Source organism: Amycolatopsis sp. NPDC114504 (assembly GCF_055633595.1).
This window is the reverse complement of the sequence record NZ_JBVKDU010000007.1, coordinates 1-55,710: the sequence shown is the minus strand read 5'-3', so window position 1 is coordinate 55,710 and position 55,710 is coordinate 1. Positions and strand designations below refer to the sequence as shown.

The 55,710-nt window shown below is 72.3% G+C and carries 51 protein-coding genes and 1 rRNA gene (1 of these 52 only partly in view); 16 read left to right on the top strand and 36 right to left on the bottom strand.

Annotated elements, in window-relative coordinates; all coding sequences use genetic code 11:
- Window positions 1-502, top strand: the 3' portion of a protein-coding gene (locus tag ACZ7PG_RS47095; protein ID WP_470245757.1) for a response regulator transcription factor. Its footprint begins 104 nt before the window's first position; the window shows 502 of its 606 coding nt (coding positions 105-606); the start codon falls outside the window, past its left edge; its stop codon occupies window positions 500-502.
- Window positions 503-508: 6 nt separating this feature from the next.
- Here the strand turns inward: ACZ7PG_RS47095 and ACZ7PG_RS47090 are convergent, their stop codons facing one another.
- From ACZ7PG_RS47090 to ACZ7PG_RS47065, 6 genes are all read right to left on the bottom strand, one after another.
- Entirely contained in the window at window positions 509-1,051 is a 543-nt protein-coding gene (locus tag ACZ7PG_RS47090) for a carboxymuconolactone decarboxylase family protein (RefSeq protein WP_470245756.1), read from the bottom strand.
- Window positions 1,023-1,490, bottom strand: coding sequence for a DUF6187 family protein (locus ACZ7PG_RS47085; protein WP_470245755.1), 468 nt, complete (start codon window positions 1,488-1,490; stop codon window positions 1,023-1,025). Before ACZ7PG_RS47085 ends, ACZ7PG_RS47090 begins: the two co-directional genes overlap by 29 nt.
- On the bottom strand, window positions 1,483-2,811 hold the full coding sequence (locus tag ACZ7PG_RS47080; protein ID WP_470245754.1) for an FAD-dependent oxidoreductase: 1,329 nt from the start codon (window positions 2,809-2,811) through the stop codon (window positions 1,483-1,485). Before ACZ7PG_RS47080 ends, ACZ7PG_RS47085 begins: the two co-directional genes overlap by 8 nt.
- A gap of 19 nt (window positions 2,812-2,830) precedes the next feature.
- The gene (locus ACZ7PG_RS47075) at window positions 2,831-3,307 is read right to left on the bottom strand and encodes a DUF6423 family protein (RefSeq protein WP_470245753.1); all 477 of its coding nucleotides are present in this window, start codon (window positions 3,305-3,307) and stop codon (window positions 2,831-2,833) included.
- A gap of 266 nt (window positions 3,308-3,573) precedes the next feature.
- A complete protein-coding gene (locus ACZ7PG_RS47070; protein WP_470245752.1) occupies window positions 3,574-3,885 on the bottom strand; it encodes a DUF6235 family protein in 312 nt (103 codons plus the stop codon).
- A gap of 167 nt (window positions 3,886-4,052) precedes the next feature.
- Window positions 4,053-4,196 (bottom strand): hypothetical protein, encoded by a 144-nt coding sequence (locus tag ACZ7PG_RS47065; protein ID WP_470245751.1) that lies wholly within the window; start codon window positions 4,194-4,196, stop codon window positions 4,053-4,055.
- A gap of 152 nt (window positions 4,197-4,348) precedes the next feature.
- Here ACZ7PG_RS47065 and ACZ7PG_RS47060 point away from each other — a divergent pair, with 152 nt between their 5' ends.
- Complete coding sequence (locus ACZ7PG_RS47060) at window positions 4,349-4,570, top strand: hypothetical protein (protein WP_470245750.1); 222 nt, start codon at window positions 4,349-4,351, stop codon at window positions 4,568-4,570.
- 991 nt (window positions 4,571-5,561) lie between these two features.
- Here the strand turns inward: ACZ7PG_RS47060 and ACZ7PG_RS47055 are convergent.
- The 17 genes from ACZ7PG_RS47055 to ACZ7PG_RS46975 all read right to left on the bottom strand — a co-directional run bounded on the left by ACZ7PG_RS47055 (window position 5,562) and on the right by ACZ7PG_RS46975 (window position 27,595).
- Entirely contained in the window at window positions 5,562-5,753 is a 192-nt protein-coding gene (locus ACZ7PG_RS47055; protein ID WP_470245749.1) for an acyl-CoA carboxylase subunit epsilon, read from the bottom strand.
- 23 nt (window positions 5,754-5,776) lie between these two features.
- Window positions 5,777-7,486, bottom strand: a complete 1,710-nt coding sequence (locus tag ACZ7PG_RS47050) for an acyl-CoA carboxylase subunit beta (RefSeq protein WP_470245748.1) — start codon at window positions 7,484-7,486, stop codon at window positions 5,777-5,779.
- Window positions 7,483-7,668 carry a DUF6222 family protein gene (locus ACZ7PG_RS47045; protein WP_470245747.1) on the bottom strand — a complete coding sequence of 62 codons (186 nt, stop codon included), beginning with the start codon at window positions 7,666-7,668 and terminating at the stop codon, window positions 7,483-7,485. Before ACZ7PG_RS47045 ends, ACZ7PG_RS47050 begins: the two co-directional genes overlap by 4 nt.
- The gene (locus ACZ7PG_RS47040; protein WP_470245746.1) at window positions 7,665-8,765 is read right to left on the bottom strand and encodes an SDR family NAD(P)-dependent oxidoreductase; all 1,101 of its coding nucleotides are present in this window, start codon (window positions 8,763-8,765) and stop codon (window positions 7,665-7,667) included. The genes ACZ7PG_RS47045 and ACZ7PG_RS47040 overlap by 4 nt, the downstream gene beginning before the upstream one ends.
- A gap of 11 nt (window positions 8,766-8,776) precedes the next feature.
- The gene (locus ACZ7PG_RS47035) at window positions 8,777-9,340 is read right to left on the bottom strand and encodes a flavin reductase family protein (RefSeq protein ID WP_470245745.1); all 564 of its coding nucleotides are present in this window, start codon (window positions 9,338-9,340) and stop codon (window positions 8,777-8,779) included.
- A gap of 3 nt (window positions 9,341-9,343) precedes the next feature.
- Window positions 9,344-9,796, bottom strand: a complete 453-nt coding sequence (locus ACZ7PG_RS47030; protein WP_470245744.1) for an acyl-CoA thioesterase — start codon at window positions 9,794-9,796, stop codon at window positions 9,344-9,346.
- A gap of 2 nt (window positions 9,797-9,798) precedes the next feature.
- Window positions 9,799-15,627, bottom strand: a complete 5,829-nt coding sequence (locus tag ACZ7PG_RS47025; protein WP_470245743.1) for a type I polyketide synthase — start codon at window positions 15,625-15,627, stop codon at window positions 9,799-9,801.
- Between the two features lie 250 nt (window positions 15,628-15,877).
- Window positions 15,878-16,675 carry a TIGR03084 family metal-binding protein gene (locus ACZ7PG_RS47020; protein WP_470245742.1) on the bottom strand — a complete coding sequence of 266 codons (798 nt, stop codon included), beginning with the start codon at window positions 16,673-16,675 and terminating at the stop codon, window positions 15,878-15,880.
- A gap of 225 nt (window positions 16,676-16,900) precedes the next feature.
- Window positions 16,901-17,932, bottom strand: coding sequence for a carboxymuconolactone decarboxylase family protein (locus ACZ7PG_RS47015; RefSeq protein WP_470245741.1), 1,032 nt, complete (start codon window positions 17,930-17,932; stop codon window positions 16,901-16,903).
- A gap of 71 nt (window positions 17,933-18,003) precedes the next feature.
- Entirely contained in the window at window positions 18,004-19,656 is a 1,653-nt protein-coding gene (locus ACZ7PG_RS47010) for a GMC family oxidoreductase N-terminal domain-containing protein (RefSeq protein WP_470245740.1), read from the bottom strand.
- On the bottom strand, window positions 19,653-20,183 hold the full coding sequence (locus ACZ7PG_RS47005) for a DUF5987 family protein (RefSeq protein ID WP_470245739.1): 531 nt from the start codon (window positions 20,181-20,183) through the stop codon (window positions 19,653-19,655). The genes ACZ7PG_RS47010 and ACZ7PG_RS47005 overlap by 4 nt, the downstream gene beginning before the upstream one ends.
- A gap of 86 nt (window positions 20,184-20,269) precedes the next feature.
- Window positions 20,270-21,655 carry a cytochrome P450 gene (locus tag ACZ7PG_RS47000; protein ID WP_470245738.1) on the bottom strand — a complete coding sequence of 462 codons (1,386 nt, stop codon included), beginning with the start codon at window positions 21,653-21,655 and terminating at the stop codon, window positions 20,270-20,272.
- On the bottom strand, window positions 21,652-22,662 hold the full coding sequence (locus tag ACZ7PG_RS46995) for an enediyne biosynthesis protein (protein WP_470245737.1): 1,011 nt from the start codon (window positions 22,660-22,662) through the stop codon (window positions 21,652-21,654). The genes ACZ7PG_RS47000 and ACZ7PG_RS46995 overlap by 4 nt, the downstream gene beginning before the upstream one ends.
- Before the next feature lie 4 nt (window positions 22,663-22,666).
- Window positions 22,667-24,640 carry an FG-GAP repeat domain-containing protein gene (locus tag ACZ7PG_RS46990; RefSeq protein ID WP_470245736.1) on the bottom strand — a complete coding sequence of 658 codons (1,974 nt, stop codon included), beginning with the start codon at window positions 24,638-24,640 and terminating at the stop codon, window positions 22,667-22,669.
- Window positions 24,637-25,620: a DUF1702 family protein gene (locus tag ACZ7PG_RS46985; RefSeq protein ID WP_470245735.1), complete on the bottom strand. Its 984-nt coding sequence runs from the start codon at window positions 25,618-25,620 to the stop codon at window positions 24,637-24,639. Before ACZ7PG_RS46985 ends, ACZ7PG_RS46990 begins: the two co-directional genes overlap by 4 nt.
- A 104-nt stretch (window positions 25,621-25,724) precedes the next feature.
- Window positions 25,725-26,720 carry a DUF1702 family protein gene (locus ACZ7PG_RS46980; protein ID WP_470245734.1) on the bottom strand — a complete coding sequence of 332 codons (996 nt, stop codon included), beginning with the start codon at window positions 26,718-26,720 and terminating at the stop codon, window positions 25,725-25,727.
- A gap of 29 nt (window positions 26,721-26,749) precedes the next feature.
- Window positions 26,750-27,595: a helix-turn-helix transcriptional regulator gene (locus ACZ7PG_RS46975; protein ID WP_470245733.1), complete on the bottom strand. Its 846-nt coding sequence runs from the start codon at window positions 27,593-27,595 to the stop codon at window positions 26,750-26,752.
- Window positions 27,596-28,131: 536 nt separating this feature from the next.
- Between ACZ7PG_RS46975 and ACZ7PG_RS46970 the strand changes: the two genes are divergently transcribed.
- Window positions 28,132-28,941, top strand: coding sequence for an AfsR/SARP family transcriptional regulator (locus tag ACZ7PG_RS46970; protein WP_470245732.1), 810 nt, complete (start codon window positions 28,132-28,134; stop codon window positions 28,939-28,941).
- A 66-nt stretch (window positions 28,942-29,007) separates the two neighbouring features.
- Window positions 29,008-29,706, top strand: a complete 699-nt coding sequence (locus ACZ7PG_RS46965) for a winged helix-turn-helix transcriptional regulator (protein WP_470245731.1) — start codon at window positions 29,008-29,010, stop codon at window positions 29,704-29,706.
- 86 nt (window positions 29,707-29,792) lie between these two features.
- Here the strand turns inward: ACZ7PG_RS46965 and ACZ7PG_RS46960 are convergent, their stop codons facing one another.
- Window positions 29,793-31,034, bottom strand: coding sequence for an RNA polymerase sigma factor (locus tag ACZ7PG_RS46960; RefSeq protein WP_470245730.1), 1,242 nt, complete (start codon window positions 31,032-31,034; stop codon window positions 29,793-29,795).
- 1 nt (window position 31,035) lies between these two features.
- The gene (locus ACZ7PG_RS46955; protein ID WP_470245729.1) at window positions 31,036-31,419 is read right to left on the bottom strand and encodes a YciI family protein; all 384 of its coding nucleotides are present in this window, start codon (window positions 31,417-31,419) and stop codon (window positions 31,036-31,038) included.
- A gap of 154 nt (window positions 31,420-31,573) precedes the next feature.
- Here ACZ7PG_RS46955 and ACZ7PG_RS46950 point away from each other — a divergent pair, with 154 nt between their 5' ends.
- A complete protein-coding gene (locus ACZ7PG_RS46950) occupies window positions 31,574-32,236 on the top strand; it encodes a maleylpyruvate isomerase family mycothiol-dependent enzyme (protein ID WP_470245728.1) in 663 nt (220 codons plus the stop codon).
- A gap of 6 nt (window positions 32,237-32,242) precedes the next feature.
- On the opposite strand, the gene ACZ7PG_RS46945 is transcribed toward ACZ7PG_RS46950, so the two are convergent.
- A complete protein-coding gene (locus ACZ7PG_RS46945) occupies window positions 32,243-32,863 on the bottom strand; it encodes an L-threonylcarbamoyladenylate synthase (protein WP_470245727.1) in 621 nt (206 codons plus the stop codon).
- 148 nt (window positions 32,864-33,011) lie between these two features.
- Between ACZ7PG_RS46945 and ACZ7PG_RS46940 the strand changes: the two genes are divergently transcribed.
- Both ACZ7PG_RS46940 and ACZ7PG_RS46935 read left to right on the top strand, forming a co-directional pair.
- Window positions 33,012-33,524 carry a DUF899 family protein gene (locus ACZ7PG_RS46940; RefSeq protein ID WP_470245726.1) on the top strand — a complete coding sequence of 171 codons (513 nt, stop codon included), beginning with the start codon at window positions 33,012-33,014 and terminating at the stop codon, window positions 33,522-33,524.
- A 176-nt stretch (window positions 33,525-33,700) separates the two neighbouring features.
- A complete protein-coding gene (locus ACZ7PG_RS46935) occupies window positions 33,701-36,076 on the top strand; it encodes a sensor histidine kinase (protein WP_470245725.1) in 2,376 nt (791 codons plus the stop codon).
- 413 nt (window positions 36,077-36,489) lie between these two features.
- On the opposite strand, the gene ACZ7PG_RS46930 is transcribed toward ACZ7PG_RS46935, so the two are convergent.
- Both ACZ7PG_RS46930 and ACZ7PG_RS46925 read right to left on the bottom strand, forming a co-directional pair.
- Complete coding sequence (locus tag ACZ7PG_RS46930; protein WP_470245724.1) at window positions 36,490-37,095, bottom strand: response regulator transcription factor; 606 nt, start codon at window positions 37,093-37,095, stop codon at window positions 36,490-36,492.
- Between the two features lie 324 nt (window positions 37,096-37,419).
- Window positions 37,420-37,602: a hypothetical protein gene (locus ACZ7PG_RS46925; protein WP_470245723.1), complete on the bottom strand. Its 183-nt coding sequence runs from the start codon at window positions 37,600-37,602 to the stop codon at window positions 37,420-37,422.
- 454 nt (window positions 37,603-38,056) lie between these two features.
- On the opposite strand from ACZ7PG_RS46925, the gene ACZ7PG_RS46920 reads away from it, so the two are divergent.
- Window positions 38,057-38,806: a helix-turn-helix domain-containing protein gene (locus tag ACZ7PG_RS46920; RefSeq protein ID WP_470245722.1), complete on the top strand. Its 750-nt coding sequence runs from the start codon at window positions 38,057-38,059 to the stop codon at window positions 38,804-38,806.
- Between the two features lie 237 nt (window positions 38,807-39,043).
- On the top strand, window positions 39,044-39,649 hold the full coding sequence (locus tag ACZ7PG_RS46915; protein WP_470245721.1) for a response regulator transcription factor: 606 nt from the start codon (window positions 39,044-39,046) through the stop codon (window positions 39,647-39,649).
- 235 nt (window positions 39,650-39,884) lie between these two features.
- On the opposite strand, the gene ACZ7PG_RS46910 is transcribed toward ACZ7PG_RS46915, so the two are convergent.
- The 3 genes from ACZ7PG_RS46910 to ACZ7PG_RS46900 form a co-directional block, all read right to left on the bottom strand.
- Window positions 39,885-41,102 carry a sensor histidine kinase gene (locus ACZ7PG_RS46910; RefSeq protein WP_470245720.1) on the bottom strand — a complete coding sequence of 406 codons (1,218 nt, stop codon included), beginning with the start codon at window positions 41,100-41,102 and terminating at the stop codon, window positions 39,885-39,887.
- A gap of 68 nt (window positions 41,103-41,170) precedes the next feature.
- Window positions 41,171-42,625: a SagB/ThcOx family dehydrogenase gene (locus ACZ7PG_RS46905; RefSeq protein WP_470245719.1), complete on the bottom strand. Its 1,455-nt coding sequence runs from the start codon at window positions 42,623-42,625 to the stop codon at window positions 41,171-41,173.
- 48 nt (window positions 42,626-42,673) lie between these two features.
- Entirely contained in the window at window positions 42,674-44,986 is a 2,313-nt protein-coding gene (locus ACZ7PG_RS46900; protein ID WP_470245718.1) for a TOMM precursor leader peptide-binding protein, read from the bottom strand.
- 299 nt (window positions 44,987-45,285) lie between these two features.
- On the opposite strand from ACZ7PG_RS46900, the gene ACZ7PG_RS46895 reads away from it, so the two are divergent.
- The 3 genes from ACZ7PG_RS46895 to ACZ7PG_RS46885 all read left to right on the top strand — a co-directional run bounded on the left by ACZ7PG_RS46895 (window position 45,286) and on the right by ACZ7PG_RS46885 (window position 48,031).
- Window positions 45,286-45,981 (top strand): winged helix-turn-helix transcriptional regulator, encoded by a 696-nt coding sequence (locus ACZ7PG_RS46895; protein WP_470245717.1) that lies wholly within the window; start codon window positions 45,286-45,288, stop codon window positions 45,979-45,981.
- Between the two features lie 137 nt (window positions 45,982-46,118).
- Window positions 46,119-46,691 carry a hypothetical protein gene (locus ACZ7PG_RS46890; RefSeq protein ID WP_470245716.1) on the top strand — a complete coding sequence of 191 codons (573 nt, stop codon included), beginning with the start codon at window positions 46,119-46,121 and terminating at the stop codon, window positions 46,689-46,691.
- Window positions 46,688-48,031, top strand: a complete 1,344-nt coding sequence (locus tag ACZ7PG_RS46885) for a copper resistance CopC/CopD family protein (RefSeq protein ID WP_470245715.1) — start codon at window positions 46,688-46,690, stop codon at window positions 48,029-48,031. Before ACZ7PG_RS46890 ends, ACZ7PG_RS46885 begins: the two co-directional genes overlap by 4 nt.
- Window positions 48,032-48,340: 309 nt before the next feature.
- On the opposite strand, the gene ACZ7PG_RS46880 is transcribed toward ACZ7PG_RS46885, so the two are convergent.
- The gene (locus ACZ7PG_RS46880) at window positions 48,341-49,006 is read right to left on the bottom strand and encodes a maleylpyruvate isomerase family mycothiol-dependent enzyme (RefSeq protein ID WP_470245714.1); all 666 of its coding nucleotides are present in this window, start codon (window positions 49,004-49,006) and stop codon (window positions 48,341-48,343) included.
- Between the two features lie 109 nt (window positions 49,007-49,115).
- Here ACZ7PG_RS46880 and ACZ7PG_RS46875 point away from each other — a divergent pair, with 109 nt between their 5' ends.
- The 3 genes from ACZ7PG_RS46875 to ACZ7PG_RS46865 all read left to right on the top strand — a co-directional run bounded on the left by ACZ7PG_RS46875 (window position 49,116) and on the right by ACZ7PG_RS46865 (window position 52,033).
- The gene (locus tag ACZ7PG_RS46875) at window positions 49,116-49,835 is read left to right on the top strand and encodes an MgtC/SapB family protein (protein WP_470245713.1); all 720 of its coding nucleotides are present in this window, start codon (window positions 49,116-49,118) and stop codon (window positions 49,833-49,835) included.
- Window positions 49,836-49,955: 120 nt separating this feature from the next.
- Window positions 49,956-51,251: a hypothetical protein gene (locus ACZ7PG_RS46870; protein WP_470245712.1), complete on the top strand. Its 1,296-nt coding sequence runs from the start codon at window positions 49,956-49,958 to the stop codon at window positions 51,249-51,251.
- An 86-nt stretch (window positions 51,252-51,337) separates the two neighbouring features.
- Entirely contained in the window at window positions 51,338-52,033 is a 696-nt protein-coding gene (locus ACZ7PG_RS46865) for a CPBP family intramembrane glutamic endopeptidase (protein ID WP_470245711.1), read from the top strand.
- On the opposite strand, the gene ACZ7PG_RS46860 is transcribed toward ACZ7PG_RS46865, so the two are convergent.
- From ACZ7PG_RS46860 to ACZ7PG_RS46850, 3 genes are read right to left on the bottom strand one after another with little or no spacing between them, the layout of a single operon-like run.
- A complete protein-coding gene (locus ACZ7PG_RS46860; protein ID WP_125314973.1) occupies window positions 52,030-52,311 on the bottom strand; it encodes a metal-sensitive transcriptional regulator in 282 nt (93 codons plus the stop codon). The genes ACZ7PG_RS46865 and ACZ7PG_RS46860 overlap by 4 nt on opposite strands.
- A 56-nt stretch (window positions 52,312-52,367) precedes the next feature.
- Window positions 52,368-54,452, bottom strand: coding sequence for a heavy metal translocating P-type ATPase (locus ACZ7PG_RS46855; RefSeq protein WP_470245710.1), 2,085 nt, complete (start codon window positions 54,450-54,452; stop codon window positions 52,368-52,370).
- Window positions 54,453-54,457: 5 nt separating this feature from the next.
- Window positions 54,458-54,664 (bottom strand): heavy-metal-associated domain-containing protein, encoded by a 207-nt coding sequence (locus tag ACZ7PG_RS46850; RefSeq protein WP_470245709.1) that lies wholly within the window; start codon window positions 54,662-54,664, stop codon window positions 54,458-54,460.
- A 78-nt stretch (window positions 54,665-54,742) separates the two neighbouring features.
- Here ACZ7PG_RS46850 and cobF point away from each other — a divergent pair, with 78 nt between their 5' ends.
- On the top strand, window positions 54,743-55,504 hold the full coding sequence (gene cobF, locus ACZ7PG_RS46845; protein WP_470245708.1) for a precorrin-6A synthase (deacetylating): 762 nt from the start codon (window positions 54,743-54,745) through the stop codon (window positions 55,502-55,504).
- 120 nt (window positions 55,505-55,624) lie between these two features.
- On the opposite strand, the gene rrf is transcribed toward cobF, so the two are convergent.
- A 5S ribosomal RNA gene (gene rrf, locus ACZ7PG_RS46840) occupies window positions 55,625-55,710 on the bottom strand; the annotation flags it as partial.

Here is a 55,710-nt window from a genome sequence, read left to right as displayed (position 1 = left end):
GGGCGCCGACATCCTGCCCGTCGCCACCCGGTGCAGGCCCGACGTCGCGGTGATCGACATCGATCTGCCGGAGAAGGACGGCCTGACCGCGGCGAGCGAGCTGCACGAGCGCCTGCCCGGCTGCCGGACGCTGATCCTGACCAGCCTCGGCCGGCCCGGCACCGTGCGGCGCGCGCTCGACGCCAAGGTCAACGGTTTCCTGCTCAAGGACGCGCCTTCGGAGAAGCTCGCCAACGCCCTGCGGTCGGTCACCGTCGGCCGCCGCGTCATCGACAGCGAACTCGCACTTTCGGCCTGGGAGACCGAGGACTGCCCGCTGACCCCGCGCGAGATCGAGATCCTCCGGCTGGCCGCGCACGGGCGCACGGTCGCCGACATCGCCGCCGAGCTGTACCTGTCCGCGGGCACGGTGCGGAACTACCTGGCCGCGGTCGTCACCAAGCTCGACGCGCGCAACCGGGTGGACGCGATCCGCATCGCCACCGATTCCGACTGGCTCTGAACGCTTTCAGAGCAGCGCGGCCAGGCCCGCGTAGCCGCCTTCCTTCAGCCGCAGCCCGGACGTCGTCGCGTACGCCTCGTCCGCGCGGATCCCCAGGCCCTCCACCATGCGGTTCATGAAGTTGAACAGCGCGCACACCAGCACCGCGTCGTGCAGCGCGTGCTCGTCCCAGCCGGCCGCGAACACGGCTTCGGCGTCCTCTTCGGTCATCCGGGACGGGGTGCGGGTCAGTTTGCCCACGTAGGCCAGCACGGGCTTGAGCTTGTCGTCGACGGGCGCCGAGCCCAGGTCGGCGACCGCGGCCGCCAGGAGCCCCTCCGGGACGCCGAACGCCTCCGCGGTGATCGTGTGGATCCCGTGGCAGTAGTCGCAGCTGTTGACCCCGGACACGTACGCCGCGATCAGCTCGCGCTCCCCCGGGGTGAACGGCGACGACTCCCCGCGCATCAGCACCTCGTGCAGGTCCAGCAGGTGCCGCGCCGGGTCCGGGTTCGCCTTGAACACCTGCAGCAGCGTGGTTTCAGCCGGCAGGGACCTCAGGTACGACATCGAAGGGTTCCTTTCCGTCCGCCAGCCCGGAGACGAGCTGGTCGACCTCGGTGCCGCGCAGCGCGCACGCGGTCAGGTAGGCGATCGTCCCCGCGCCGGCGCCGGGCACCGCCGCCGCGACGAAGTCCAGGCGGCGCTCCCACTCGCGGCGCAGCGAACCCGGTGACGACGTCGACGGCGGGCCGCCGACCCGGTCGCGCAGGGTCAGCCAGTGCTGCCGGCCGGACTCCAGGAGGCCGCCGAGGCCGAACTCGGCCGAGCCGTGCCGGGCCTGGTCGACCACCTGGGTCACCAGGGCCGGGTCGTCGGCGAGCCGGGCGAGCGCGAGCCCGGCGAGCAGCCGGTCGGCGTCCAGGCCCAGCAGGATGATCCCGGCTTCCGTCGCGCCCGGGGCGTCGACGTCGGGCAGGGCGAACCGCGAGTCGTGGCTATCAGACACCGGCGACTGCCTCGGCCGGCGCGACGACTCCGGTGCGCAGCTGGGCCGCGATCGCCGCGGCGACCCGGGTGGTGGCGACGCGGTGGCCGTCGATGTTGCGGGCGGCCGGGCCGAGCACCATCCCGGCCGCGGCGCCGACCACGGACACCCGCGGCTCGCGGCGGTAGGACAGCGTCCGCTCGTCCAGGGACGGCCAGCCGTCGCGGGCGTCGACGAGCTCGTCGGGCAGCAGGCCGGTGCCGATCGACGGCGTGGTGCCCAGCGCCAGCACGACGTGGTCGCCCGCGACCCGACGGCCGCTCTCCAGCCGCAGCACCACGCTCCCGCCGACGGCGGGCGCGATCTCCTTGACGGCTTCGTCGCGGTGCACGACCAGCTGTCCGTCGGCTTCGGCGCGCTCGAGCCGCGGCCGGAACTCGAACATGATCGACGCGCGCCGGAACCGGCTCATCAGCTCGAGCCGCTCGGTCCAGCCGACCCCGTCGAAGCGCTTGCGGCCCTCGGGCCGGAAGAAGGTCGAGTTGACGTCCGCGCACTGGTAGCGCTCGCCGGTCTCGCGGACCACCCAGTGCACCTCGCGCCCGGCCTCGAGCGCGCCGGTGATCAGGTGGGCCGCGGTGAGCCCGGCGCCGACGACCACCTGGCAGCCCACGCCCGCCGGTACGGATTCGTCCCAAAAGGACACTCCGCGCGGCGGATGCCCGCCACCCCACCAGGCTTCCGGCGCCGGCCGGCGTTCCTCGCCGGGGCACAGCACGACGTGGCGGGCGGCGACGGAGAAGCGGTCGGTGTGCACGGTGACCGCGCCGGGCCCCGGCACGACCTCGCGCACGCTCGCCTGCCAGGTCTTCTCGCCGACGTGGTGGGTGGTGTCCAGGTGCGCGCAGTAGGCGTCGAAGACGTCGACCGGGACGACCGACCGGTGCCCCGACTGCGCCATCCGGATCTCGCGGCGCTCGGTGGGCGTCAGGCGGCCCCAGTGCAGCCGCGCGAAGTCGAGCAGCTCGCAGTCGCGGAACCCCTCGACGCCGGGGTGGTGTTCGTAGGGCGAGCGCAGCACGCGCTGGCCCAGCAGGTCGATCCGGCCGAAGAACCGCCCGCACGGGCGCCCGGTGCGGTCGACCACGACGACGTCGGGCACGCCGTGGTGCCACAGCGCGGAGGCGACCGCGAGCCCGGCGGGCCCGGCCCCGACGACCACGACGTCGGCGGTGGGCGCCGGCGACGCCTCCCGCGCCGGGGACGGCGACGCGGGCGGTCGCGGCCAGTCGCGGCCACGCGGCGAGTCGAGCAGGTGTGGCTCCGGTACGAACTTGATCACTGCTCGCCCCGCCGCCGGCTCAGAGCACCGTGACGGGGACGATCAGCTCCACCACCGGGCGCTGGTTCATGCCGTTGGTCACGAGCTCGTCCAGCGTCTGCTGGGACTGCTCGGCGCTGTCGGTGGCGATCGGGCTGTAGCGCGAGTAGAAGTAGGTCGGCTTGCGGCCGCCGGTCTCCATCGAATACGTCTTCAGGACGGTCTCGCCCGGGCGGACCTCGCCGTCGTAGAAGGTGAGGCGGCGCTGGTCCGGCGTCATGAAGCTCTTCGAGAACTGCGGCGACATCAGCATTTCGTCGTCGAGGAACGTCGAGTCCTCGTCCATCACGGCCTGCATCGCGACCCAGGTCTGGTCGGTCAGGTTGGTCTCGGCCTTGATGACCTGCCAGCGGCCGGGCTCGGGGAGGCTGACGCTCACCGAAACGTCGTGGTCGGTGGTGTCGATGGCACCGGTGATCATGAGCACCCGGCGGCCGAGGTCGGCGGTCCCGGTCATCTGGACGTCCCGAGCGCGCACCCGGCTGGAAACATCGAGTCCTGGCAATTCAGGTGAAGACATGGTGCAGCCTCCTACGTTTACCCACCCCAGAAATAGCGGCTTGACCAGCGAACACACAAAGGCTTTCACACGGCAAGATACGCTGTCAAGATGAGGAACGCATGTACGGGAGGCCTATAATCGGCGGCCGATCAGGGGAAACACCCGCAGCCGGGTGCGGACCGCGAGTTGGTCCGTTCGGCCCAGCAGTTCCCCTGGTGCAGTCACTCGGGGCTGGACGTCTCCTGAGGCGCGGCCGCGGCATCGACCCCGTCTTCGACCGCTCCGACATAGCGGATTTCGAATGCGGATTCGGCGCGCTGCACCATTACTTTCATGACCAGTCCCGGTTTCACCATGACCAGGAAATTGCCGGGATCGCGAGGGTCGCCGAAAATGTCGTAAACGAGAAATGCGGAACCGTCGCCGACCGCGAACAGGGCCTCGTAGACGACATTCCGCTCCGCCTGGGACGCCGTCTCGGCCCAGCATTCGAGGACCTCGAGGCCCGCCGTGAGCTGGAGGCGCATTGCCATCCGCCGGCCTCCCCACCAACGTCGCAGATCGCCGTCACGCATGGGCCACCGTGCGGCGGTGACACTCCGGCCCGAACATCCACAATTCTCCCCGGCGGGTGGCCGGGTGCTCATCTCCGAGCGTGCGCTCCGGCACCGTCCGTGTCCGGCACCGGAGCCTCGCCGCTTCAGTTGTAGCCGAGCACGATGTGCTCGCCGAGCTCCTCATCGGCCGGCTCAGGTGGTTCGACCGGCTCGACGAGCCGGAGCCCCCGGGGCTCCTCGGCGGGTGGCGGGGTCCAGTCGCCGGCCGGGACCGCTGCTGTCGTCATGGCGTTCCTCCGCTGTATCGGTGTGGAATCACGATGCGCCACGGGGGTCGAGGATCGGATGGGAACCGCTGACGTGCGCAGCTTTCGAGTGGCCCCGAGGGGCGGGCGAGAGGTGCACTGGGAGTGACGAAACCGACGGCGAGGTACCCGCGATGAAGGACGAAGAGAAGAACCAGGGCGGCGCTGCCCACCGCCAGCGCACGTGCGCGGTGTGCGGAGCGGAGTTCAGCCCGGAGGAGCGCACCCAGCTGGAGGCGTTCTCGGATGGGGAGGTCCGGTATGTGGCGGTGCATCCGGGCCATACGACGCACTCGCCGAGCCGAGAGCGGGCAGCGGTGCGGAGGTTGAGACAGATGCCGGGGCATGCGGCTTGAGGGTGGTTCCTGCGGCTGTGCTGGGGCCTCGGGTGGCGGTCGCTCCCGGCTGGGGCGGTCACGCGACCGAGGGCGTGGTGGGGATGGGCGGGCGGTCCTGCCGGGGGACCCGCGCGAACCGGCGGCCGCGGCACATCTCAACCCGCGGGTGTAGCCCAGCGCGGCCGGCGCAGCTCGCTCGGCGCGGCGCGTCGCGGCCTGCGCGGCACGCGCGGTGGCCCAGCGTGGCGCAGGGCGCAGCACTGCCCGCGCAGCGGCCCGGTTAGGCCGAGGCAGAGCCGGGCCCAGCGCAGCCCGGGTTAGGCAAGGCCCGGCGCAGCCCACCGAGGCCCGGCGCAGCCCGACCCGGCGCGGCCCAGCCATGCGCAACCCCCGCGCCGCCCGCCCGACCCAGCCCCGCGGCGCCGCGCGGCGCGCGGCGCGGGGCTGGGCTGGGCGGGGTGGGGTGGGCAGAGCGAGGCTCGGCGCCGCCCAACCCGGCGCGGCCCGCTGAGGCCCGGCACAGCCGGGCCGGGCTAGCCCGGCAGTCCCGGCGCAGTCCGGCCTTGCGCACAAGGCAGCCCAGCCCGGCCCAACGCAGCGCGGACCGGCTCAGCCCGGCCAAGCGGCAGCCCGACCCCGACCCGCCCGGCGCGAGCCGGCCGGCCCGGCAAACCCAGCCCGGCGCCGCTCGTCTGGCGCTGCGCGAGTAGGGCAGGGCGCAGCCCCGCCCGCCCGCTCGGCCGGGCGGGCCGGTCGGCCTGGGCCCAGCGCAGCCCGGCGAGGCGAGGCGAGGCGAGGCGAGGCCCAGTCGGTCCGGCGAGTCCGGCGCAGGCCAGCCCAGCTCAGCCCGAGGCCCGCCGCAGCCGGGCCGGCCTGGCCCGGCTGCGCCGGGGCGCAGGCCCTGCCGAGCGGCGGCCTAGCCGACCCAGCGCAACCCGGCCGAGCGGCAGCCCAACGCAACCCCCACCCCAGCAATGACTTCTAGAGAGAGCCGCAAACCACCCTCACCTCAGCGAGGCAACCCCGACATCCGCCAAGCCCCCACCCCAGCCCGAACCTCCCGAGACCGCCACACCGGATCCCCCCAAACCGAACGCCCCGGCACCTCCCGCGGCCGGGCGCGAACCGACCGCAGCACAGCCACCAGCGCCGCCAGTTCGCAGTCGTCCGGGGTGCCGTGGAGCACGCGGATCACGGACATCGCGACCACCTCCGTCAGCCGATTCAGATCGGCAGGTTGCCGTGCTTGCGGCCCGGGGACGGCTTGCGCTTGTCGCGCAGCATCGCCAACCCGCGGGCCACCGCCGCGCGGGTCTCGGCCGGGTCGATGATGTCGTCGACCAGACCTCGCTCCGCCGCGTAGTGCGGGTTCAGGAACTCCTCCGTGTACTCCGCCACCAGCTTCGCGCGCAACGCCACCGGATCCGCCGACGCCGCCAGGTCGCGGCGGTACAACACGTTCACCGCGCCCTCCGCGCCCATCACCGCGATCTGGTTCGTCGGCCACGCCAGTGACAGGTCGCAGCCGATCGAGCGCGAGTCCATCACGATGTACGCGCCGCCGTACGCCTTGCGCAGGATCACCTGGATCCTCGGGACCGTCGCCTCGCAGTACGCGTGCAGCAGCTGCGCCCCCTGGCGGATGATGCCGCCGCGCTCCTGCTCCACCCCCGGCAGGAAACCCGGCACGTCGACCAGGCTCACCAGCGGGATGCCGAACGCGTCGCAGAACCGGACGAACCGCGCCGCCTTCTGCGACGCCGGCCCGTCCAGCACGCCGGCGAACACCATCGGCTGGTTGCCGACCAGGCCGGTCACGCGGCCGTCGATCCGCGCCAGCGCGCACAGGACGTTGCGGGCCCAGCCCTCGTGCAGCTCGAAGAACTCGCCGTCGTCGGCGAGCTCGGCGAACACGTCCCGCATGTCGTACGGCTGGTTCGGCTCGACCGGCACCACTTCCGCCAGCCGGGGCCGGTAGTCGTCCTTCGCACTCGTCGGTGCGGTCGCCGGCGGCGAGTCGAGGTAGTTCGACGGCAGCAGCGACACCAGGTACCGGACGTCGGCGAGGCAGCTCTCCTCGTCGTCGTGCACCACCGTCGCGACGCCCGACGCGCTGCCGTGGACGTCCGCGCCGCCGAGCTCCTCGTGCGTGACGCGGCGGCCGCTGACCGCCTCGACCACGTCCGGCCCGGTCAGGTACATCCGCGCGGTGTCGCGCACCATGAACGTGAAGTCCGCCAGCGCCGGCGAGTACGCCGCCCCGCCCGCGCACGGGCCGAGGATCACGCTGATCTGCGGGATCACCCCGGACGCCTCGACCTGGCGCCGGAAGATGCCGCCGTAGCCGTTCAGCGCCAGCACGCCCTCCTGGATCCGGGCGCCGCCACTGTCGTTGAGCCCGATCACCGGGGCGCCGTTGGCCAGCGCGAGGTCGAGCACCTTGTGGATCTTCGCCGCGTGCGCCTCGCCGAGCGAACCGCCGAAGAGCGTGAAGTCCTGGGCGTAGACGAACACCCGGCGCCCGTCGATCGTGCCGGAGCCGGCGATCACGCCGTCGGTGTGCGGGCGGTTGCCGGCCAGGCCCGGGCCGGTCGCCTGGTGCCGCCGGTAGGGCTCGATCTCGGTGAAGGAGTCGTCGTCGAGCAGCAGGGCGAGCCGCTCGCGGGCGGTCAGCTTGCCCAGCGAGTGCTGACGCCGGACGGCGTCGAGCTTGCCCTCGTGGATGTGCGAGCGCAGCTCTTCGCGGCGCTTGCGCAGCAGCGGCATGTCGGGCGGCGCCGGCCGGGACAGGTCGGCGACGCGGGCCAGCTCGATGACCTGCGCGTCCCCGGAGGGCGCCGGGCGGCCGAGCCGGCGGCGCCGGACCCCGTCGGGGACCGGCACCACCTCCGCTTCGTCCGCGCGCGCCGCGCCGGAGTCCTGGGTTCCGCTCACGCGGCATCCCTCATCCGGGCCCGGTGGTCCCGCTCGATCTCGGCGACGATGGCGGACCACACGATGCCGCGGCCCAGCCGGGGCATCGGGCGGACGAGCGCGTCGACGGCAGGCGGCATCGGAGCCGCCGCGACGGGCTGCCGGTCACCGGTGTCCGCGTGCCCGGCGTCGCTGGTGGTCATGGCAGGACCTCCTCGATCTGAACGGTCCCGGGTCCGGGACCGGTGAGAACCGGCTGCCCACTTCCGTCCGAAGTGGACAGAGGGGACGGAGCGGGCAGAGTCGACGGCGTGGGCGGGACCGCCGCGCCCGCCTGCCGGTCCGTGATCCGCCCGGCGGCGTGCAACCAGGCCACCGCGTCGCGCACGGTCTCGGCCGCCGGCCGGGCCGGCACGCCGCCGGTGGGCGCGTCCCCGGCGACCGGCACCGCCGTCGCGCACACGTGGATCGCGCCGTACTGCACCGGCAGCGCCCACGGCCACCCGCGCTGCAGCCGGTCGGCGAACCGCCCCACCGGGTACAGCGCCCGCGGCGGCAGGAACACCGCCGGCAGCGCGCGCCCGGTCACCGCCCGGACCGTGGCCAGGTACTCCCGGGTGGTCAGGAAGTGCCCCGGCGCGAAGAACGCGTCACCGGAGACCTCGCCGCCGAGGATCCGGGCGTGCAGCTCCGCCGCGTCGCGGACGTCCCCGACCGGGAGCCCGCGGCCCGGCCAGATCGGCGTCAGCCCGCGCAGGACGTCGCGCAGCCGGGCGTTCTGGTCGCCCAGGCGCGGGTCGTGCGGGCCGAGCAGCGCCGGCGGGTACGTGACGACGACGGGGGCGCCCGCCGACCGGTGCTGCCGCGCGATCCGGTCGGCCGCCGCCTTCGACGCGAGGTAGGGCTCCCGCGACCCGCCGACCGGGCTCGAGACCCCGATCGACGGCGCGGTCGTGGGGTACAGCGCCCCGACCGTCGACACGTGCACGATCCGGCCGGTGCCCGCCCGGCGCGCCGCGGCGAGCACCACCTCGGTGCCGCGGACGTTCACCCGCCACAGCTCGTCGCGGCGCCGGCTGTCGAACGTGTACACGCCGGCCGCGTGCAGAACGGCGTCCGCACCGGAAACCAGCCGCCGGGCCGCGGCCGGATCCGTGACGTCACCCTCCACTATGTCCACTGTGGACGGAGCGGCGGCCGGGTCACGGGCGAGCAGCCGGACCCGGTGCCCGCGCCGCAGCAGCGCTTCGACCGTGTGGGCACCGAGGAAGCCGGTGCCACCCGTGACCGCGATCAGCATGTCCGTCCCTCTCAGGCCGCGCGGGCCTTCCCGTCGACGTGGTGGTAGCTGCCGCCGTAGAAGATCAGCGCCTCTTCGCCGGTGCCGCGGCTGGTCGCGACCACCCGGCCCAGGAAGATCGAGTGGTCACCACCCGCGACCACCTCGGCGAGCTCGCACTCCAGCCAGGCCAGCGCCCCGTTCAGCAGCGGGGCCCCGGTCTTGCCGCCGGGCGTGTAGCCGACCGCTTCGAACTGGGCCATCCCGTCGGGACGCCGCCAGTCGGCGAAGTACTTCGACGTGTCCTGCTGGTCCGCCGCGAGGATGTTCACGCCGAACGAGCCCGCGGTGACGATCGCGGAGTGCATCCGGGCCGCCTTGGACACGCAGCACAGCACCATCGGCGGTTCCAGCGAAACCGAGGAGAACGCGTTCGCGGTCATGCCGTGCGCGTCCTCGCCGCCGGCCGTCAGCACCGTTACGCCGGTGGCGAACTGCGCCATCACCTGCCGCAGTCCCGGCTGGGCCGAGAGGCCGCGGCGGGCGGCCGACGTCGGCAGCCGCTTCAGCACGGGAGGCTCCGATTCGTAGCCCACTTGTCAGACTCCCTTGCCGTTGACCGCGGCCGTCGAGTAAGGCACCAGTGCCTCACGCAGCTGCTCGGGGACCCGCGACGGCACGGTGGCCGTGTTGGGCCCGCGCATGCACGCGATCCGCTGCCGTCCCCGCGCCACCAGCCGCTCCTCGCCGCTTTCGGTGAGGTGGACGTAGTCGAACGCGAACTGGATCTGCGTCGAGGTGAGCTCTTCCAGCCGCAGCCGGATGGACAGCTCGTCGAACGCGGTGATCTCGGCGAAGAACTCGCACTCCACCTTGAGGGTGAAGAGCTTGAGGTCGTGGCGGACCTCTTCGAGCACCGCCGGCGCCTTCTCCTTGAGGAACATCTCGCGGCACCGGCCCTGCCAGCGCACGTAGTTCACGTAGTAGACGTTGCCCACCAGGTTGGTCTCTTCGAAGCCGACCGTGTGGCGGATCTCGTAGTAGTCGGACATCTTCAGTTCCCCTCTGCGTGGAGCACCGCGAAGACGATCGGATCGGTCCGGTCGTTGACCGTGGTCGACCAGGTGGCGATCCGGGCACCACCGGAGGAGAGCAGCGCCCACCCGTCGGCGTCGACCTGGCGCACGGTCAGCGCCTGGGTCATCGAGCCGGTCTTGCGGACGCACTCCAGCGCGCTCCAGACCCGCGTGTTGGCCACGCTGATCGGTTCGCCGGTGTCCGCCGCCAGCAGCCGGCCGAGCGCGAGGAGCTCTTCGCCCAGCAGCCCGGTCCAGTCCTCCTCGGTGCGTTCGATCGCCGTCTCGATGTCGCAGGCGACCTGGTCGGCGCCGGCGACCACGAGGGTCAGCTCCGAGGTGTGCGACGCGGTGACGTGCACGCCGCCGTCGCACTCCGGCTTGCCGTCGGGGCGGTAGCGGACCTCGACCGGCCGGTCGAGCGCACGGCCCGCGGCGAGCGCGGTCTGCGCCCGGCGTTCCGCGATGCCCTCGGCCGGGCGGCCCGCCGGGTCCGGCTCCAGCACCACCGACCGCGTCCCGCCGAGCAGCCGCTCGCAGGCACGCTCCACATAGGACCCGAGCATCGACGGGACCCACGGCCCGGCGCCGTCGCGCTTGCGGACCGCGCGCAGCTTCAGGCCTTCCCAGCGCTCGACCAGCGTCCCGTCCGGGTTGCGCACGTCGAGGTCGTAGATGTAGCTGTCGCCGTTCTGGACGCGTTCCTTCGCGTCCAGCAGGACGTACTCGGCGTGCTGGACACCGGGCTCGGCCAGGTACAGCTTCTCGATGCCCTGCGGCAGCAGCGTCGCGTCCGGGACGCAGCACTGGATCGCGTGCATCATCGCGTCCCGGGTGCCGGGGTCGGCCAGCAGCCGCTCCTGCGGGAGGAACGGCGCGAACCAGTAGTGGTCCGCGTTCGTCGAGATCTCGGCCACGGCGTGCCGGGCGCTCGCCCGGCGATAGCCCAGGACCCGCTGGAACCGCTTGCCCTGGAACAACACCGAGCCGTACAGCTCGCTGATCGGCTCCACCGGGACCGGCGGCAGCGCGACGTCGCGGGGGACGCGCTCGCCGAGCTCGGCCGGCCGGGCGAAGCTCAGCCGCGCCTTGAAGTGGTCGGCGCTGAAGCCGGTCTCGTCGCTGCGGATCACGACGTCGACGGTGTCGGCGTCGCGGGCCAGCGTGGCCAGCCGGACCGTGGTCGACCCGCCCGGCGAGACGATGATCGGCCGGAGGAACTCGACGTCGGACAGCACCGGGGTCCCGACGCGGTCCAGCGTCGCCGCCGCGGCCTGCGTCATGGCCTCCATGCCGAGCACCGCCGGGAACAGCAGCTGCCCGTCGAGCAGGTGGTCGGTCAGGTACGGGTCGGCCCCGTCGGAGAGGTCGGCCTCGGTGATCAGCTCGACGCCCGGGTAGTGCACGATCGCGCGGTCGACGAACCGGGTCAGCGGCAGCTCCCGCTTCTGGATCGGCAGCGTGGCCAGGCCCGACGTGCGGCCGCACACCACCAGCACCGGCGGCGCGGCCGGGTCGGCCAGCACCTGGCGGAGGATGGTGATGCCCTCCTCCGTCGGGATCGGCGTGATGCCGTCGCGCATCAGGGCGCTGACCACACCGAGCTTCTCGCCCATGCCGGTGCCCGACCAGACCGACCACTCCAGCGCGATCGCCCGCGCCTGCGGGTGTTCCTGGCCGAAGCGCAGGGTCAGCTCGGTCATCCAGTCGTTCGCCGTGGCGTAGTGCGCTTCCCCGCGCAGGCCCGCCCGGCCGATGATGCTGCCGAAGGTGACCAGGAGCTTGATCTTGTCCTGGTCGACCGCGGCGAGCACCGCGTTGAGACCGCCGATCTTCGGGGCGAGGGTCTTGCGGAAGCTGTCCTCGGTCAAGGAGAAGAGGGCGGCCGGCTCGTTGCGGCCCGCGCCGTGCAGGACCGCCGTGACCGGGCCGAGGTCGGCCTGGACCCGGGCGACCGCCTCGGCGATCTGCGGGGCGCTGGTGACGTCGGCGCGCTCGTAGCGGTAGCGGATGCCCGCCGCCTCCATGCGGTCGAGGTTCTCGGCCAGCTCGGTGTCGGTCTCCGGGTCGCTGCGCCCGAGCAGGGCCAGCTTCGCGCCGGAGTCCTTCGCCAGTGCCAGCGCGCTCTCCGCGGTGATGCCCTTGCCGCCACCGGTGACGAGCAGGACGTCCGAGGAGTCCAGCGAGTCGCGGATCGGGCCGGGCTTCGGCGCGGGCAGCGCGGACAGCCGCGGCACCGTGCGCCCGCCGTCGGCGCCGTAGCGCGCTTCGGTGAAGTCCGTGGTCGCGGCGACCTCGGCCACCACCGTGTGCACGGCTTCGGCGATCGCGTCCACATCGGACGGTGTCGGGTCCGCGAAGTCGATGATCGTCGTCTTCGCCGAGGGGTCCTCGAGCCGCAGGGTGCGGGCCAGGCCGGCCGCGCCGTAGCCGTGGTGCACGACCACGAACCGCGTGCCGTTGGGGGCGGCCATGACGGCGCGGCCGGCGTCGAGGAACAGCCCGACGTGGCTCGAGTCGCAGTCCGCCGGCAGGCAGAGCACCACGCCGTCCCCGGCGCCGGACGCGGCCAGCGCGGCCTTCAGCGGCTCGGCCAGCGGGTGCCGCGGCGTCGCGAAGAGCTGCCACTCGGCGCGCCCGGTGCCCGGCGTGAGGTCCGCGTTGGGCCGCGGCGCGGGCACGTACTCGACCGCGAACGGCCGGACCCACGGTCCGACGCCCGGGGCCTCGCCGACGTTGCGGTCGGCCGGCTTCGCCGTCTGCGCCAGCTCGTCGATCATCTCGGCGAGCTCACCGAGGCAGACCGTCGCGAAGTTCGGCATGCCTTCGAGCGCGGGCCGGCCCAGCGCCCGGGTGACGTCGTTGACCAGCTGCCCGACCGTGATCGACGACAGGTGCAGGTCGTCGAGCGGGTGGGTGTCGGCGGTGACGGCTTCCAGCGGCAGCTCGACGCGCTCGGCGGCGAGCTTGCGCAGCAGGTCCAGGGTCGACCCCGAGTCGGAGTCGCCGGTGGCGGCGTCGGCCTCGGCGGCCAGTGCCTTCTCCGCGGCGAGCTCGGTGGCCAGCTCGCTGTCGATCGACGGCGCCGCTTCGCACGGGCTGGAGAGGAAGTTGTACACCCCGTCGGCCGGCAGGGCACGCACGACGCGTCCCTCGAACAGCGCGTCCACCGAGATCGGGGCGCCGAGCGCGAACGCCGCGCCGACGACCCGCAGCAGGGCCTGCAGCGACGCGTTGTCCGAGTCGATCGCGAGCACCGGGGTGTCCGGCGCGATCTCCTCGAACAGCCCGGTCAGCACCCGGCCGGGGCCGACCTCGACCACCAGGTCGCTGCGCTCGGCCACCTTGGCGGCGGCTTCGCGGAAGCGGACCGGCAGCACGATCTGGTCGTGCAGCAGCTCCGGCAGGTTCTCGGCGGCGTGCAGCACGTCGCCGCTGACCGTCGAGACGACCGGCCGCTCGAGCCGGGCGAAGCTGAACTCGCCGAGCCGTTCGGTCATGGCCCGCGCGGCCGGTTCGACCGCGGGCGAGTGGAAGGCGTGCGAGACCTTGATGCGGGTCGCGCCGACGCCCTGGGCCTTCGCCCTGGCGACGATGCGGTCGATCGCCTCGGCCGGACCGGAGATGACGGTCTGCTCCGGCGCGTTGTAGCCGGCGATGACCAGGTCGTCACCCAGGCCCAGCTCCTCGACGCGGCCGGGCGAGGCGGCGATCCCGGCCATCGCGCCGGTGCCGTCGCCGGTCGTCGTGGCCATCACCTTGCCGCGGAGCTTGGCCAGCTCGAGCAGGCCGCGCTCGTCGAGCGCGCCGCCCCAGTGCAGGGCGGTCAGCTCGCCGAGGCTGTGACCGGTGACGGTCGAGGCCTCGATGCCGAAGGAGCGCAGCACCCGCAGCGCGGCCAGCGAACCGGTGACGATCCGCGGCTGGGCCACCTCGGTGGCGACCTGGTCGCCGGCGACCGGCAGGGCCGCGGCGCGGAAGATCTCCTCGGCCACGGTGAACCGGCGGCGCAGGGCGCTCTCGCCGCCGCGCCCGGATCCCTGGCCGGGGAACAGGTAGCCGATCTTCGGGGCGGCACCGCGGCTGCTCGCGAAGATGCCGTCGGCGGAGTCGAAGACCGCGCTCCCGGACTCGAGCTGCTCCAGCAGCTTGGTCAGCTTCCGCTCGGCGTGCTCCGGGTTGGCCGCGACGACCGCGGCGCGCACCGGCTTGCCCGACAGGTCCTTCGCCAGCTTCGCGGCGAGGTCGCCCAGCTCGGCGAACGACAGCTTCGGCACGGCCTCCAGGGTCGCGGCGATGTCGCCGCGCAGGGTCGCGACGTCGTCGGCGTCGAACAGCAGCAGCTCGGCGTCCTGCCGGCCGGCGACCAGGGTGCGGGCCCGCTCGTCGAGCTCGCGGCGCCGGGCCGCGGTGGGCGACTCGGTGACCGTGACGTGGGAGTTGATGCCGCCGAAGCCCATCGCGGAGACCCCGGCGCGGACCGGCTGGTCCTCGGGCCAGAGCGACGCGTCGCGCGGGACGTACATCCGCGCGGACGTCCCGGTCAGCGACTCGTGCGGCTCGTAGTGGCCGGTGGCCGGCGGGATGACCTGGTGGTAGACCGCCAGTGTCGCCTTGATCAGGCCGGCGACGCCCGCCGCGGCCTTGGTGTGCCCGATGTTGCCCTTGATCGTCGAGAGCGCGGCCGGCTTGGCCAGGGGGTCGGCGTCGCGGCGGGCGGTGGACAGCGCCTCGATCTCGGTGGCGTCGCCCAGCGCGGTGCCGGTGCCGTGGCCCTCGAAGTAGGAAACGGTCTCGACGCCGTAGCCGGCGCGGTCGTAGGCGCGCTTGAGGGCGAGCCGGTGCCCGGCGGCCTCGGGCCGGGTGATGCCGCCCTTGCCGTCGGAGGAGACGCCCCAGCCGCCGATCGACGCGTAGATCCGCTTGCCCTGCTCCAGCGCGTCGCTTTCGCGCATCAGGACGAGCATGCCCGAGCCCTCGCCCGGCCAGAAGCCGTTGGAGTCGGCGTCGTAGACCTTCATCTCGCGCTTGGCCAGCGCGCCGGTCTTCGCGAACCCGATCACCTCGAACGGGTCGATCGACAGGTCGACACCGCCGGCGATGGCGAGGTCGAGGTCGCCCTGGGCGAGCGCGTTGGCCGCGGTCACCACGGACAGCAGCGAGGACGAGCAGGCGCCGTCCACGGTGTAGCCGCCGCCGGCGAAGTCGAAGTGGTTGCAGACGCGGCCGGCGATGGTGTTCGCCAGGCCACCGGCGAGGGAGTCCTCGTTGATCTCGGGGAACGGCTCCTTGTACTGGATCTCCAGTTCCCGCAGGAAGCTCGCGGTGTCCTCGTCCTCCCAGCCGCGGGAGCTCAGCGCCGCCGCGACCGTGCGGCGGACGTACGGCCAGCGCAGCCGCATGATGTTGGCGCGGGAGAACTCCCCGGTGAGGCTGTTGCCGATGACGACGCCGGTGTTCTGCCGCGGCGCCCCGTCACCTTCGCCGAACCCCGCGTCCGCGAGGGCTTCGGCGGCGACGTCGAGCGCCAGCCAGTGCGTCGTGTCCGTCGCGCGGAACGTGCTGCCGGCGACCTTGTGCGCCACCCGGTCGAACTCGTAGTCCCGCAGCACCGCCGCCTTCTGCGCGTAGAAGCGGTCCGGTGCCTTCGGATCGGACGAGTAGTAGTCCGCCCGGTTCATCCGTTCGTCGGGGAGCCTGCGGAACGCCCGGCGACCGGCCAGCACGTTTTCCCAGAGCTCCTCCGGAGAACTCGCGTCGGGGTATCGGAGACCGATACCGACGATCGAAATGCGCTCAACGCTCATGCCACCGCACTCCCACTGGCTCTCGAGCCCCGTATCACCGGAACCGTCAGGTCCCCGCTGCCACCGGCGCGATCCCGCCGCCGGTCTGTCATCCGCGGGCCGCGGCGGTGCCGCTGCCCGGTTCGCCCGGTCCGCCGGGCCGCCTGGTCCAGCATCTCCCGGGCGACGCGGACCGTCTTCTTTCTGCCTGCCCCGGGCCGCTACGTCAGCACGCTGGGACAACGCCGCAGACTGTCTACTGTGGACTTGATCAGGCGTCGAACTGGCCGGGCCTGCGTCCCTGGCCCGCCGGTCCGCGGTAGGCCTGGGCGATGTCGAGCCACTGGTCGGCCAGCGTGCCCTTCGCCCGGATGTCGAGGTCGTAGCGGTGCCGCCGGCGGGTGACGAGCAGGCAGAAGTCCTCCGCGCTGCCGCTCACCCGGTTGGCCGCGTCCGCGGGTCCGAACGTCCAGAGCTCGCCCGAAGGCGCGGTGAGCTCGTAGCGGAACTCCTCCGCCGGCGGCGTCAGGTTCCGCGCCTCGTAACCGAAGTCCCGCACGCGCACGGCGAAGCCGACCAGGTGCTTGATCCGGTCGGTGCGCACCGGGCGCACGCCGAGCGCGTCGGCGACGTCCTGGCCGTGGCCGAACAGCTCCATCATCCCGGCGCACGCCAGCACGTACGGCGGCAGCGGGTTCACCAGCCACGGCACCAGCTGGTCGCCGGGAACGGCGGCCAGTGCCTTGATGCCCGTGTCGCGCTCGGCGCGCCAGCGGGACAGCAGCACTTCGGCCGGGTCGTGGATGAACTCCTGCAATGCGCCTTCGACCGCGTTGTCGAACCCGACGGACTCGACGGCCTTGGTCATCTCGATGAACGCCTGCGGCTGCGCGGCCGCGAGGCCGGCGATCCGGAAGATGAACGCGAGGTGCGCGATCTGGTGCCGGACCGCCCACCCCGGCGCCGGGGTGGGGGTGTCCCACCCGGCTTCGGCGAGGCCGGCGACGAGCGCGTCCACTTCGGCGGCCTCGGCGGTCAAGTGTGCGATCACGCCCGTGGTGTCAGTCACCTGTCTGTCCTCTCACGGCTACGACGTCTTCTCGTGAGCCGGCGGCCGCCGCGAGGGGCGGGGTAAGGGGAGCCACTCCTCGCGGCGACCGCGGGCCGAGCAGATCGGGATCCCGCGGGGCGGCGTCGCGAACCGGGCCAGATTTCGGTGTGTCCCGGTGCTGCGCGCCCCGGCGGGCGATCTGACCTTTCGATCATCACCCGCGCCGACCTGCGAGTCTTCTCTTCACGGGCGGTGCGGCAGCCGGTCACCGGCCGCCACGGCCGCGGTGAGAGCCGCCCACGACACCAGCTCCACCAGGCCCCGATCGTCCGTCCCGTCCAGGCGGACGTCGGCGGGGCCGACCTGGTACGCCGCCTTGGCCGTCAGCAGGGCGAGCCGGCCCGCCGCGCGTTCGTCCTCGGGCAGCTCGGCCAGCACGGGCTCGACCCAGGCGCGGCTCAGCCCGGGCGGTTTCCCGTCCCAGGCCTTGACTTCGCGCTGGACGAGGTCCCGCACGCGAAGGGGCACCGAGCGTTCCCCGGCTACTTCCACCGCCGCCGTGGCGCGCGCGAAGGCGTCGGCCAGGGTGCTGCCCCGGGGTACCCAGCCCGGGCCGTCCACGACGGTCTCCGGCAGCAGGCCCAGCGCTTCCCCGGCCGGCGGCGCGGCCCCCGGTTTGAGCAGGAGTCCCAGTACCGCCTTGGCTTTCTCACGCGCCGACGCCGGCACCGACGCCGGCAGCGGCGACGGGCCGAGGAACACACTCACCACCCGGTTGAGGTAGTGGAACGCGACCGCCACGGCGGTGAACTCGGCGACGGCGGCGGCCGGGACGTCCGAGGGCAGCCCGCCCTCGCCCCGCGCCCACGCGACCAGTGCCCGCGTGTCCGCGTCCGGGATGGCCCCGGCGTCGCCCGCCTCGATGGCCGCGGCGGCAGCCGGCTCCCCCAGCGAGGCGAGGGCCATGCCGTGCACCTCGACGCAGTACGGGCACGCGTTCGCGGCCGACACCGCGGCCGCGACGACCTCCTTGTCGGCCCGGCTCACCGTCCCGCCCGCGACCAGCGACTCCCGCAGCACCAGCCACACCGCGGCGAGCACCTCCGGCGCGGGCGAGTGCAGCGCGACGGGCGGGGCGAGCATCCCGAAGTCCCGCTCCACCTGCCGGTAGACGTCCGCCACCAGCCCCCGCGCCCGCCGCGGCCGCACGGCCTCGACGTACTTCACGTCCCGCAGCGTCCGCCGCAGGGCGAACCGCACCAGTCCGGGCGCCATCGTGCCTCCTCGTGAAACGGCGGACTCGCGCTCCCAGGAGCCCAGGAGCGCGAGTTCGAGGTACCCGTGCATCAGTTGCCGGCGACCAGGTCCAGTTTGGACACCGCCCGGCGGCCGGTGATCGACCCGTCCGGCGCCGGGGCGCCGTACTTGACGTCGACGTCCCGGGCCTGCAGCGCCCGGACGATGCCCGGGATCGACCGCTCGGCGAGCGCGGCGATGGTCATCGCCGGGTTCACCGTCAGCGCACCCGGCACCGACGCGCTGTCGGTGACGAAGATGCCCGGGTGGTTGCGCAGCTCGTGGTTCGGGTACAACGCCGACGTCGCCGCGTCGTCCCCGATCCGGCACGAAGCCAGCGGGTGCACGGTGTACGCGCCGACGACGTCGTTGGTCCACGGCGAGACCTTCGCCAGGCCGTCCTTCTCGATGATCGCCTTGCAGTCGGCGTCCGCGAGCGCCCAGCCGCGCCGGGTGTTCGTGGTCGGGTCGTAGCGCAGCGGGCCGCGGCCCAGCATCTGCTGCGAGATCCGGTAGGCGTTCCCGGTGGGCGGCGGGGTGCCGAAGACGCCTTCGTTGTCGTCCTCGGTCATCAGGAAGATCGTGAGCCAGTTGGCCCACTGGTTGAGGATCTCCTTCTTCTGCGCGCCGTACCAGCGCGGCTCGTCGCCGCCCGGCACCTGGGCCAGGATCGTGCCCAGCCCCGGCGGGAAGTACAGCTGCTCCAGCGAGTACCGCTCGTACTCCGGCAGCGAGCCGTCGAGCTTGTCCCAGTTCGCGACGGTCGGGCCCTTGCCGATGTGGTTGGCCGAGTACACCGGACCGTCCTCACGGGACAGTCCGAGCACCTCGCGGACGCGGTCCTCGTCGATGATCGCGGTGTTGAGCCGCTCGCCGTTGCCGGAGAAGTACCGGCCGACGCCGTGCGGCATCGTGCCGAGCGTCGCCTCCGAGCGCTGCAGGATCACCGGCGTCGCGCCGGCGCCCGCGGCGATGATGACGACCTTCGCCTCGATCACGCCGGTCCCGGTGTGGATCCGGTAGTCCTCTTCGTCGATCAGGTCGAAGTGGACGCGGTAGCCGCCGTCCTCGGTCCGCTCGAGGCGCTGGACCTCGTGCAGCGGCCGGATCTCGGCACCGTGCGCCAGCGCGGCGGGCAGGTAGTTGGTCAGCATCGATCGCTTGGCGTCGAACTTGCAGCCCGCCATCATGAAGTTGCAGTTGACGCAGGTGTCGTTGTCGACCGCGACCGGCGCCGGGTTCGCCGTGCGCCCCGAGTGGTTGCAGGCCGCGGCCCACAGTCCACCGGCGTAGGAGACGTCGCTCCAGTCCTGTTTGGACACCGGGATCGACTCGTCGACGCGGTCGTACCACGGTTCCAGGCTGTCGCGGGAGATGACCGACGGCCACATCCGGCGCCCGATGCTGCCGTGGCGGTCGAACACGAAGCGCGGCGCGCGCGGCATCGCGGCGAAGTACACCACGCTGCCGCCGCCGACGCAGTTGCCGCCCAGCACGCTCATCCCGTCGCCGACGACGAAGTCGAACGCCCGCGTGTAGGACGAGCCGAGCAGGTAGTCGTGCTCGAAGTCGGCCGCGGCCAGCCACGGCCCGCGCTCCAGCACCGTCACCTTCGCCCCGCCGGCGGCGAGGTGGTAGGCCGGGATGGACCCGCCGAACCCGCTGCCGACGATGACTACGTCGGTCTGGTCGATCGCGCTCATGCTGGGCTCCCGGAAGGCGTCGTGTCGGGGTGGAGCTCGGCCAGCTTGCGGCCGTAGCCGTACTTCGGGAACCGCCAGAACCCGTCGGCGTCCGGGGCCTTGTACCCCAGCGCCAGCAGACCGGGGTGCCCGTCGCGGATGGCGTCGGCGGTGTGCAGGTGCGGGGCGCTGTCGTAGGCCATGTTGCAGAACAGCGCGAGGCTGACCCAGCCGTCCTTCTCCGGGTGCCCGGGCGTGGTCAGCCGGTTCACCAGCTCGCGGCGGTGCTCGTAGGGCAGCGCGACGAACGGCGGGACGTCGTGGTCGAGCTCCAGCGCCACCTCCCCCGCGTAGACCTTCGCGTGGTCGTTGAGCGACTGCGCGAGGTAGGGCAGGCCGGCCGTGACGCCGGTCGCGTCGAAGTGCAGCAGCTCGAGCGCACCCGCCACCACCGATCCCGGACCGGGCGCGGCCCCGGCGATCGCCCGGTCCTCCGGGAACCGCTTCTCCCCCGGCACGATCGTGTCCGCATAAGCCTCGAGGGTCATGGTCTCGACACGTTCTTCTTCGGTGCTTTCTGGTCGGGCCTCGGGTTGCACCGGCCTACCTCCTCATCGAATGTCCACAGTAGACGTCAAGCTGCTTCGGCCCGCCACGTCCGCTCCCGGCGGCGCACGGTCATCGGCAGCCCGCCGCGCACCCGCAGCGACAGCATCGCCTCGGGTTCGACGACCTTGCCCGGTACCTTGCGCAGCTCCAGGTCCCGCGCCGCCATCGCCAGCACGAACACGGCCTCCATCACCCCGAGGCTGTTGCCGATGCAGAACCTCGGCCCGGCGCCGAACGGGATGTAGGCGTAGCGCGGCGGCCGCCCGGCCGGGTTGGCGGCGTCGAACCGGCCCGGGTCGAAGCGTTCCGGGTCGGTCCAGAACTCCGGGTGCCGGTGCAGCGTGTACGGCACGACCACGACGTCGGAGCCGGCCGGCACGTGGTACCCGCCGATCTCGTCGTCGGCCTGCGCGATCCGCGGCAGCAGCCAGACCGGCGGGTACATCCGCATGACCTCTTCGACCACGGCGACGGTGTAGGTCAGCTTCCGCAGGTCCTCGTGCTCGGGCAGCCGGTCGCCCAGCACCTCGACGGCTTCGGCGTGCAGCCGCTCGCCGACCTCCGGGTGCTCGTCGACCAGGTGGAACGCCCAGCCGAGCGTGCTCGCCGTCGTCTCGTGCCCGGCCAGCAGCAACGTGATCAGCTCGTCGCGCATGCGTTCGCGTGACGCGTGGTCGGCCGAGCCGGTCGCGATCAGCCGGGACAGCACGTCCTCGCCGTTCTCGACCGGGTTCGCGAGCCGCTGGTCGACCAGCTCCTCGGCGATCCGGCGCAGGTCGTCGCGCGCGGTCCGGAACTCGACCTGCTTCTTCAGCGGCACCCACTGCGGGACCATGCTGAGCGTGACGGCCTCGAACATGGCCTGGTCCTGCACGGCCTCGAACGAGTGGCCCAGCGTCTCGTACCCGCCCAGCTCGGCGTCGAGCAGCGTCTTGCCGAGGACGCCGAGGGTCAGCCCGGTCATCTCGTGCAGGATCTCGACCGGCCCGTCGTGCTCGGCCAGCCGCTTGACCAGCGTCTCGACCTCGGCCGCGACGACCGCGGCCTGGCGCGAGATCCGCTTGGGCTGGAACACCGGCTGGATGGTCCGGCGCTGCTTCTTCCAGGTCTCGCCGTCGCTGGTGAGCAGGCCGTCGCCGAGGGCCCGGCGGGCCTCCTGCAGGCCGATGCCCTTGTGGTAGTTCGCCGCGTTGTCGGCGAGGACGTGCTTCGCTAGGTCCGGGTGGTTCACCAGGTACATCGCCTTGGGGCCGATGGCGATGCGGACGACGTCGCCGTAGGTGTCGGCGTTGTCGCCCATGAGCGCGAGCCGGTCGGTGAAGAGCTGCTTCAGCAACCGGAACGTCGCTCGGCGCGGCGGCCCGGGCGGCGCGGTGCGCGCCGCCCGGACGTTGTCGGCGGGACCGGTCATGCCGCGATGGCTCCCGGCTTCTCGCCGTCACCGGTCGATTCCGGCGCCGGCGCGAGCTCGAGCTTCGCCTTCTGCGCGGCCTGGTCGGACTCGAACTGGACCCGGGCCTTGTTCGAGAAGTGCAGGCCCCAGAGGAACAGCCCGCGGATCAGGCAGACGGTCGCGGTGGCCAGGAACAGGCCGTACGCGACGTGCACGGCGGTGAAGAAGCCGTACGCGAGCGCCACACCGGCGCCGAAGGCGAACTGCGAGCCCTTCTTCGACGGAGACGTCCCCGGGTCGGTCACCATGTAGTTCGTGTAGAGCACGAACGCGATCCCGGTCCCCATCGCCAGCGCGCCCGGGATGGACGTGCCGAAGAGCCACCCGCGGACGAAGGCCTGGATCACGAAGAAGCTCAGCCAGCCCGCGATCAGGAACATCCGGTTGGTCAGCAGCGCGTTGAGCACCGTGCCCGAGATCAGGATGATCGCGACGATCAGCCAGCCGCCCCAGGTCGCGATCTGCTCGCTGAAGTGGTACGGCGGGGCGATGCTGGCCCACGGGAACACCAGCAGGATGACCGTGATGCCGAAGTTCGACGGGTTCATGTAGTGCCGCATGCGGCCGTACACCGGCGCCTGCAGGACCCACTTGGCCCCGACCGCCACGACCACCCCGAAGATCATCACGAGGATCCGGTCGTTGACGTAGGTCAGCATGTTCAGCGCGAGACCGGTGATGTGCGCCGGCAGCAGGAACTCCATGAGCCCCTTGAAGCCGTTGCCCTTGAACCGGACGCCGCGCTGGGTCACCTTGGCGTTGATGATCTCGAGCACGATCTCGGTGGTGTACGCGGTCGCCAGCGCGACGAACGGGTACAGCCACGGCTGCTCGAACCCGAGGATCGTGTAGCCGAGGATGTTGAAGATCGTGATCGACATCGCGAACCGCTTCAAGGCCGTGATGACCTTGTTCGTCCGTTTCGGTGGCGCGGTGTCCACTGTGGTCAGAGTCGGGGTGGCCATGCCGTCACATCTCTTCCATCGCCGTGGTGCCGAGCTGGTACATGTGGCAGCCGGGTTCGAGCTTCAGGTCCTGCGTCCGCAGCTGCCCGGTCCGGTCCCGCCACTGCAGGTGCACGTCGAGCGGACCGCTGACGTCGTGCCCGAGGCCGATCTGGACGTCGAAGCTGCGGCGGCCGGCTTCCCCGCTGCTGCCGTCGACCCGGCCGAGGTACTTCTTGCCGTCCGAGGTCGTCACGGTGGCCTCGGCGCCGATCGCGGGCACGCCGGCCGCGGGCAGCGGGCCGGGCGCCACCGGGGCGTCGGTGGTCAGCTTCAGCTGCAGGTACTTGCCGGGCTTCGGGCTGTCGTTGTGGTAGAAGATCGGCTGCTCCCACTGCCGCGCCACCGCGAACTCGGGCAGGCCGTCCCCGTCGGTGTCGCCGACGGCGATCCCGCGGGTCGGGGTCGGCACCGCCAGGCCCAGCTGCGGGCCGAGGTCGGTGTAGCGGCCGTCCGGGCTCTTCACGAAGAAGTGGAACGTCTGGTCGCCACCGATGTCGTCACCGGCGCGGGCGTTCGGCCACCAGAAGGGGTTGGACAGCAGGCCGTCGTTGGCCGTGGCCAGCTCCTGCAGGTTCGGCCAGCGGTTGACCTGTCCCTTGACGAACCCGGTCGCCTGCGCGATCTGGTTCTCGCCGCTGTTGTTGAAGTCCTGGATCTTGACGTCCCAGCCCCAGCCGGACCAGGCCGTGCCGTCCGAGCCGCTCACGTCCTCGAAGGGCGCGACGCCGTCGTTCAGCTGGCTGCGCAGGTCCTGGGCGTTCTTCGCGGTGTTCATGAACTGGAAGTTCGACTCTTCGATGCCCCACGACGTCGTGATGTTGCTGACGAACAGGTCGTAGAGGCCGTCGTGGTTCAGGTCGCCGAAGTCGACGCCCATCCCCTTGAAGGAGTCGTGGCCCAGCACCTTCGACTTCGGGTCCGTGAAGCCGCGGACCCCGGTGACCTCACCGAACTCGATGTGCCCCGGCGAGGACTTGTTGTACAGGAAGTGGTCGTGCCCGAAGTCGTTGGCGATGTAGAGCTCCGGCAGGCTGTCGCCGTCGACGTCGGTCGCGCTGGAGGCCAGTGTCCAGCCGAGGCGCGCGTCTTCCGGGATGCCCTGGGAGGCGTCGACGAACCGGGCGGTCGGGTTCGCCCCGGACGTCGCCCCGGTCCAGCGGAAGATGAACTTGCCGCCGGAGTTCGTCGCGTGCGACATCGACTGGTTCAGCGTGATGCCGCCGTCGGCGGTCGGGTCCAGGACCTTGCTGTCCGGGAAGTAGTTGCCGACGAAGACGTCGACGTGCCCGTCGCCGTCGAAGTCGCCGATGGTGACGGAGTCGGTGTTCCACAGCGGTCCGCTGTACTTCCCGTCCGGGCCGCGGTGGTTGCCCGGCACCAGCTCGGTCGGCTGGAACGCCGAGGCGTCGAACTTCGTCGCGGTGGCCTTCTGCAGGAACACGACCGGGCTCCGGCCCCAGTAGTAGGCGAGGATGTCGGTCCGGCCGTCTTCGTTGTAGTCACCCGGGACGCAGCCCATCGGCGCCATGTAGTCCCACGTCGGCAGCACCGGCGCGGGGTCGAGCGCGAACGGCGCGTAGCGCGGGCCGGAGTCCGGCGCCGGCGTGACGACGACCTGGTCGCTGCGCGGGTCGACCAGGCAGAGGTCGTTGGCCTTGCCGCTGCCGCTGATGTCGTTGAGCGCGATCGCGGCGCCGACCGAGGAGATCCACGCGGAGATGTGCTCGTACTCCTTGTTCACCGTCCGGATCGACTGCGACTTCGTGGCCGCGGGCAGCGCGATCGTCATCGGGGTGAAGTGGAACTGGCTCGCCATCGAGTCCTGTTCGGCGGCCGAGACGCGGGGCAGCTGCGCGACCGTGTAGAGGCCGAGGATCAGCACCAGCGCCACGATGCCCGCCAGCTGCTTGCGCAGCCAGCCGAAGGTCGCGGTCATTTCTTCTTCCCTCCGTGGGTCAGCACTTCTTCGGCGATCCGCTGCCGCCAGGTTTCGAACGCCGGGACGTCGTCGCCGTCGACGACGACGGCCGGGCGGACCTCCTGGGTGATCGCCGCCACGCGCTCGGCCGGGAGCCCGCAGATGGCCTGGGCCGCCATCTCGGTCTCCGGGATCAGCAGGCCCGAACGCACCCGGCACTCGGCGGCGAAGGCACTCCCCTGCGCCAGCTGGCCGTGGTGGATCCCGGCCCGGTCGACCAGTTCCGCCAGCTCGTCGGCCGTGACGCCGCACGCGTAGGTCGAGGCGAGCCCGACCCCCGCGTACAGGTCACCGTGGCGGGACTCCGGGAACTCCTCGATCGTCTTGGCCACCAGGGAGACGTCCGTGCCGCAGATGAACCACAGCGCCCGGCCGATGCCCTGGTCGATGGCGCGCAGCGCGTAGCCGTCGTACCGCCGGTCCGGCCACGAGAACTTCGGGTCCTGGTACTGCTCCCCGATGTACTGGGCCGTCTTGAAGTAGGCCTGGTGGAAGCCGTAGCCGTCGAGCACCAGCCAGCGCAGCAGCGGGTCGAAGGCCGACGCCTTCGGCCACGCGAACCGCGGGAGCCGGCACATCGCCCAGCCGACCCCGACGTAGATGATGTAGTCGTGCTTCTCGCCGGGGCCGGCGAGGAACCCGGCGATGTTGGAGCTCTTGCCGAAGGGGAGCCCGTCGAGCACCCCGTAGCCCATTCCCGCGCCTTCGTAGGCGAACCCGCGGAACCGCGGCTCGATCTCCTCGAGCCATTCTTCGGCTTGCTCGACCGACTTCGCTTCGACGGCGTGCGCGTACCCGCGGAGGAACATCGCCCCCACGGTTTCGAGCCGTTCCTGAGCGGCTGGGCTCTTCCGGTGGAAGCCCCGCTTTTCCAGCAAGGTCTCCGAGACATCAGGTGTCAGGACGCGGCGCCTGAGCGTACGCCAACCATTGCCCAACGCACTCTCCCCCTTAGGGTCGACTGTTCACTTCGCCTCTACGGTCACAGATTTGCTGGTCAGGGCTCTACTCCACGGTTGCCCGCGATCACCCCGCGGCTTCTTCAGCCGGCCAGCCGCCGGGCCGCGGGGTCGAACTCCGCCCGGATCCGCTGCCGCCACAGCTCGTACGGCGGCTGCGGGCCGTCGTCGCCGTCGGCCTGTTCGGTGCGGTCGGCGAGGTTCTGCGCGCCCTGCACGGAAAGGTCGGTGAGCACACCGGCCGCGAGGTGGGTGTGTGCGGGCACGTACGCGGAGTACGTCCGCGCCTTGACCGCGAACACCACGCCCAGCGCGAGCTCGTCGTAGTGCTCGCCGGCCGCCTTGCGCAGCCGGCCCAGCCCGCGCTGGTCGGCGCCGCCGGCGAACGTCGCGGCCAGCCCGACCCCGCTCCACAGGTCCGCGCGGCGGTGCTCGGCGAAGCGCACGACCGCCTTGGCGACGGCGTCCGGGTTCCCGCCGTTGATGAACCACAGCGCCCGCCCGACCCCCTGGTCGAACGCCCGCCCGAAGTACTCCGGGCGCCCCGCCCACGGGTAGGGCTCCGGCTCGGCCTGCTCGTCGACCCACTTCTTCGTGTCGAAGTAGGCGCGGTCGAAGCCGAAGCCGTCGACGGCCAGCCAGCTCATCACCGGGTGGTAGGCCACCCCGGACAGCTCGGGCAGGATGTTCTTCCACAGTGGACGCGGCAGCCGCGCCATCGCGAAGCCGATCCCGATGTAGGTCAGGAAGATGTGCGGGCGGCCCGGCCCTTCGAGCAGGGCGCGGGTGCGGTCGCGGCCGCCGCCCGGCATGGCGTCGAGGATCGTGTAGCCCATCGTCGCGCCTTCGTAGGCGAACCCGCGCTGCTCGGGCTCGATGAGCGCGAGCCGGCGCTCGATCTCCCACAGCGACGCGCCTTCGATGGCCCATTCGAACCCGCACACGACCGCCTGCGGCACCGCCTCCAGCCGGGCCGTCGAATCGGTGTGGGTGACCGGGAAGCCGCGTTCGGCGAACCCGACCGAGGCGAGCGAAGGAGCGAGGAACCGCTTGCGGAGCACTCCCATTACCGTGGACATTGCTGTGTCGTCCTTTGTTCGTCGGGGGATCAGGCGACGGCGCGCAAGTGCGGGCGCTGGGCGGCGCGCATGCGCTGGGTGAACGGCGACTGCTTGGACGCCAGCGTGATCGCGATCGGCGCGTCGGTCGGGGCCGGCGCGCGCAGGCCCACCCGGGCGGTGGTCTGGCCGAAGGGCGCCACGTTCACGCCCGCGTAGCCGATCGAGAACCGCGGCCCGGCCGCGCCCGGCTGGTGCTGCGCGACCGCGATCGCCGTCCAGCGGCCGGCGGGCACGCCGTGGATGGTCAGCTCGCCCGAGCTCATGTTGGCCATGCCGCCGAAGGCGACGGGCCCGCACTGGGGCACCGGGTCGGCGAAGAGCCCGACGAGGGTGTCGGCGGGCGCCGAGCCGCGGGGCATGTCGAGACGCATCGACAGCACCCCCGTGCCGGTCTGCAGCGAGGCGCAGCTGCGCCCGGCCGCCCGCAGCGTGCGCAGCGGCGGAAGCCGTTGGAAGGACGGCGAAATCGCCACGAGCAGCTCGGCGACCTGCGGCTCGCGGTACTGGGTCGGCGTCATCCCGACCGCCCGCGAGAACCGGCTGGTGAACGTGCCGACGCTGCTGTAGCCGACGCTGCACACGATGTCGGAGACGTTCAGCGACGTCGTCAGCAGCAGCCGCTTGGCCTCGAACAGGCGGACCGCGGTGAGGAACCGCCCTGGCGTCACCCCGGTGGCGTCGGCGAACATCCGGGAGAAGTGGAACCGGCTGACGAAGACCTCGGAGGCCAGTTCCGCGAGCGTGAGTGGTTCGAAGTACCGCTGCTGAATCGACGTGATGGCCTGCAGCACGGCGGGCCGGACCGACTTCTCCACGCGCTCGAGCGCCGGCATCCGGGGCGGATCGTCGAACTCGCTGTCGTGTCCGACAGCCGCAATAGACCGCAACATCATCCGTCCAACCTCGAATTCCCCTGGTGGCAGTTCTCCTGGTGCCAGGGAAGACGCCGCGTCTCGCAGATCACTCGATGGGCGATGGAGCCCGACCGGGCGAAACGCACTCCGGCGGAAGCCGCGGCGCCCGGCGCGGGAGTTCCACACCGGACTGTCCATGCGGAACACACGGCCCGCGCGTGCGCGATACCGCACGCATGATCGTGGCCGCTCCCGCGCTTGGTCCGATCCGGGGACACCCGCGAGCGCCCCCGCCCTGGTTGGGCCGGATGGCGGACCGTGCGGAACACCCGGGGCACCCCTGCGAAACGCACGGGGCCACGGGACAAACCCACGCGGACTCTGATGGGTGACTCACTGGCCGCCGGAGCGACGCTCTGTCACATTCGGATAGAAGCCCGGAGTCGGCCGTCCACCGACCCGCGTGGCACCACTGGGGAAGCGCGAGGACGCATTGACGACGCTGGAGGCCTGCCATGTACTCCGAACTGCCGCCGCCGACGGACGAGCCGGACGACGCTGGAGTGACGTTCACCGTTCTGGGCCCGCTGGAAGTGCGGCGCGGCGGGGTCGACTACGCGCCGACCACCCCCAAGGTCCTGCAGCTGCTCGCCGTGCTCGTGATGCGCCCGGGCAAGATGGTACACATCGACACCCTCATCCGGGAGCTGTGGTCGTACAACCCGCCCCGGACGGTGCGGACGACGTTGCACACCTACGTCTACCACCTGCGCCGGTGCATCGACCAGAACCGCCTAGCCGCCGACGGGGAGAAGATGCTGGCCACCAAGCAGTCCGGCTACGCCTTCTACATCGACCCGTCCCAAGTGGACACCTACCGGTTCGTCCGGCTGCAGCAGCTCGGCCACGAGCACCAGGACGCCGGTGACCACGCGGCGGCCGCCGACGCCTACCGCGCGGCGCTCGACCTCTGGTCCGGCCCGCCGCTCGCGAACGTCCACTGTGGACCCATTCTCTCGGCCTACCGTACGGAGCTGCTCGAGCAGCGCCGCAGCGTCCTGCACCTGCGGATCGAAGCCGAGATCATCAGCGGGAAGCACCGCGAGCTGATCGGCGAACTGCGGTCGCTGGCCACCGGCAGCCCGCTCGACGAAGCGCTGCACGGCCAGCTGATGCGCGTGCTCGGCCGCAGCGGACGGCGATCCGACGCGATGGCCGTCTACCGCAGGCTCCGGTCGAGGCTGGCCGGCGAACTGGGCGTCGAACCGTGTGACGACCTCCAGGTGCTGCACCGAGAACTGATCTCCGAAGGAGACCACCGCTGATCCACCGCTTCCCCGGCTTCGGCCGAGTTCGATCGCGTCGCCCGAGAAAGAAGTGAGGAAAGTTCGATGCCCGCTCCCAACACCCGCGCCTACGGACAGTTCTGCGGTCTCGCCCGCGCTCTCGAGATCATCGGCGAGCGCTGGTCGCTGCTGATCGTCCGCGACCTGGTGCTCGGCCCGAAGCGCTACGACGAACTGCAGGCCGGTCTGCCGAAGATCCCGCCGTCCATCCTTTCGTCCCGCCTCAACGAGCTCGAAGCGACCGGGGTGCTCCGCCGCCGCGTCCGCGCCGAGCTCGACGCGGGCCTGATCTACGAGCTGACCCAGTACGGCAGCGAGCTCGACCAGGTCCTGCTCGACCTCGGCCTGTGGGGCGCGCGTTCCCTGCACCAGCCGGGCCCGGACGACGTGTTCACGCTGGACTCGGCGATCCTGTCGCTGTACACGACGTTCCGCGCCGACGTGGCCGAGAGCGTCCAGATCACCTACGAAATCCGCTACGACGACAGCATGATCATCCACGCGCTGGTCGAGGACGGCGTGGTCAAGGTCGGCGAAGGCCGGTTCGCCGGCGCGGACCTGGTGGTCAAGGTGACCAACGGCGCGGTGATGCTGGACCTGATGAGCGGTCACGTGTCGGCGCGCGAAGCGGTCCGCAGCGGCAAGCTGGCGATCGAGGGCGACCTGGCCGACCTGGAGCTGCTGGCCCGGCTGTTCCACGTCCCCTCGGCCCCGGAGCCCCCGTCGGGCATCGTGGTCCGCTAGCGGTTCAGCGGTCTGCCGCGGCTGGTCGTGAGTGAGAAACAGGGTTAGAACACTGTTTCTCACTCACGACATCCCGGCGACCACCTTCAGCCGGGCGCGATCCGCTCCGCCCGCTGCACCAGGTACCGCCGCTCGGGCCAGCTCGCCGTCCGGTCGGCGGCGCGCAGGTAGTACTCCCGCGCCCCGGCCGGATCCCCTGCCAGCTCCAGCAGGTGCGCGCGGACCGCGTCCAGGCGGCGGCCGACGTCGAGCTTCGCGTCGACCGTGTCCAGCAGCGCCAACCCCTCGAGCGGGCCCGAAGCCTGCGCCACCGCCACGGCCTGGTTGATCGTCACCACCGGGCTCGGCATCAGGGTCTGCAGGACGCGGTAGAGCTCGACGATCTGCGGCCAGTCCGTCCCCTCGGTGCTGGGCGCGGTCGCGTGCAGGGCCGCGATCGCCGCCTGGACCTGGTACGGCCCCAGCGCCGCGTGGCCGAGCGTCGCGTCCACCAGCGCCTCGCCCTCGGCGATCATCGCCGCGTCCCAGTGGCCGCGGTCCTGCTCCGGCAGCGGCACCAGCTCGCCGTCCGGTCCCGTGCGGGCCTCGCGGCGCGCGTCCGTCAGGAGCATCAGCGCCAGCAGGCCCGCCACCTCGCCCTCGCCCGGGATCAGCGCGTGCACCGCGCGGGTCAGCCGGATCGCCTCCGCCGCCAGGTCGGCGCGCACGAGGTTCTCCCCGGACGTCGCCGTGTACCCCTCGTTGAAGATCAGGTACAGCACCTGCAGGACGACGCGCAGCCGGTCGCCGAAGTCGGCCGGCGACGGCTCGCTGAACGTCGACCCCGCGGCGGCGATGCTCTCCTTGGCGCGGGTGATGCGCCGGGTCATCGTCGCCTCCGGCACCAGGAACGCGCTCGCGATCTCGGCCGTGGTCAGGCCGCCGACCGCGCGCAGCGTCAGCGCGACCTGCGAAGGCGGCGACACCGCGGGGTGGCAGCACAGGAACAGCAGCTTCAGCGTGTCGTCGGTGCCCGCGGGCTGCTCTTCGCCGGGACCGGCGACGACCGCGGAGCCCACCGGCTCCCGCACGGCGACCGACTCCTCACGCCGCCGCCGCGCGCTCTCGCTGCGCCAGTGGTCGGTGAGCCGGCGGGTCGCGACCGTCACCAGCCAGGCGTGCGGGTTGTCCGGGACGCCGTCGGCCGGCCACTGCTCGCTGGCCGCCAGCAGCGCCTCCTGGACGGCGTCCTCGCACGCGTCGAACTGGCCGTACCGGCGCACCAGCACGCCGAGCACCCGCGGCACCAGCGGGCGCAGGACCTCGGCGACCGGAGCGGGTGCGGTCACCTCACGCACCAGGGGCTTCGGGCTCCGCGCCGGCGAAGAAGACGATCTCGCGCACCTCGATGCCGAGGCCGTCGATCGCCGCGTCCGGGATCATCGCGGCGAGCTCGAGGGCACGCTCCTTGTCCGCGCACTCCACGAGGTAGTAGCCGGCCAGGAACTCCTTCGACTCCAGGAACGGGCCGTCGGTGACGGCCGGCAGGCCCCCGCGCACCCGCACCACGGTGCTGTCGGCGACCGGCGCGAGCGCCTGCGTGCCGATCATCTCGCCGGACTCCCGGATCGTGCGGATGAAGTCCTGGTGCCCGGTCATGATGGCGTTCATGTCCTGCTCGGACAGGTTCGCCATCACGTCGGGGTTGAGGTACATCGCCAGCAGGTACTTCACGGCCCGCGCTCCCATCGTCGGTGGCACGAACATAGCCGACCGCGCCGGGCGTCCGGGCGTCACGTCGCAAGGGCGGAGTGGAGCCGCCGCGGGCCCGCCTGCCAGCCTGGAACACGGGCAGTCCCGGTTACCCGGACCCAGGAGGGTGGCACCGATGGCCGACGTGTTCACGGATCTGCAGACCGAGACCGAGGCGCTGGCCGAGCTGGCCGAACGCCACGGGTCCGGCCCCGGCCCCGATCTCACCGGCCACTTCGCCCGCCTGACGTCGACCGCGCGGCTGGTCCGGCTCAGCGCCGAAAACCCCGGCGCGTTCGGCGTCACCCCGCAGGTGTCCTACGACTCGCTCGACGAGGCGGTCCTGACCTGGCTGATCGAGCAGCGGAAGGCCAACGCCCTGCTCGCGGCGGCCCCCGCGAAACCGGAGCTGCCGTGGAGCGACGGCCCGCTGCGCCCGTCGGTGCTCGCCGCGGCCGCGCTGACCGAGCTGTTCGCCTGCGGCCAGGACATCGCCGACGCGCTCGGCGTCCGCCCGCGCCGCGACGACGGGATCGGGCACGTCGCCTACTACGGCGTGCGGACCAGGGACCGCGCCTACCGCCGGCACCGGCGGACGCCGCCCGGGCCGTTCCGGTTCGAGCTGCGGGCGCCGTCCGGGACGCGGTGGGACTTCGGGCCCGAAGAGGCCGCCGACCGCATCGCCGGGTCCGCCGAGGACTTCTGCCTCCTGGTGACCGGCCGCCGCGACGCCGAAGATCTCGCCCTGAGCTTCAGCGGCGGGCACACCGCCGAATGGCTGGAACTGCTGGAGAACTGAGCGAAATCACTCGAACGGGGTGGGATCGCCGGCGCCGACCCGGAGGATCTCCGGTTCCCCGGAAGAGAAGTCGACGACGGTCGTCGGCTCGACCCCGCAGTCACCCGAGTCCAGCACCGCGTCGAGCTGGTGGTCCAGCTCTTCCTTGATCTCCCAGCCCTGCGTCATCGGCTCGCCCTCGCCGGGCAGCAGCAGCGTGCTCGACAGCAGCGGCTCGCCGAGCTCGGCCAGCAGCGCCTGGGTGACGCGGTGGTCGGGGATGCGCACGCCGACCGTCTTCTTCTTCTCGTGCATCAGCCGCCGCGGCACTTCCTTGGTCGCGGGCAGGATGAACGTGTAGCTGCCCGGGGTCGCCGCCTTGATCGCGCGGAACACCGCGTTGTCGACGATGACGAACTGCCCGAGCTGGGCGAAGTCCTGGCACACCAGCGTGAAGTGGTGGCGGTGGTCGAGCTTGCGGATGGTGCGGATGCGCTCGAGCCCGTCGCGGTTGCCCGGCCGGCACCCGAGCGCGAAGCACGAGTCGGTGGGGTAGGCGATCAGGCCGTCGCCGCGGAGGATCTCGACGATCTGGCCCAGCGACCGGCGCTGCGGGTTCTCCGGGTGCAGGTCGAAATAGCGTGCCATGATCGTAGAGCCTAGGGTCCGCGCCTCGGGGCCGCCGGGCGGCACCGCCCGCGCGTCTCCCAGCTTGCGGTTCCCGGCGCCAACGCTGGGACCCGCCCCGGCCCGCACGCCACACTCCGAACGGAACCACTTCCAGGGAGGGCGAGCCATGACGAAGCTGACCGTGCCGGAGCTGGACCGGGCCCGGGTCGTCACCGCGGCGAAGTACCAGTTCGAGGGCCCGCAGGGGCGGATCTCGCTGGCCGACCTCTTCGACGGGCGCCCGCGGCTCGCGGTGCACCACACGACACCCGAGCACCGCGGCCCCTTCGCCGACGTGCCCGCCGCCGACCTCGCCGCCGCGCTGCACGACCCGGACCTGCGCCTGGTGCTGGTTTCCCGCGCGCCCTACGCCGAGCTCGAGCGGTACCGCCGCCACTTCGGCCGGGACCTGGCCACGTACTCGGCGGGCCACGCGTTCACCGCGGACTTCCCGGTGTCCCGGCGCCTGCCCGAAACCGGCGGCGGCGAGTTCTGGGACGACCTCGAGGCGGCGATCGGCTTCTTCCGGTACGACCGCGGTCGGGTGCTGCACACGGGGTCGGTCGCCCTGTCCCGGCTGGACTTCCTGAGCCTGCTCGGGGTCCCCGACCGCCTCGGCTCCGCGACCGGCCGGCGCTGAACGCGCGCCCCGCCGCCGTCGTGCCCTCCTCCCGCGCCCCCGCGCCACGTCTTTTCGGCTCAAGAAATAGCACCTCAGGTGGGTTACCATCGATCGGCAGCAGCACGAACACCGCGCACTGGCCGGGCCACCTGGGGCGCCCCGGCCGCCGTCGAGACCCCGGGGGTTCCGCACAGATGTCTCCGGTCGCCGCGCTCGAACCGGCCACGGAGCTGTCCGCCACCGCCGAGCCGCGGGGCACGACCGCGGCGGACCGGCGTCCACGGCTGGCCACCTACCTGGCCGCGGCCATCATGGTGGTGGTCATCACCGGGTTCAGCGTGATCGGCGTCGTCAGCGTGCTGCCCGCGTCGGTCGGCGTGCTGAACGCCGGGTACGCCATCCTGGCCGCCGCCGCGCTGCTGGCGATCCAGCTGCTGTGGTTCAGCCGGCCGTCCACCCGGCTCGACTCCACGACCAGCCGGGTGCTGTTCGCGGTCATGGTCGTGCTCGCCTACGTGCCGACGCTGACGTTCGGCCTGCTGTGGGCCACGATGCTCGTGTACGTCGGCAGCGCCGCGCTCCTGGTGCTCCCACCGCGCTACGGCTGGGCGGCGGTCGTCGCGGTCCTGCTCAGCACCGTCGGGGTGTGGCAGGTGTTCGGCGCGAAGCCGGCGAACACCGTCTACAACGCGTTCGGCACGCTCTTCTACATCCTGGTCTTCTACCTGCTGTCCCGGTTCACTCGGATGGTCCACGAGCTCCACGCGGCCCGCACCGAGCTGGCCCAGCGCGCGGTCGCCGAGCAGCGGCTGGCCTTCGCCCGCGACCTGCACGACCTGCTGGGGCTGAGCCTGTCCGCGATCGCGCTCAAGGGCGAGCTCGTCTCCCGCCTGATGCGCAAGTCCGCCGAGCGCGCCAAGGCCGAACTCGGCGAGATCACCGCCACCGCCCAGCGCACGCTGTCCGACGTCCGCGCGGTTTCCCACGGCTACCGCGAGCTCTCGCTGGAGAAGGAGTCCCGGACAGCCGAATCGCTGCTGTCGGCGTCCGAGATCGCCGTCCGGATCCACCTCGACCAGGGCGACCTGCCGGTCCAGGTGCGCACGCTGCTGGCCAAGGTGCTCCGCGAAGGGGTCACGAACGTTCTGCGCTACAGCGACGTCGAGCACTGTGAAATCGACGTCCGGCACCAGGACGGCAAGGTCGTCCTCGAGATCGTCAACGACGGCGTGGCGGCGGACGACCCGGCGGTCACCTCGGGCAGCGCGCTGACGGTGCTGCCCGACGAGGTCGCCGCGCTCGGCGGCCGCGCGAGCGCGAAGGCGGGCGCCGACGGCCGGTTCCGGCTGCGCGTCGAGCTCCCGGTGCCCGGGCGGCCGGGCGGGCCGGTGGCGCGGGATTCCGAGGAGCGGTCGGAGAACGCGTCGAAGCAGATCCGCCGCCTGCTGCCGGTGGTCATGGTGCTGATGGGGATCGGCGCGATGTCGCACCTGCTCCAGCTGGCCCCGCGGCTGTGGGAGATCGCGCTGGTCCTCGGCACGATCGTGGCGTTGCTGGCCCTGCAGTTCTCGTACTTCAACCGGCCGTCGACCCAGCTGCGGTCCGCGCAGAGCTACGGGATGCTCCTGGTCCAGGCCTGCCTGGTCTACCTGCCGCTGCTGCCGCTGGGCCCCCGCTGGGTCAGCCTGCCCGGGCTGCTGGTCGGCACGGCGCTGCTGGTCCTGCCGCCCGTCGCGGGCTGGGTGTTCTTCGCCGTCAACATCGCCGTCTACGCCGAGATCACGCGGCAGTCGGGGGCGACCATCACGAGCACGATCTTCTACACGGCGGCGACGGTGATGACGAGCCTGGCCGTGTTCGGGCTCCTGTGGCTGGTCCGGCTGGTCACCGAGCTGGCCAGCACCCGCCGCCGGCTGGCCGAGATGGCGCTGGCCGAGGAGCGGCTGCGGTTCGCCCGCGACCTGCACGACCTGCTCGGCATGAGCCTGTCGGCGATCGCGCTGAAGAGCGAGCTGACGGCCCGCGTGCTGCCCCTGGACCGCGACCGCGCGGCCCAGGAGCTGACCGAGGTCCTCGGGCTGACCCGCCAGGCCCTGTCCGACGTCCGGTCGGTGGCGAGCGGCTACCGCGAGCTGTCCCTGGACAACGAGTCGAGGACGGCCCGGTCCGTGTTGGCGGCGGCCGACGTCCGCGTCCGCATGGAGATGCTCGGCGACGAGCTGCCGACCCCGGTCCGCACGGTACTGGCGGTCGTCCTGCGCGAGGGCGTGACGAACGTGTTGCGCCACAGCAAGGTGGAGAGCTGCGAGATAGCGATGCGCCGCACGGAGGACGGAATCTCCCTCGACATAGTGAACGACGGCGTCGAGCGCAACGGCCACCGGGCGGCATCCCCGGTCCGGCCGGAACGGAGCGAGGAACCGGAGCCGGTGGTCGCGGCGTCGCGCGAGACGTCACCGGGGAGCGGGATCGGCAACCTTTCGCACCGGGTCGCGGACCTCGGCGGTGAGCTGACGGCAGGGGTGGAGCCGGACGGCCGGTTCCGGCTGCGGGCCGTTGTGCCGGCCTGAAGTCCCTTGTGCCACGGGTGAACCCCGGTCGGCGCCGCACCACTGACTTCAATCGCAAGCGGCGGTGCCGGCCTGCCCCGAGCGAACCCACCCCCGGCACCACCGATCCCGGCCGCGGGCGGCGATCCCGGCCGGATCTCCCCGTGCCGCGAGCGAACCCCGCCCGGCGCCGACCCCAGCCGCAGGCGGCAGTCCCGACCGGAACCCCGGCAACCCCACCCCGGCACCAAGCCGGACAGCCGGATTCCGGCCGCGAGCGGCGGTCCCGGCCGGGAGTCCTTGCGCCGCGGCCGAACCCACCCGGCACCGAGCGGCACCGACGTTCCCAGCCGCAAGCGATCGCCCCGGCGAGAACCCAGCCGCGAGCCGCCACCCCAGTGGTCCGGACCTCCTGGTCCAGACCTCACCGGCGGTCACAGCCAGCCGGACTCCTCGGCGATGCGGATCGCGTCCACCCGGTTGCGCGCGTTGAGTTTGGCCACCACCGTCGTGAGATAGTTCCGTACTGTCCCGGCGGAAAGGTACAGCCGGGCGGCCACCTCCACCGTTCCGTAGCCCTGTGCGGTCATCCGGAGCACGTCCAGCTCGCGAGTCGTCAGCGGGCAGTCGACCGTGTCCCACGCCGCCAGCGCCAGGTCGCCGTCCACCATGCGGCGGCCGGCGAGCACGCCGCGCACCGCGTTCGCGAGCTTGGCCGGGGGTGCGTCCTTCAGCAGGAACCCGCCCACCTTGGCGTCCAGCGCCCGCCTGAGCGTCCCCGGGCGGCCCAGGCTGGTCAGGATCAGGGTCCGGCAGTCCGGCAGGTGTTCGTGCAGCTCACCGGCCGCGGTGAGGCCGTCCTTGCCGGGCAGGTCGATGTCGATGACCGCGACCTGCGCCTGCTTGGCGCGCGCGGCCGGCAGGATCTCGAGCCCGGAGGCGACCTCGGCGACCACGTCGATGTCGGGTTCCAGCCGCAACAGCGCCACCAATGCGCCCCGCACGATGTGCATGTCCTCGGCCACCAGCACTCTGATCACGGGTGCCTCCGCACTCACGACTCCCCAGAAGCTCAGTTAAACATTCTGCTTGACGAATCGGTTGCACCATTCGGGGACCACTTTTGGAGCGCTGCCGCTAAATGCACATGCACGGCTCGTTACCAGGTTAAAAATGCCTACTAGCGCCCGGACGACTACCAGCCGTCACGTACACCCTGGGTCATCGGCACCCACGTCGGAAATTTTCCGGCCAGGTCGCGTGTGGACTTCCGGCCCACCACACGCGACGAGCCGGCCCACCGCCGGCGCGCTGGGCGCCTGGGGTGGGCCGGCTCGCGACCCCGCGAACTGCGCAAACGCGCGTCAAGCCGCTTCGAGGAGATCGATCTGGCAGAAGCAGGTGCCCCGCTTCTGCGCGGTGCCGGCGCCGGCCTCGATGCCCCAGTGCTCGAAACGGTCGATCACGAGGTCCGTTCCCTTCTTTTCGAACTCGATACCCAGATCGGTGAAAAGCGCGCGGACGTCGGCGGAAACCTGTGCGGACATGTTCTGCTCCCAGTGGCGAAGATGAATGCTTCACGTGCCATAAATCGTCGCCAATCAACGCAGCGCCAACCAGTGCCCGCATCATCGCCGTGCTGTGCCTTACACATGCTCCGTGCGGTTACGGAGAGGACTCCGAACGGCCCAGCAAGCCCCGGAATCCCGCTGATTCGACGGTTTTTCGTCACTTTGCGCGGTCACGCGCTTCCCGCGGGCTACCGGGACCATGAGAAACGCACATGCGTTCATGGTGAGAGTTCCCGGCTCCGGCGCCGCTCACACCGGATGTGCAAAACGCATGTCCGGGACCGGTGAAACCCATCCCGACCGGTGCACAGAGCACTTAAGAAGTAGACGCCCGCCGATCTACAGTTTTGGGCGCAATCACATCTTCCGCACCGGACGCCTTCATCGGGAAGGCGCCGCGCGGCATTGTCGACCGGGAGGGACGGCCACCATGGATGAGATCGTCCGGCAAGCTGTGGCACGCGCCATCGTGACCATGCGAGACAACCTGGGTGAGCGGCTCACGATCGATGACCTCGCCCGCGCGGCCATGTTCAGCAAGTTCCACTTCACCCGGGTGTTCCTGCGGGTCACCGGGCTGTCGCCGGGCCGCTTCCTGTCGGCCGTGCGGCTCGCGGAGGCCAAGCGCCTGCTCGCGACCACGGCCATCTCGGTGGCCGACATCAGCCACCAGGTCGGCTACAACAGCGTCGGCACGTTCAGCGCCCGGTTCAGCGGCAGCGTGGGCGTCTCGCCGTCGGGGTACCGGCAGCTGCGCGGCCGGTCGCCGCGGGTCGCCGAGCGGCCGTCCCAGCCGGGGTCGGGGACCACCGTGCGCGGCCAGCTGCGGGTCGCGCCGTCGGCCGAGGTCGGGCCGGTGTTCGTCGGGCTGTTCGCCGCCCGGATCGCCGAAGGCGCGCCGGCCCGGTTCGCCATCCTGCCCGGCCCCGGGCCGTATGCACTGGCAGACGTTCCGCTCGGGTCCTGGTACGTGCTCACCCACGCGTACGGCTGCGGTGAGGTCGACAACCACTCACTGCGGCCCTACACCGGCCTGGCCGGCCCCGTGACGGTGCACCACGGCGTCACGGCGAGCCTGGCCGACGTCCGGCTGCGGCCGCGTCACGGCTTCGACCCGCCGGTCCTGCTGGCCCTGCCCGACCTGCGCCAGCCCGCGGTGGCCCGCCCGATGGCGGTCTGACGGCGTGCAATTCCGGCGCCCCGAATCCGCCGTCCGTTAATCCTCGGACGGCGGGTTCACCCGGTCCGCGTTCCCCGCAGCCATTCGGCCCAGTGGGGCGCACGACGGACTCATCGCGAACCGTCGGAGAATTCGCGGCCATTCCCAGGTGCGCTTCTTCGGAACACCGGCGGCAGGGGGCAATGGCGTACAATTACGCCGGGGAAGTCTCACCGGACTGGGGTGCGAGGTACCGTCGTGATCAAGGTGTTGCTGGCCGAGGACATGCACATGGTCCGCGGCGCCCTGGTCGCCCTCCTCAACCTGGAGTCCGACATCGAGGTGGTCGCCGAGGTGTCCACCGGCGACCAGATCCTGCCGGCGGCGAAGGCCTCCCAGCCGGACGTCGCCGTCATCGACATCGACCTCCCGGGCAAGGACGGCCTGTCGGCGGCGGTGGAGATCCACGAGAGTCTTCCGGGCGTCCACACGCTGATCCTGACCAGCCTCGGCCGCCCGGGCACGGTCCGCCGCGCGCTGGACGCGAAGGTGAACGGCTTCCTGCTCAAGGACTCGCCGTCGGACAAGCTGGCCAACGCGGTGCGCTCGGTCGCGATCGGCCGCCGGGTGATCGACAGCGAGCTGGCACTGGCCGCCTGGGAAACCGACGACTGCCCGCTGACCCCCCGCGAGATCGAGATCCTGTCCCTGGCGGCACGCGGGCGCAACGTGGCCGACATCGCGGCGGAGCTGTTCCTTTCGGCCGGCACGGTCCGCAACTACCTGGCTGCGGTGGTCACGAAGCTCAACGCCCGCAACCGGGTCCACGCGATCCGCATCGCGACCGAAGCGGAATGGCTGTAGCCGCCCCACCAGGGACACGAGCCGCCAGGCACCCGAGCCGACCGCCCGGACACGCGAGCTGCCCCTCCGCGCGCGCGAACCGCCCGCCTGGCCACGCGAACCGCCTCTCCACGCGCGCGAACCGACCGCCCGGGCACCCGACCCGACCGTCCACACCCGCGCCGCCCCGCTCAAACCCACCGCGCCGCCCGGAAAACCACCCGGAAGCCACCCCCGAAACCCGGCCTGAAAGCGCTTACGCCGTCAGCTCGTCCCGCGCCCGGTGCCTTCGCACCTCACCGCACCCCACCGGGACCGCCGCCAGCAGCCGGTGGATGCCGCCGGGGCCGGACTCCGTCGCCAGCGTTCCGCCCAGCGACTCCACCCGGTCGACCAGGTTGCGCAGCCCCGAACCCGCCCCCGAACCCGCCCCCGGACCGCCGTCGGCGGGGCCGCCCGCGCCGTCGTTGACGATCTCCAGCCAGGCCGTTCCGTTCTCCTTGCTCACCGAGAACGCGCACCAGCTCGCGGTGCTGTGCCGCACCACGTTCGTCACCCCTTCGCGCAGCACCGCGGCCAGCGCGGTCGCCACCTTCGGGGGCAGGTCCTCGGTGCCCGAGCGGGACACCGTCACCCGGGTCCCGGCCACGCTCAGCACCGCCGCCGCGGCCCGGCACTCGTCGTCCAGGGACAGTTCGCGGTAGCCCGCCGCGACCGTGCGGACGTCGGCCAGCGCGCGCCGGGACATCGTCAGCAGCTCGGCCAGCTCCTCCTTCGCGCGGCCCGGCTGGCCGATCACCAACCGGTCCACGAGTTCACCCTTGAGGGTGATCGCCGAAAGGCTGAGCCCGAGCAGATCGTGGACGTCGCGGGAGAATCGCTTGCGCTCCTCGGCGATCGCGCTGCGCTTCAGCTCGCGGCGTTCCTCCTCGCGCTCGGCGATCAGCCGCGCGGCGGCGCCCGTGGCGGCCAGTGCCAGCGCCGCGATCCCGGCCGACACCACGCCCGCGAAACCGGCGTCCGCCGACTCCCCCGCCCGCGCGGAAACCAGCCCTGCGACGACGCACACGAGCCCGGCCGCCGGGAGCGCCCGTGACGGCCGCACAGCCAGCAGGAGCCCGCCCGCGAAGAACCCTCCCGCGGAGGTCCACAAGGCGCCCAGCAGCAGCATCGGCCCGTACCCGAGCAGGGCCTGGGCCACCAGCGCCAGGCCGGGACGGCGGACGCGGCCGTGCGCGAACGCGGTCAGGTGCACCCCCGCCAGCGCCGCCGCGCAGGTGAGCGCGAGCAGCCGGGGAACCCAGGACTCCCGCCCGGCCAGCACGGGGAGGAACGCGGTCAGCGCGACGGCGGCCGCCGCCACCACCGGGCCGCCCGTGACGAGCGCGCGGAAGTCGGGACGCCCCGTCTCCCTGGCCGCCGGACTCGCGGCACGCACCCGGAGCTTCCCGAGGAGCCGAACCGGATACGCCACGGCGCCTCCCACCTCACCCGCACCCCAGAGCCTCAAAGGTAACAGGGAGAACGGTTCCGGCGGGCCCGTCAGCCGGTCACGTTACCGCCGGGGAAGTCGAGCACGCACTCGCCGACGCTGACCTCCGCCGGCCACTCCAGCTTCAGCGAACGGTCCACCCGGTCGCCGGCGTCGACCGGCACGGCGTGCGCGGCGAGTCCCATCGCCTTCGCCGTCAGGTAGAGCACTTGCTGCAGGGCGCCGACGTGCACCAGCGTCGTCGCGTACGCGGCGCTGCCGAGCACCCACGCGATCCGCGACATCCGCGCGGTCATCGTCAGCAGCACCGAAGGCCTGCGGTGGCTGCCCGCCCCGATCATCGCCAGGTCGAGCATGCCGTCCAGGACGCCGAGGTCGTCGTTGATGAGCGTCAGCGTGTGCCACAGCGGGTCGTAGTGGTAGATCCCCCGCGCGAGGTCCACGCAGCGGTTGATGCCGACGTAGATCTCGAGCTCGTACAGGCACGCGACGCTGAAGTACGGCCGCTGGGACGCCTCGTGCCCCGGCCCGCCCGGCAGGTACGCCGGCCCGATCGACCGCACCCGCGCGGCGCGGAAGAGGAACTCCCCGACCTGCTCGGCGGACAACGCGCGTTCGGTGACCTCGGGGCACGTGTGGTCGTGTTCGAGCAGCGTGGCCAGCGTCGGGTCGGTCGCCTTGAGCACCGCCGGGTCGGGCCGGTGCAGCGGGAAGGTCGGGCCGGCGGTGATCTGCTTGACCACCGGCGGCTCGGCGCCCGCCCGGTGCGCCTCCGGGTCCGGCGGGACGCCCTTCAGCCAGGTCCGGCTGCGGGCGTGGAACATCAGGTCGTCGGGGGACCAGACGGCCAGGTCGGTGTCGGTGTCCTCGGTGAACTCCGCCCAGTCGTCGGCCACCAGCACCACGCCCGCGGCCACCAGGAACGCCACGACGTCGGCCACGACCGGCTCGGCCAGGCCTGAGTCCGCGGCGACCCGCGCGACGGTGACCGGCCCGGCCAGCGACGACGCCACGGTCACCGCCTGCGGCCGCAGCAGCGCGACGCGGTACCGGGCGCGGGGCGACTCCAGCAGCAGCCCGCCGCCGTCGGGGCGCAGAGCCGAGTACCGCGACAGCTTGATCAGCCGCCCGGCCGGCACCGGGTCGGCCGGGAAGACCGGCGCCTGGGTCACCGGGATGGCCGAGAGCAGCGGCCCGCGGCCGTCGTTGAGCGCCAGCGAGTGCACGACCGAGCCGGACAGCTGGTTGAGGACCTTGCGCAGCGTCGCGGCCGCGGCTTCGGCGGCCCCGCCCGCCGACGTCGCGAGGTTGCCCATCGAGACCGGGCCGAGCGCCATCCGGCCCAGCGACTCGCGGACCGGCCCGGGGACGCCCGCCAGCTCGTACTCACCCCACCAGCTGATCGCGACGAGCGTGTCGTCGTCCCCCGCCTCCAGCAAGGTGTCTTCGGTGAGGGACCAGAGCCGGACGGTCTCCGAGCTCCCGTCCGGGGGGTATGCAGGCAAGGCCAACTCCTCAAGCGCGAGGCGAACACTGAGCGCCCGCGAAGGCTCTCAAAGGAACATCGGGAACGGGTTGAGCTGCTCGTACGGGGTCGCCGTGGCGAGCCGGCCCAGTTGCACCGGGACGTCGAACAGCCGGCCGGGCGCGAACCGGGCCCAGAACGGGCGGATGCCCGGCGCGAGCACCTTGACCACCGGGATCCCGACGTCCGGACGGGTCTGGTCGAGCACCAGCAGCTCCAGGCCGGCGCGGTCGAACACCCGGCTCAGCGCCCGGACGTCGTCGCGGACGTCGGCCCGGTTGACGAACGGGAAGTCCGCGGCGGCCCGCATCCGCTCGCCCGCCACCGGCCGCAGGTACGGCTGGTTCGCGACGGTGGCGCAGGCGAGCCAGCGCCGCGCGTCCGGGTCGTCGATCTCGTGGCCCGCGGACTGCACGACGGGCAGCATCTGGTTGAGCTCGGTCACCGCGCGGCGCACCGCGATCCGCGGGTCGAGGTGGGCGCCGAAGCCCATCACGATGTCCTCGTGCGGGCCGCCGATCCGCCGCGAAAGCGCGACGGTCACCGGGATCCCGAGATCGGACGTGACGTCGAGGACCCACATCTCGCGGCCGATCCCCGCGTAGCCGGCGATCATCTCGTCGAGCCACGGGTCGGCGAAGGACGCGAGGTCGACACCCGGCACCGGCGTGCGGTTGTACCACCACAGCGCCACGGCGTCGCGTTCGACGAGCTCCAGCGTGCCCTGCAGGATCGCGTCCTCCAGGCTGCTGCCCGCCGCCGAGCCGTTGGAGTCGGCGCGCACCCCGCGTGCGGCGCTTTCGCGCGGGGTCCCGTAGTAGAGGTAGGACGTCGGCAGCAGGCGGCGGCGTCCGGTCAGCGACCACACCGGCGTCCAGTCGGTGCGGGCGGTGGGGTCGAACGGCGCGCCGACCCGCTGGAACTCGGCGTGCTCGGGGTTCCAGGCCGCGCGCTCGGCGTACTGCCGGTCGGCGAAGAGCATGCACGCGTTGGGGTGCACGGCTTCCTCGCCCAGCTCGTCGTAGGAGCCGCGGATGCGCAGCTCGTCGCCCTGGAAGTTGCCGGAGAACCGTTCCGCGGCTTCGCAGAGCGCGCCGACCTCGGCGTCGAGCGGGCTGACGCCCTTGCCGCCGTTCTCGCAGCGCAGGCCGGCGCGCAGGGCCGCCATCGCGGTGACCCCGCGGGCGATGTTCGGCCCGGAGCGGTAGGCGTTGGCGAACGCGGGCGCGTCCGCGTCCCGCTGGATCTCCTTGACGATCCCGGTGACCGGGCTGACCAGGTGCCGGTGCCGCTCGAGCATCTGTGACGGCGTCGCCGTCCGGTGCCCGCCGCCCCCGGTGGTCGCCTTCTTCGCCGCCTGCAACGAGACCGGGCGCACCGAGCGCCACACCACCTGCCACGGGTCGCCGCAGCAGCGGCACTGCGGGCGGCGGCGCAGCTCGTGCAGCCGGCCCTGCAGGTCGAGCGAGTCGAGCGTCCACACGCACTGCTGCCCGTGGTGGCGGTACCCGGCCACCCACTTGGCCGCCTCCAGCGCGACGAGGTGCGCCGCGGCCGCGGTCAGCGGCGGCAGAGCCGGCATCGGGCGGCGCGCCGGGCCCGCGTGGCCCAGTTCTTCCTGCACGCACGCCTCGGCGTGGCGGTGCCCCCACAGCCGGTGGGTCAGGCAGTGCCAGCACGCGCCGTCGGGCTGCAGCACCGGGCCGATCCACACCTGGGCCCCGGACGGGCGCGCGAGCAACCACGGCCGCCCGGCCCGCCGGTGCTCGGCGTCGATCCCGGCCAGCCGCGGGTCGAGGTAGTCGGCGCACAGCACGACCGACAGGTCGGCGGTGCCGGTGTCCGTGCGGACCACCTCGAGCCCGGCGCCGGCCAGTGCCCGTTCGACGGCACCGGTGTCGACGCCGTCCGCGCTGTCGCCGACCGCGGTCAGCCGCACGGTGCCCCGCCGCGCGGCGACGACGTCGGCGTCGACCCCGCAGGCGTCCCAATAGGCCAGCGCGCGCTCGTCGCCGGGCCGGTCGTCGGTGCCGGGGCTGCGCAACGTCACCAGTCCCGCGTCGACGAGCTGGGCCAGCAGCGCGGCGACCTCCTCCGGCGCCATCCCGCCGGGCCGGTCGCGCAGCAGGCGGTCGAGGTCGTGGGTCCCGTCCAGCAACGCCGCCAGCGACTCGATCTTCGGCCCGCGCATCGCGATCACGCCCTGTTCGGAGAACAGGTACGCCCCCTTGCCCGCCCGGACCTCGGCCCGCAGGTGCCGCCGGAACGCCGGGGCGCGCGCCGGCACCGGGACATCCGTGACACCACCACTGCCTTGCGCGTCCACCGCTGTCGTGCGCATGGGCCCTCCTGCCGTCGTCGGCCTCCGCCGGACGAGAGAACAGAATCCTGCTCCACGAGAGGTCTACTCAACCAGTGCTCAGAGCACGGGCAAGTCGTGGAAAACGCATGGGTCGGCATGGAAAACGCATGGGGCACCGGTGCGTCGCTCACTGGCCGCACAGCACGGGGAACCGTCACCGTGGACAGCGACGCCCGTGGCGGCACGGCGCGTCAGGGGGCAACGTAACCGAACTCGCGGTCCCGCGCGAATCCGGCCGGCGCCCGGTCTGGCACCCGAGAAAAAGTGAGGACCCGAGTATGCCTACCTCTGCTCGCACGTACGGACAGTTCTGCGGCCTGGCCCGGGCGCTCGAGATCGTCGGTGAGCGGTGGTCACTGCTCGTCGTGCGCGACCTCATGCTCGGCCCGAAGCGGTTCAACGACCTGCAGCGCACGCTGCCGCGGATCCCCGTGAGCATCCTGACCTCGCGCCTCAACGAGCTCGAAGAGACCGGCGTCGTCCGCCGCCGCGTCCTTTCGCAGCTGGACGCGGGTGTCGTCTACGAGCTGACCGAATACGGCACCGAGCTCGACCACATCGTGCTGGACCTCGGCCTGTGGGGCGCCCGTTCGCTGTCCTACCCGAAGGCGGACGACGCCTTCACCCTCGACGCCGCGATCCTCTCGCTCTACACGACCTTCCGGGAGGAGTTCGCCGCGGGCGTGCACGTCAACTACGAGCTGCACCACCTCGGCGGCGAGATGATCCTGCACGCGCTGGTCGACGACGGCTCGCTCAAGGTGTCCGGCGGCTCGCTGCCGGCGGCGGACCTCGTGATCGAGCCGCAGGGACCGGCGTTGTTCGACCTGCTCAAGGGCAGCCTGTCCGCGCAGGACGCCATCTCCAGCGGCAAGGTCCGCGTCGAGGGCGACCCGGCGCACCTCGAGCTGTTCGCCGAGCTCTTCCGCATCCCGCCGGCCCCGGAGCGCCCGACCGGGCTGTCCGTGCACTGACCCCCGCGCGCCCGGCGGTACGCAATCCGCCGAGCAGCGCATTTTCCCTTGTATAATCAGCAATCCGGAGTAACGGAAGCCGCTTCGCGAGCGGTTATCGTCTACGCACGCTGTCTTCTTCGTGAACTGGGGTCCGTATGTCGACGTCCGAACTCACCCGACCTTCCGGGTTCCTGGGTCAGCTCAACAGCCGCTGGCACCACCGCGCGCTCGCGGTGTTCATGCTCGTCGTGATCGCGCACTGGGCCGAGCACATCGTGCAGGCCGTCCAGATCTACGCACTCGGCTGGCCGGCCCCGAAAGCGCGTGGCGTGCTCGGAATGCCGTTCCCGTGGCTGATTTCGCAGGAATGGCTGCACTACGGCTACGCGCTCGTGATGCTGGTGTTCCTGTGGATCCTGCGCCACGGTTTCGCCGGCCGGTCGCGGCAGTGGTGGAACCTCGCGCTGGCCATCCAGTTCTGGCACCACATCGAGCACCTGCTGCTGTTCATCCAGGCGCAGTCCGGCTGGCGGCTGGCCGGGCAGAAGGTGCCCACCAGCATCATCCAGCTGCTCATCCCCCGGGTCGAGCTGCACCTGTTCTACAACACGATCGTCACCATCCCGATGATCGTGGCGGTCGTCCTGCACCGGCGCGCCTCGGCGGCCGAGCACGAGCTGACCGGCTGCGTCTGCGGGCTGAAGCCGCCGGCGCTCGCCGCGGCGTGAGCGGCCGGGCCGCGCGGCGGGCACTGACCCTGCTGGCCTTCCTGGCCGGCTGGCTGGTGCTCTCCGCCGCGCCGGCGTCGGCGCACGTCGAGATCATTTCGTCGACCCCCGGGGACGGCGCCCGCCTCGGCGCGGCGCCGTCCCTGGTGTCGGTCACCCTGTCGGAGAACATCGGGATCCAGCCGGGATCGATCAAGGTCGTCGACCTAGCGGGCACGCAGGTCGACACCGGGCCGGTGTTCCAGCCCGGCGCCGTCGCCGAGCAGGTCGCGGTCCGGGTGAAGCCGAACCTGCCGGACGCCAGCTACCTCGTCGAGTACGCGTTCGTCTCGGCCGACTCGCACCCGGTGCGCGGCACGTTCGCCTTCGTCGTCGGCGGCGGGCCACTGGTGACGTCGGCGGGCGCGGTGTCCGCGGCCACCGGCACCGACGCGGTCGTCGACTTCGTTTCGACGGTCGCGCGCTGGCTGGCCTACCTCGGCGTCGTGCTGCTCGGCGGGCTGGCGTTCGTGGTGCTGTGCCGTCCGGACGCCCGCACCGACCGCCGCGCCCGCCGGCTGCTGCGCTGGGGCGCGGGCCTCGTCGCGGCGACCACCGTCGCGGCGTTCGTGCTGCAGGGCCCGTACGCGGCCGGGCGGGACCTCTCGGCGGTGTTCGACACCGGGCTGCTGGCGGACACGCTGCGCGTCGCGTACGGCAAGCTGCTCCTGCTCCGGCTGGCCGCGGTGGCCGCGCTGGCGCTGCTGCTGCCCCGCCTCCTGCGGCCCGGGCTGCCGGACCGGCTGCGGTCCCGTTACGAGAACTCGGCGATGGTGACCGCCTTCCTGGTGCTGCTGACGTTCTCGGCCACCGGCCACCCGGTGACCGACCCGGTCATGTTCGTCTCGGTCTCGGCCGACCTCGTGCACTTCGGGGCCATCGCCGTCTGGGCGGGCGGGCTGACGCAGCTGGCACTGAGCCTGTACCGCCCGGAGCCCGGCGAGGACCTGGCACCGGTCGCGGCGCGTTTCTCCCGGCTGGCGGCGGGCTCGGTGACCGCGATCGCAATCAGCGGCGGCGTGCTGGCGCTGCGCATCATGCCGTCCCTGTCCACGCTCTGGACGACCCGGTTCGGCGTCCTGGTGCTGCTCAAGATCGCGGGCTTCGCACTCCTGCTGGCGGTGGCGAGCCGGTCGCGCCGCGTGGTGCGCCGGAGCATGACCGGCCCGGAGGAGGGCACGACGAAGACGGTGACGACGGACCTGCGCCGCCTCCGCCAGGCGGTGGCCGTGGAGGTACTGCTCAGCATCGTGGTGCTGGCGCTGGCGGCGATGCTGACGGTCACCCCACCGGGTGGCTGAGCAGCCCCGGGCGGCGCCTGGGCTCACACACTGGGCAACCGCGGCGCCGGCGCAGGTGCGGTCCGAGCCGCCACCGGGCCCACACGCCCAGCGACCGCGGCGGCGGCTCGACCGGCAGGTCGGGCGCGGCCCGGCCCGAGTTCACACACCGGGTAACCGCGCCGGCGGCTCGACCGACGGGTCAGGTGCGGCCCGGCCCGCTCACACGCCGGGCAACCGCGCCGACAGCTCAGGTGCAGGTTCGGCTCCCCGGGCCCGCACACCGGGTGACCGCAGCGGCAGCTCACGTGCAGCCCGACCCGCCCTGGCTCACACCCCGGGCGACCGCGGCGGGGTGAACGGCCCCCAGCTGAACGCGGGCAGCCACGGCCCCGGCGCCGCACTCCACTCCAGCCGTGCCAACTGGGCCGATGACCGGCGCCCGGCCAGCGCCCGGTACAGCTCGTGGGCCGGAGCCGTCACGGTCGCCGTGGGCCGGCCCGCTCCCGCCGTCCACTCGGAGCCGCCCGTGGTGCGCAGCCGCAGCGCCGGCAGCCCGCGCCCGGCGATCGAGCCCGAAAACCCGCGGACCAGCACCTCGAAGCTCGGCGCCCAGGCCGCGTGCTCGACCGGCGGCGGCACCCCGAGCGCCGCCCGCAGGTCCAGCTCGTGGGTGTAGGCGTCCATCACCATGATCTCGCCGCTGCGCCCGCCCGCCTCCGCGAGCCGACGGTCGAGGTCCTCGCCGACGTCGTCCCAGCGGTCGAGCAGCTCCGGCACCGTCGATGCCGTCGAAACCGGGGCCGTGCCGCCGTGGCGCTCGAGCACCCGCTCGGCGATCGCGGTGAGGTGGCCCAGCAGGTCGGCGACGGTCCACTCCGGACACGCCGGAACCGGGCGCCGGTGGACGTCGGCGCGGGACCCCAGCAGCGCGCGGACACCGCGCCGCACCTCCGGGTAGGCCACGAAGTCCGGGGCCGGCCGACTCGCTGTCACGCGTCCCACCTCACCTGGCACGATCGGGGCTTCCGGCCCAGTATGCCCAGGTGACGGCACCGGCGAGTCTCCCCGCGTGCCGACACCGAGACTTCGGGAGGTAGTGATCTTGCCCACTCTGTGGTCCACGTCGGCGCAGTGGGAACTGTTGCCGCCGGTGCTGCTCGCGCTGGTGCTCAGCGTCGCGATCGGGCTCGAGCGCGAAGCCGGCATGAAGGCCGCCGGGCTGCGGACGCACAGCCTGGTCGGCGTCGGCTCGGCCGTGTTCATGCTGGTGTCGAAGTACGGCTTCGCCGACCTGCTCTCGATCGACCGCATCGCGCTCGACCCGTCGCGGATCGCGGCGCAGATCGTCTCGGGCATCGGCTTCCTCGGCGCCGGGCTGATCTTCGTCCGCCGCGACGCCGTGCGCGGCCTGACGACGGCCGCGACGATCTGGCTCACCGCCGCGGTCGGCACGGCGTGCGGCGCCGGGCTGCCGGTGCTCGCGGCCGGCACAACGATCGCACACTTCGTGGTGACCCGCGGCTTCCCGCCGCTGCAGCGGTTCGTCGCGCGCCACCGCCGCGAGCCACCGGTGGTGCGGCTGAGCTACCTCGACGGCCACGGCGTGCTGCGCGCGGCGCTCGCCGTCTGCACCGGGCGGGGCTGGAGCGTGCACCACGTCGACGTGGATCACGAGTCTGTTTCCGAAGAGGGGCAACGGATCGCGGTCGTGACCTTGCGCCTCGACGGCCGCGGTGATCTCTACGACCTCGCCGCCGAGCTCGCCGAACTGCCGGGCGTCCGGAGCACGTCCACCGGTCCCGGGGAACCGCTCGACGAATGATCGCCCGCCCGGGCAGCGCGCGGGGGCGGGTTTGCGGCACACTGGGGTGCACCCGGAATTCCCCGGTACCGCAAGGAAAACGTGCGGCCGAGGAGAAACCATCCAATTCGGAGGTGAGACATGGCCCCCGGCGGTGGCGAGGACGTGGCGCTCGCGGTGCCCGGATTCGACCTGGCATGGCGCGGTTTTCACCGCGCGCAGGTCGCGGAGTACGTCGCGTGGGCCGAGGCCGAGATCCGCAGACTCACCGCGGAACGCGACACCGCGCGGCACCGCGTGGACGCGCTCGCCGAGGACAACCGTGAGCTCCGGGTGAAGATCGACCGGATCAGCCGCACCCCGATCGAACCGGACGCGCTCCAGGAGCGCTCGCGCCGGATGATCGAGCTGACCCGCGAAGAAGCGACCGAAATCACCACGCGGGCAACGGAAACAGCCGAGCGCGTACGCCGCGAGGCCGAGGCGGAGGCGGTCCGCCTCACGGAGAAGGAACGCCGCCTGGTCGCCGAAGCCGAGGCAGAGGCCGAGCGACGGCGCACCGAGCACGAGGAGTTCCTGCGCGCGGCCGAGCAGCGCCGCCGCGAGCTCGACGAGGCGGCGGCGCACCGCCGTGCCCAGCAGGAAGAGGATCACACCCGCGCGATGACGCTCCGCCGAGCCACGGCGATGCGCGAGCTGGCCGAGCAGGAAGCAGAGGCCAGGGCCACGGCCCGCAAGCTGGTCACGACGGCGGAGACCAAGGCCGAGAGTCAGCTCACGGCCGCGGACGCCAAGGCGAAGAAGCTGGTCAGCACCGCTCAGACCAAGGCCGAAAACCTTGTCGGCACCGCCGAAACCGAGGCCACGCGCCTGGTCACGACCGCCCAGGCTGAGGCCGAGCGCCTGGTCACGACCGCCCAAGCCAAGTCCGAACACCTCGTCACCACCGCCGAAACCGAGGCCACACGCCTGGTCACCACCGCGGACGCCAAGGCCAAGACGTTGGTCAGCACCGCCGAAGCCAAGGCGAAAAAGCTCGTGGCCGAGGCCGAATCGCGCCTCACCACCGCCGGAGCCGAAGCCGAGAACCTCGTCAGCACCGCGCAGAGCAAAGCCGAACACCTCGTCACCACCGCGGAAGCCCAGGCCAAGAAGCTGGTCACCACCGCCCAGACCGAGTCCGAACGCCTGGTCACCGAAGCGACCCGGCAAGGCGAATCCCTGGTCGAAGCCGCCCAGCGCGAGGTCACCGCCCTCACCGAGGTCCGTGACAAGCTCCACGCGAGCCTCACTGGCTGCCGCTCTCTCCTTGCCGACGCGGCCGTCGCCCTCGACGACCGGCCCGCGCCCTTCGATCCCGAAGCCACCCTGCCGATGTCGAAGAGAGTGCCCGTCCAGCGACGCTCCCCGGCAGACCTCACCGACGCCGTCGGCTGACCCCTTGCCCGCCAGCCGGGCAGCCTCCATGATCGGACCGTGAGGCGAACGAAGATCGCGCCGGCCGGCGAACGGGACGTCGTCTCTTGACCTGGACCGTCCGGCGGGTCTTCGCCCTGGTCGCGGCCGTTGTCACGCTCGCCGCGTCGACCACGCTGGCCAACCGCGTGCTGCCCGGCTGGGCCTACCCGGTGTGCGGCCTGGTCGCCGCGCTCGTCCTGGTCGCCCTCGGGAAAGCGGCCGGATGCTCCTGGACGGACCTGGGCCTCCGGGAACTCCGCCGTCCGGCGCTCGTCGGCCTCGCCGGCGCCGGGCTCGTCGCGGTGGTGTTCGGCATCGCGCTGGCCGTGCCGGCGCTGCGGACGGTCTACCAGGACGGCCGCGTCGGCACGCCCGACTTCGGGCAGCTGCTGTGGCTGACCTGCGGACGGATCCTCTTCGGCACGGTGCTGATCGAGGAGGTGGCGTTCCGCGGGGCGCTCCCGGCCCTGCTGGGTGCCCGCGACGACCGCTGGCGCTGGCCCCCGATCCTGGGCGCCGCGGCACTGTTCGGCCTGTGGCACTTCTTGCCGGCGCTCGCCGTCGGCCGCAACGCGGCGGTCCACGCCGTCTTCGCCTCGACGCCGGTGGTCGTGCTGCAGGTGCTGGCGATGACCGCGGCGGGCCTCGCCGGGATCTTCCTGCACTGGTGGCGCCACGCGGGTCGCGGCGTGCTGGCGTCGGTGATCGTGCACTTCACGACCAACGCCGGCGGCCTCACGCTGGCCGTACTGGTGCGCTAGGAACGCACCAACCGGGCGATCGCGTCGGACGCTTCCCGGACCTTCAGGTCGGCTTCCTCGCCACCGGACGCCGCCGCCTGGACCACGCACGTCGCCAGGTGCTCGTCGAGCAGCTCGAGCGAGAACGACTGCAGGGCCTTCGTCGCCGCCGAGACCTGCGTCAGGATGTCGATGCAGTACTTGTCCTGCTCGACCATGCGCTGCAGCCCGCGGATCTGCCCTTCGATCCGGCGCAGCCGCTTGAGATAGGCCTCGCGCTCAGTGCCGTAACCCGTCATCGCCCTACCTGTCCCCTCGTCGGCGTCCCCGGCCACCGACTATACCCTCCGGGGGTTCAGCGGAAGCGGCGCAGCCGGAGGCTGTTGCTGACGACGAAGGCCGACGAGCACGCCATCGCCGCGCCCGCGATCATCGGGTTGAGCAGGCCGAGCGCCGCCAGCGGCAGCGCCGCGACGTTGTACGCGAACGCCCAGAACAGGTTGCCCTTGATCGTGGCGAGGGTGCGGCGGGCCAGGCGGATCGCGTCGGCGGCGACCCGCAGGTCGCCGCGCACGAGCGTCAGGTCGCTCGCCTCGATGGCCGCGTCGGTGCCGGTGCCCATGGCCAGGCCCAGGTCGGCCTGGGCGAGCGCGGCCGCGTCGTTGACGCCGTCGCCGACCATGGCGACCACGCGACCCTCGGCCTGCAGCCGCTTGACGACGTCGACCTTGCCCTCGGGCAGCACCTCGGCGACGACTTCGCCGATCCCCGCCTCGGCGGCGATCGCCCGGGCCGCGCCCGCGTTGTCGCCGGTCAGCAGGATCGGCTCCAGGCCGAGTTCCCGCAGCTCCGCGACGGCCCGCGCGGACGTCGGCTTGATCGTGTCGGCGACGACCAGGCGCCCGCGGACCTCGCCGTCCCAGGTCACCCCGATGGCACCCCCGGCTCGCCCGACGCTGACGGTGCGTCCTTCGACCACGCCGGTCACGCCGACCCCCGGGGTGCTGCGGAAGTCCGTCACGGCGGGGAGCACGCCGAAGCGCTGTTTCGCGGCGTCCGCGATCGCGCGGCCGATCGGGTGCTCGGACGCGGCTTCGACGGCGCCCGCGAGCCGCAGCGCCTCGCCGTCGCCCTCGACCAGTGTCATCCGGCCGGTGGTGACGGTGCCGGTCTTGTCCAGGACGACCGTGTCGACGCGGCGCGTGTTCTCGAGCACCTCGGGGCCCTTGATGAGGATGCCCAGCTGAGCCCCGCGGCCGGTGCCGACGAGCAGCGCCGTCGGCGTCGCGAGGCCCAGCGCGCACGGGCAGGCGACGATCAGCACGGCCACCGCGGCGGTGAACGCGTCTTCCGGCCGGCCGCCGGTCGCGAGCCAGACCACCAGCGTGGCCAGCGCCGCGAACACGACCAGCGGGACGAACACCGCCGAGACCCGGTCGGCGAGCCGCTGGACCTCGGCCTTGCCGTTCTGCGCGGCTTCGACGAGCCGGGCCATCCGCGCCAGCCGGGTGTCCTCGCCGACGCGGGTGGCGCGCACGAACAGCCGCCCGCCGACGTTGACGGTGGCCCCGGTGACGGCGTCCCCCGGCCCGACCTCGACCGGCACCGGTTCCCCGGTGAGCATGCTGGTGTCGACCGCGGAGCCGCCTTCGGTGACCACGCCGTCGGTGGCGATCTTCTCGCCGGGCCGGGCGATGAAGACGTCGCCTTCGCGGAGGTCCTTGACCGGGATCAGGCGCTCTTCGCCGGCTCGCAGGACCGTGACGTCCTTCGCGCCGAGGTCCATGAGCGCGCGGAGGGCGGCGCCGGCGCGGCGCTTGGCGCGGGCCTCGAAGTAGCGGCCGGCCAGGATGAACGCGGTGATCGCGGCGGCCACCTCGAGGTACAGGCTCTCGCCGGGCATCCCGTGGCGCATGCCGATCTCGCCGGCCATGCCGAAGAAGAGGGCGTACAGCGACCAGGCCACCGAAGCGACGACGCCGAGCGAGATGAGCGTGTCCATCGTCGCGGTGACGTGGCGCAGGTTGACCGCGGCGGCGCGATGGAACGGCCAGGCGCCCCACGTCACGACCGGGGCGGCGAGGACGAGCGAGACCCACTGCCAGTAGTCGAACTGCCAGGCCGGGACCATCGCGAGCGCGACCAGGGGAACGGTGAGCGCCACTGAAAGGAGCAAACGCTTGCGCAGCGTGGGCGTCTCGTCAGGCTCTTCGGGCTCGGGGAGGCGCGCGGAGTACCCGGCGGCTTCGACGACGGACCTGAGGTCGTCGACCGACAGCTCGCTCGGGTAGCTGACCTGGGCCTTTTCGGTGGCGTAGTTGACCGTCGCGGTCACGCCGCCGACCTTGTTGAGCTTGCGCTCGACGCGGGCGGCGCAGGACGCGCACGTCATGCCGCCGATGGCGAGCTCGACGCTTTCTGCGGACTGCGCGGTGGTCATGGGACTCAGGCGACCAGGCGGTAGCCGGCCTCGGTGACGGCCGCGGCGACGTCGCCGGCGGGCAGCGGCGTGTCGCTGGTCACGGTGACGCGTCCGCTCTCGACGTCGACGTCCACGCTCCGGACGCCGGCGAGCTCCGAGACCTCTTCACGGACCGACGTGGCGCAGTGTCCGCAGGTCATGCCCTCGACGGTGTAGCTCGCTTCGGTCATCAACGGCTCCTTTCGTTCCCCTCCCTTTATACCCATCGGGGGTAGGGGTTCACTCGTGACCCCCGCCAGACTCGCGGTATGCGCAAGCTCTACGCGATCGGGATCGGCGCCGGGGACCCGGAGCACCTGACGGTGCAGGCGATCGATCGGCTCAACCGCGTCGACGTCTTCTTCGTGCTCGACAAGGGTGCGGAGAAGGCCGACCTGGTCCGGCTGCGCCAGGAGATCCTCGACCGGTTCGTCACCCGCCCGTACCGCGTGGTGCTGGTGACCGACCCGCCCCGGGACCGCACGCCCGACGACTACCGGGCGGCGGTCGCGGACTGGCACGCGGCACGGGCGGCGGTCTATGAGCAGGTGCTGCTGTCGGAGCTTTCGCCCGATTCCGCGGGCGCGTTCCTGGTGTGGGGTGACCCGTCGCTGTACGACAGCACGATCGCGCTGATCGAGGCGGTGCTGGCGCGCGGGAAGGTGGCGTTCGAGTACGAGGTGGTGCCGGGGATCAGCAGCATCTCGGCGCTGGTGGCCCGGCACCGGACGACGATGAACCAGATCGGGCGGTCGGTCCAGCTGACCACCGGCCGCCGGCTGGCGTCGGGCTGGCCTCCGGACGTCGACGACGTGTTCGTCCTCTTGGACGCGCACACGACGTTCGACGGCTTCACGTCCGAAGGCCTGCACATCTACTGGGGCGCGTACGTCGGGACGCCCGACGAGATCTTGCTGTCCGGCCCGCTCACGCCGGCACTGGCCACCGAGATCCGCCGCGTCCGCGCGGAGGCCCGGGAACGGCACGGCTGGATCATGGACACGTACCTCTTGCGGCGCCCCGCCCCGTAGCCGTCCAGCCCCGTAGCCGTCCAGCCCCGTAGCCGCCCGGCTGTTTCCGCCCGGCTGTTTCCGGGCATGAAGAAAGGCCCCGGGAGACTCACGTCTCAACCGGGGCCTTCCCCAAATTAAGTTCGGCGGTGTCCTACTCTCCCACAACCCTTCGGTTGCAGTACCATCGGCGCTATCAGGCTTAGCTTCCGGGTTCGGAATGGGAC

What these genes read in the sequence shown, in the direction of transcription:
- ACZ7PG_RS47090 (WP_470245756.1), bottom strand. Translation starts at nt 1,051, where the DNA reads ATGTCGTACCTGAGGTCCCTGCCGGCTGAAACCACGCTGCTGCAGGTG.
- ACZ7PG_RS47075 (WP_470245753.1), bottom strand. Translation starts at nt 3,307, where the DNA reads ATGACCGGGACCGCCGACCTCGGCCGCCGGGTGCTCATGATCACCGGT.
- ACZ7PG_RS47070 (WP_470245752.1), bottom strand. Translation starts at nt 3,885, where the DNA reads ATGGCAATGCGCCTCCAGCTCACGGCGGGCCTCGAGGTCCTCGAATGC.
- ACZ7PG_RS47065 (WP_470245751.1), bottom strand. Translation starts at nt 4,196, where the DNA reads ATGACGACAGCAGCGGTCCCGGCCGGCGACTGGACCCCGCCACCCGCC.
- ACZ7PG_RS47060 (WP_470245750.1), top strand. Translation starts at nt 4,349, where the DNA reads ATGAAGGACGAAGAGAAGAACCAGGGCGGCGCTGCCCACCGCCAGCGC.
- ACZ7PG_RS47055 (WP_470245749.1), bottom strand. Translation starts at nt 5,753, where the DNA reads ATGTCCGTGATCCGCGTGCTCCACGGCACCCCGGACGACTGCGAACTG.
- ACZ7PG_RS47045 (WP_470245747.1), bottom strand. Translation starts at nt 7,668, where the DNA reads ATGACCACCAGCGACGCCGGGCACGCGGACACCGGTGACCGGCAGCCC.
- ACZ7PG_RS47040 (WP_470245746.1), bottom strand. Translation starts at nt 8,765, where the DNA reads ATGCTGATCGCGGTCACGGGTGGCACCGGCTTCCTCGGTGCCCACACG.
- ACZ7PG_RS47030 (WP_470245744.1), bottom strand. Translation starts at nt 9,796, where the DNA reads ATGTCCGACTACTACGAGATCCGCCACACGGTCGGCTTCGAAGAGACC.
- ACZ7PG_RS47025 (WP_470245743.1), bottom strand. Translation starts at nt 15,627, where the DNA reads ATGAGCGTTGAGCGCATTTCGATCGTCGGTATCGGTCTCCGATACCCC.
- ACZ7PG_RS47015 (WP_470245741.1), bottom strand. Translation starts at nt 17,932, where the DNA reads ATGGCGCCCGGACTGGTGCGGTTCGCCCTGCGGCGGACGCTGCGGGAC.
- ACZ7PG_RS47010 (WP_470245740.1), bottom strand. Translation starts at nt 19,656, where the DNA reads ATGAGCGCGATCGACCAGACCGACGTAGTCATCGTCGGCAGCGGGTTC.
- ACZ7PG_RS47005 (WP_470245739.1), bottom strand. Translation starts at nt 20,183, where the DNA reads ATGACCCTCGAGGCTTATGCGGACACGATCGTGCCGGGGGAGAAGCGG.
- ACZ7PG_RS47000 (WP_470245738.1), bottom strand. Translation starts at nt 21,655, where the DNA reads ATGACCGGTCCCGCCGACAACGTCCGGGCGGCGCGCACCGCGCCGCCC.
- ACZ7PG_RS46995 (WP_470245737.1), bottom strand. Translation starts at nt 22,662, where the DNA reads ATGGCCACCCCGACTCTGACCACAGTGGACACCGCGCCACCGAAACGG.
- ACZ7PG_RS46990 (WP_470245736.1), bottom strand. Translation starts at nt 24,640, where the DNA reads ATGACCGCGACCTTCGGCTGGCTGCGCAAGCAGCTGGCGGGCATCGTG.
- ACZ7PG_RS46980 (WP_470245734.1), bottom strand. Translation starts at nt 26,720, where the DNA reads ATGTCCACGGTAATGGGAGTGCTCCGCAAGCGGTTCCTCGCTCCTTCG.
- ACZ7PG_RS46975 (WP_470245733.1), bottom strand. Translation starts at nt 27,595, where the DNA reads ATGCCGGCGCTCGAGCGCGTGGAGAAGTCGGTCCGGCCCGCCGTGCTG.
- ACZ7PG_RS46970 (WP_470245732.1), top strand. Translation starts at nt 28,132, where the DNA reads ATGTACTCCGAACTGCCGCCGCCGACGGACGAGCCGGACGACGCTGGA.
- ACZ7PG_RS46965 (WP_470245731.1), top strand. Translation starts at nt 29,008, where the DNA reads ATGCCCGCTCCCAACACCCGCGCCTACGGACAGTTCTGCGGTCTCGCC.
- ACZ7PG_RS46950 (WP_470245728.1), top strand. Translation starts at nt 31,574, where the DNA reads ATGGCCGACGTGTTCACGGATCTGCAGACCGAGACCGAGGCGCTGGCC.
- ACZ7PG_RS46945 (WP_470245727.1), bottom strand. Translation starts at nt 32,863, where the DNA reads ATGGCACGCTATTTCGACCTGCACCCGGAGAACCCGCAGCGCCGGTCG.
- ACZ7PG_RS46940 (WP_470245726.1), top strand. Translation starts at nt 33,012, where the DNA reads ATGACGAAGCTGACCGTGCCGGAGCTGGACCGGGCCCGGGTCGTCACC.
- ACZ7PG_RS46935 (WP_470245725.1), top strand. Translation starts at nt 33,701, where the DNA reads ATGTCTCCGGTCGCCGCGCTCGAACCGGCCACGGAGCTGTCCGCCACC.
- ACZ7PG_RS46925 (WP_470245723.1), bottom strand. Translation starts at nt 37,602, where the DNA reads ATGTCCGCACAGGTTTCCGCCGACGTCCGCGCGCTTTTCACCGATCTG.
- ACZ7PG_RS46920 (WP_470245722.1), top strand. Translation starts at nt 38,057, where the DNA reads ATGGATGAGATCGTCCGGCAAGCTGTGGCACGCGCCATCGTGACCATG.
- ACZ7PG_RS46900 (WP_470245718.1), bottom strand. Translation starts at nt 44,986, where the DNA reads ATGCGCACGACAGCGGTGGACGCGCAAGGCAGTGGTGGTGTCACGGAT.
- ACZ7PG_RS46895 (WP_470245717.1), top strand. Translation starts at nt 45,286, where the DNA reads ATGCCTACCTCTGCTCGCACGTACGGACAGTTCTGCGGCCTGGCCCGG.
- ACZ7PG_RS46890 (WP_470245716.1), top strand. Translation starts at nt 46,119, where the DNA reads ATGTCGACGTCCGAACTCACCCGACCTTCCGGGTTCCTGGGTCAGCTC.
- ACZ7PG_RS46870 (WP_470245712.1), top strand. Translation starts at nt 49,956, where the DNA reads ATGGCCCCCGGCGGTGGCGAGGACGTGGCGCTCGCGGTGCCCGGATTC.
- ACZ7PG_RS46860 (WP_125314973.1), bottom strand. Translation starts at nt 52,311, where the DNA reads ATGACGGGTTACGGCACTGAGCGCGAGGCCTATCTCAAGCGGCTGCGC.
- ACZ7PG_RS46855 (WP_470245710.1), bottom strand. Translation starts at nt 54,452, where the DNA reads ATGACCACCGCGCAGTCCGCAGAAAGCGTCGAGCTCGCCATCGGCGGC.
- ACZ7PG_RS46850 (WP_470245709.1), bottom strand. Translation starts at nt 54,664, where the DNA reads ATGACCGAAGCGAGCTACACCGTCGAGGGCATGACCTGCGGACACTGC.
- cobF (WP_470245708.1), top strand. Translation starts at nt 54,743, where the DNA reads ATGCGCAAGCTCTACGCGATCGGGATCGGCGCCGGGGACCCGGAGCAC.